Origin of the sequence: Pseudomonas sp. DTU_2021_1001937_2_SI_NGA_ILE_001 (assembly GCF_032463525.1) — a bacterium.
Lineage (GTDB): Bacteria > Pseudomonadota > Gammaproteobacteria > Pseudomonadales > Pseudomonadaceae > Aquipseudomonas.
On record NZ_CP135971.1, the window covers coordinates 457,506 to 514,132 of the forward strand.

Sequence of the window (56,627 nt, forward strand, 5' to 3'; positions counted from 1 at the left end):
CAGAGTGCATTGGAGAAGGTCAACCAGCAGGTCGGCGCGATCAACGACATGAACGCCCGCATCGCCAGCGCCGCCGTGCAGCAGAACGCCGTGGCCGATGAGGTGGCGAGGAACATCGGGCGTATCCACGAGCTGACCGTGCACACCGCCACCGGCTCTTCACAGGTGGCTTCGGCCAGCGGCGAACTGGCCCAACTGGCCAGCCGCCTGAGCGACAAGGTGGCGATGTTCAAGGTCAGTGCCTGACTCGGTGGGAGCGGCTTTAGCCGCGAAAGCGCCAGGAAATTCACGGCATCTGTTGTGAGCAGGCGGTTGCTTCGCGGCTGAAACCGCTCCTACCCGGTCTAACCGACCAGCGTTGGTGCTAAAGCCAATACAGCGCGGTCAAGCGCTCGTTGGCATTTGTTGGAGCGATCAGCATTGGCTTTAGCCGCAATACTGTTCGCTTAAACGGCATGTGGCTCGGTGGGAGCGGCTTTAGCCGCGAAAGCGCCAGGAAATTCACGGCATCTGTTGTGAGCAGGCGGTTGCTTCGCGGCTGAAACCGCTCCTACCCGGTCTAACTGACCAGTATTGGTGCCAAAGCCAATACAGCGCGGTCAAGCGCTCGTTGGCTTTTGTTAGAGCGAGCTTGCTCGCGAAGAGGCTGGCAAAGTCCATTCATCTGCCGTGAAATGGGATTGTGCCCCCAGGTATGGATTGGTCACACTGGCGTTCGTCCTTCCTGGCAGGTAACTGCGCATATGCCCCCCGAAAGCCTGCACTCCAACGCCACCCTGGTGCTCATCGACATGCAGCAGGGCATGAACGAGCCGCGCCTGGGCCGGCGCAACAACCCCGATGCCGAGCGACGCCTGTTGCAATTGCTGAGCGCCTGGCGCGCTTCGCAACGCCCCGTGGTGCATGTGCGGCACATCTCCCGTACGCCCGGCTCGGTGTTCTGGCCGGGCCAGCCGGGCTGCGAGTTCCAGCCGGCCTTTGCGCCACTGGAGCACGAGCATGTGGTCGAGAAGAACGTGCCGGATGCCTTCGCCGCCAGCGGCCTGGAGCGCTGGCTGCACGCCCGTGGCATCCGCCAGCTGGTGATCGGCGGGGTGATTACCAACAACTCGGTGGAAGCCACGGCGCGCGCCGCCGGCTGCCTGGGCTTTGACGTGCGGGTGGCCGCCGATGCCTGCTACACCTTCGACCAGACCGGCCTGGATGGTCGGCTGTGGAGGGCTGAGGATGTGCATGCGCTGTCGCTGAGCAACCTGGCGATGGATTACGCGCAGGTGTGCGACGTGGCGCAGTTGCTCCAGTCGATTTGAAATCCCTGCCGCACCCCGCTAGAGTCGCGCCCCGTTCCAGTCGCCGGTCGTGCGTGCGGAACGAACCTCATGTTCAGAAGGGGCGCCCGTTGAAGCAACCGACACTATCCCAACGCCTGGAGCGCGTGGCCGCCCACGTGCCTGCCGGTGCGCGCCTGGCCGACATCGGCTCGGACCATGCGCAACTGCCGGTGGCCCTGGTGGCGCGCGGGCAGGTGCTGGCGGCCATCGCTGGCGATGCCGCCGCCATGCCGTGCCAGGCCGCCCGCCAGTGTGTCGCGGAGCACGAGCTGCAGGCGCAGATAGAGGTACGCCTGGCCAATGGCCTGGCCGCCATCGCGCCTGAGGACGACATCACCGCCATCAGCCTGTGCGGCATGGGCGGCGAGACCATCCGCGACATCCTCGCCGCCGGCCGCCAGCGCCTGACTGGCCGCGAACGGCTGATCATGCAGCCCAACGGTGGCGAGCAGCCGCTGCGCCAGTGGCTGATGGACAACGGCTACCGCATCGTTGAAGAAGAAGTGCTGCGCGAGCACCGCTACGACTACGAGATCATCGTCGCCGAGGCCAGCGGCCCGGTCAGCTACAGCCCCCGCGAGCTGTACTTCGGCCCGCTGCAACTGCAGGCCCGGACCCCGGCGTTCATCACCAAGTGGCAGCGCGTGCTGCGCCAGCGCCAGCAGACCCTGCACAACTTCGCCCACGCCCGCCAGGCGGTGGCCGAGGCCAAGCGCGAGGAAATCAGCCGTGAGGCGCGTTGGATCAGTGAATTGCTGGCCTGACGCCCCGGCCGCTACAAGTACTCAGTGTGCCGTGCGATCAACAGTTGCCGGTCATGCGCGGCCATGAAGGGTGTCAGTAATTCGAACAGCCGCTCCCGCATGCTCGGGCTCAGCCCGCTTTCGTCATCGCCGAGCGCTTCGAGCATGGCCCTGAAGGTGTAGTCGATATTGACCTCGGGATCTTCGGCCAGGGTTCGCTGGCGCAGCGTTTCGACCGCCTGGCGCAATTCGGCGTGATGGGCGCAGGTGGGCTGCACGCCGAGGTTGCCGCACAGGTAGCCGAGGTAACCGCGTTCAGCTTGCAACAGTAGGGCAACGGCTTCGTAGAGTCCGGCTTTTTGTTGGGCGGTGAACCAGGCCCTGTTGCTGGATGCAGCGATGTGGAAGCTTTGCAGCGTCTGCAATAACTCGCGCAGCCCTATGCTGCGGAAATGAGCGTCTTCCAGCAAGGGCAGCCGGCACAGATCGATGTAAGACTCACTGCTGCCCCAGTAGCCGATGACCCTGGTCATTTTGCGCATCGCCGCCCAGGGCCGTAGCCAGTTGCGCCAGTATCCGGCGATCCGCTGCGCCTGCCAGCGGCCTACGGCGGGCAGTAGTTCGTTCACCAGCCATTGATAGCATTCTCGGCATGACCAGCCGCTACGGTCGGAGGGGCGATAACCGAGCTGGGGTGTTTCCCAGAGAATAGCGATTTGCCCCTCGTGACACAGTCCCGCTACCTGTGCGCCAAAAAATACGCCGTGGTCACGTGTAGGGCTGACTGGCATCAGGCAGTCAAAGGACCGGTGAAAGATATGCCAAAGTGTTTCACCGTTATCGATGTCATGGGCGTTGGCGAAATCCAGCACTTGTCGCCAGGTATCGAATCCGACCTTGCACAGCGCCACCCGCACGCCCAGCCATCTGACCAGCGGAAAGCCTTCGGCCTGCCACTGCCTGTCTACCTCGCGCAGGCTGTGCAGATAGGCCCGGGAGAACTCGTCGGCGGCACGGGCTACGGCCTGGGCACCTTCGGCGGGCATGAAGAATCGGCAGTTCTTCAGGTCGATGATGTGGTCGGCGCCCGGCAGGCTGGCCACGCCCTGGAAGAACGGCCGGGCCTGTGGCGACAGCGGTTCGCCGTCATTGCCCAGAAAGTGCTGCAGCAGCCAGCGGTGGTCGAGGCTGACCATCACCCCGGCGGTGTCGGGCATGCGCAGGGTCACCAGGGCCGAGCCGGGATAGTCCTGGGCCGTCGGCAACAGCCCGGAGATATCGATCCAGGGTTGGCGCAGGTGCCAGTGCCGGCCGTCGACGTAGCGGCGCGTCAGGGCTGCATCGTCCATTACCCCGCTGGCGAGGAACGCCTGGGCTGGGCCGGATACCGCTCGGCGAGGGTCGGCGTGGGCCTTGAGCAAGCGTTCATCGAGCGCGACTTTCTGCTGCCACTGGTTGCAATACAGCTCGATATCCACCCCGGAAAAGAACCGTGTCAGTACATCCGGTGCGTCCTTGAGGCGTTCGGTGAGGTGTTCGGCGGTCCACAGGTCCGCCTCGATGCCGCGGGCCGCCAGGGCTGCGCGGGCCTTGACCCAGGCCGTATCGAGGGCGCCGATACCCGACTGGGCGAGGATCAGGGTGAAGCGGCCGGCCACCTCCGCCCACTCGCCAGCGAGAAACCGCGTTACGGTCATGTTCAGGTCGCTGGGGCCGAAGCGGCCCCGGCACTTGCACTCGAACACCTGCAGACGCTCGGGTTGCCAGCGGTCGAAGGCGAACAGGTCGATACCCTGCTGTGACACCCGGCCCTTGTCGCCCAGGCGCTGGCAGCCCACCAGCGTGTGATCTTTCTGTAACAACCACCAGCACAACTGCTCGAAGGTGTCGCCGGCCATGCGCTCGAACTGCAAGGGGCGGAAACCGTTGGGTGGGGTGGCGTGCTGCGGGTCGACCCTGGCATGCGTGTGCAGGTGGTCGGGGTAATCCTGGGGATAGCCTGGCGCGTGGTGCATGGCGAGCGAGTCTTGAGCGGTCAACGCCCGAGGAAAACATGACCGGGCAGGCGGGAGCAAGTTGTCGCTTGCTGCCTGCGGGCGTCGCTGGCGTTTCTCGATGGGCTTCACGTACGGTTCAAGCTCAGCCGCTTGCAGCCGAAACAGTATGAATGGAAAAAATTACTGCCAGGGTCGGCAGTTCCTTGATCCCCTTCGGCTCTATTAAACGTCAACTTCATAGAACGTATGCCCGAGGTAGCTTTAACCACCTTTGAATGATTGAGCCTGCCATGATTAAGAACGCGTCTTTAAGTACCAAGTTATTGCTTATCCTGATTCTTCCCCTGCTGGGTTTTCTGGCTTTCGCAGGGATCTTCGTGGCGGACAAGCGCCAGACGCTGACGGAGATGAATCGCGCCGTCAACGCCACCAACGCAGCGCAGAAGTTGAGTGACGTGGTCACCACCATCCAGCGCGAACGCGGTGCCAGCGGCGTATTCCTGGGCAGTGGCGGCAAGACCATGCAGGACAAGCTGAAAAGCCTGCGCCAGGAAACGGACAAGGCGGTCAGCGCGATGCGTGCGCAATCCACCGAGGACCTGCCGTCACCGAACAGGATGCTGCAGGCCATGAATGACCTGACCGAACTGCGTCAGAAAGTGGACTCGCTGGCCATCAACAATACCGAGTCCGGCACTCGCTTCACCGACCTCATCAAGAACCTCATCGGCTTCTCCTACTCGCTGGAAACCAGCATCGAGGAGCCGAAGATCCTGCGCGCCTTGAGTTCGCTCAACCAGTTCGTCGACATGAAAGAGCGCGCGGGCCGCGAGCGCGTACTGCTGGGCCTGGCGTTCGCCCAGAACCGTTTCGATGCGCCGTTGCTGTCGCGTTTCAGCCGTAACATGGGCGAGTTCTCCGGCTACTTCGAAGCCTACCAGCGCTGGGCACCGGCGGAGTTCAAGACCAAGCTGGATGCGGTGCTGCAACAACCTGCCTCCTTGGAAGTGGCTCGCCTGCAGAAGCTCGGCTTCGATACACCGCTGGGCGAGCCGCTGAATATCAAGCCCGAAGACTGGTTCAATCTGGCAACCACGCGCATCGACATGATGGCCCAGGTCGAGGCCGAGCTGGGGCAGACCGTGATCGGTCTGGCCACCGTCGAGCGCGACCAGGCCCGAAACAGCCTCTACATGGCGGTCGCCACCGTGGTGCTGATATTGATTGCGGTGCTGTGGCTGGCCTCGGTGATCATTCGCAACATCAAGATTGCCGTGACCGACGTGAACCGCACGCTCATCTCGCTGGCCACCCGTGATCTGACCGCCAGAACCCAGTACACCGGCCAGGACGAGTTTGGCGAGATCTCGCGCAACCTCGACAACATGGTGCAGCAGATCAGTGAAGTGATCCGCGAGATCGAAAGTGCCACGGCACAGGTGGCCACGGCGGCCGAGCAGTCTTCTGCAGTGGCCTTGCAAACCAGCAACAACGTGGCGCAGCAGCGCCTGGGCACCGATCAGATGGTCACGGCCATCAGTGAAATGAGCGCCACGGTCAAGGACGTCGCGCGCAGCACCACCGACGCCGCCGAGATGTCGCAGCGCGTCAACGCCAGCACGGTGCAGGGCAAGACCGAAATCGAGAACACCATCAGCCTGATCCAGGGGCTGGAAGTGCAGGCGGAGCAGACAGCGCGGATCATCCATGAACTCAAGGGCGAAAGCGATTCGATCTCCTCGGTGCTGGATGTGATTCGCGGCGTGGCCGAGCAGACCAACCTGCTGGCGCTGAACGCCGCCATCGAAGCGGCGCGTGCGGGCGAACAAGGGCGCGGCTTTGCCGTGGTCGCCGATGAAGTGCGCAATCTGGCGAAGAAAACCCAGGATTCGACCGTCAGCATCCAGGCGATGATCGCCAACCTGCAGGCCGGCTCCGACCGTGCAGCCGTGTCGATGCAGGAGACCCTGGGCAAGGCCCAGGCCGGGGCGAGCAACGTGGTGCGCGCCGGCGAGCTGCTGGAAGAAATCGCCGAGGGCATCGCGACCATCAGCGACAGCAACATCCAGGTCGCTTCGGCCGCCGAACAGCAAAGCCAGGTGGCCGAAGAGATCCATCGCAACGTCAACGACATCAATGCCCTGGTCATTCAGGTCAGTGCCGGTGCCGAACAGACCTCCGTCACCAGCCGCGAACTGGCCCGTCTGGCCGAGCAGCAGCAGGGGCTCGTAGGGCGGTTCACGGTGAGGTGATCTCCGTTGGGTAGGGCTTCAGCCGTGAAGCGCTTCACGGCTGAAGTCGATTCCACCGACCCAAGTCGCCTTGGGTCCCAGGCTTGCCTGCGTTCCGCTCGGCAGGCTTCGTTTGCCGATTACTGAATCGGCACTTTGCGCACAGGGCGGACCGAGCGTGCATAGCTTTTGCCGCTCAGACTCTGTGTGCCATCAGCGAAGTTCAGGCAGAGCGCACTGCTGGTCGTGCGCTGCGAACTGGACCACGTCCACCCCCAAGGACGGTCGTCAAGGTTCAGCCAGGCCTCGTAAAGCTCGGCGGCAGCTGGCAGGTAAAAGTCCGTATGGCCGTCAGCTGCGTAAGCGGCTGCAGCCTGTGCCGCTGGGTGGGTGGGACCAGATTCGAGCAGCGCTTGCGTGTTGGCCAGCCCATCGATGAGGCTGGTGGCTGACGACTCATCGTCGTATGGACCCCATTCCAAGCTGTCGATATCGCTGTCGGCGATGATCAGGTGGTAGGCGGCATTGCCATTGCGGGCTGGGGCGATGCCAGCGTAGATGCCGCCTTGGCCTGGCCACACCTGGCCGATTGCTGGGGGAATGATCGAGTTGTTCATGTGGTTTCTCCAGTTTGGTTTTTCCTCTGGCCCTCGCATGAAGGCCAGCCAGTGAAGTGGTAATTCCGTTTCGAGAGAGCCTTCAACCAGCGGTCCATGCCGCTGGCTCCTCGTTGTTTGGCGGTATCACCGGTCGCGGGCCTTGGCCCCTCACAGCCAGTGTTGCGCTGCGACAGGTGAAAAATTAGCAAAAGCTAAATTATCAATCAATAGCTAATGCTAAATTTCATTGCGATTGCGGGAATGATCCGTATCTCGCAAATGATGAATGGGCGCTCGACGCAGCGCTGGCGTCCGGTCCTGAACCAGGGACTGGGTTGCGATTCAGAAACGTCGTGGGTGGGGGGAGAGTCGAGACGGGCTGTGCGACTGTCGTCTTTCGCAGCCGTGATGGGTGAGGGGAGTTCGGAGAGAGCAACGAGTCAAAGGGGTAGAGGCACTGGAACAACATCCTGACGTACTACAGCCCCGTGCGCAGGGGCCATCCTCGCAGGGTCTGCGAAAAGCTTTCAGAGTTGGTGCTTTACCGGAAGGCGTCTGTATCGTCCTAACCGCTTACAGCAAATGCCCGTTCCATACGTACAACACTTTTGCCTGGATATGCACTTCTTCCCGTCTGATCGTGCGGTCTTTATGCATGGCGTTATCCGAGATCATTTCGTAGTGGTCGGCATCAGCCACCTGCAGGCGTTTGACATAGAGCATGTCGTGCCAAGTAAGAAGATAAATCCCGTCGCCGATGAATTCCCGCACCGTCACGTCCACGATCAGCGGATCGCGATCACGGATGGTCGGCTCCATGGATTGTCCCCATCCCGTGAGCATTTTCAGGTGCCAGGGCTCTTCGAATCGCAGGCCCATATCTCTAAGATGGCGCAGGCTGACCTTCACATCCTGCAACATTTCAGGGTATTCGGCCGGAATTTGACCGCTACCCATTGCCGCACGCACATCGTAATGCGCAATCCTGATCTCGTCGCCGACCTGACCGGAGGTGATGGTCGAAGCCGCAGTGCCAATACTCGTCTCATCGGCGGCAGCCAGCAGGCGCGCCTTGGCATCGGCGGTCAGGTTCTTGCCGTGTTTCATCAACATCTGCCTGACTATTTCGGCAGCGGTCGAGCGGGTAACGACCCGCTGATCGATGTCGGATTCGCTGGCGGGCGATACCAGGGTCCCGGAAGGCAAGCCAATTTTTTCTTCCAGGGTGGCTGCGGCTTTCTCACCCATATTTCGATGCCCATTCAGAATCTGGGACAAATAGGACGCGTCCAGGCCGTGCTGCTTCGCGAAATCCTTCTGGGTGGCGCCGGCCATGATGGACCTCAACGCCTTGACTCTGATCATGTTTATATCCATCTGCCAATCATCGCTGCCACTTGGCAATCAGTAAATTACCCTTGGCTGATTTTTTTACAGATGAGCAACTGCTGTTTTCTGCACCAAGAGGCCTGCCGCCAACCAGCCTGCTGGTCCGCCCCTTTTACCACCGTCTCATACCGGCAACACCTACGTTGCCGCCCCGTGACACCCTCCCAAAGCACGCATGCCCGTTCGGCTGGTGCCTTGAACTGCCAGGCCATCGAGGCCTCGTACGGGCAGGCGCAGGCGGGTGTACGGCGCGTGCCGTGCCTCGCCGCATGGGCGAGAAAGGGGCAGGGCCTCGAGGGAGCAGAGATGAAGTACGCAAGCAAGCTGAAATGGGCACTCACCGCCGTTGCGTGTGGCGTGCTCAGCGCGCAGGCCGCGGAAACCAGGCGGGTGGATGTGCTGCTGGTCGGTGGCGGAATCATGAGTTCGACCCTGGCAGTGTGGCTCAACGAGCTGGAGCCGGGTTGGTCGATGGAGATGGTCGAGCGCCTGGACAAGGTCGCCGAGGAAAGCTCCAACGGCTGGAACAACGCCGGCACCGGCCATTCGGCACTGGCCGAGCTGAACTACACCCCGGAGAAGGACGGCCACATCGACATCACCAAGGCGGTGGAGATCAACGAGTCGTTCCAGATAACGCGCCAGTTCCTGGCCTGGCAGGTGCGCCAGGGCGTGCTGCAGAACCCGCCGTCGTTCATCAACAGCACGCCGCACATGAGCTTCGTCTGGGGCGATGACAACATCCGCTTTCTCAAGAAGCGCTACGAGGCCTTGCAGGCCAGCCCGCTGTTCCGCCCCATGCAGTACTCCGAGGACCCGGCGCAGATTCGCCAGTGGGTGCCGCTGATGATGCAAGGCCGCGACCCCAACCAGAAGCTGGCGGTGACCTGGACGCCCATCGGCACCGACGTGAACTTCGGCGAGATCACCCGCCAGTACGTTCGCTACCTGCAAAGCCGACCCAATTTCGACCTGCGCCTGTCCACCGAGGTGCAGGACATCACGCGCAACGACGACGGCTCCTGGCACGTTGAATACAAGAACCTCGATGACGGCAGCCGTGGCGTCACCGACGCGAAATTCCTGTTCATCGGCGCGGGCGGCGCGGCCTTGCCGCTGTTGCAGAAATCCGGCATCGAAGAGGCCAAGGCCTATGCCGGTTTCCCGGTGGGTGGCTCGTTCCTGGTGACCGACAACCCGGCCATCGCCAACCAGCACATGGCCAAGGCCTACGGCATCGCCGCCACCGGCGCGCCGCCGATGTCGGTACCGCACCTAGACACCCGGGTGCTGGACGGCAAGCGCATGATCCTCTTCGGGCCGTTCGCAACTTTTTCCACCAAGTTCCTCAAGGAGGGTTCGCTGCTCGACCTGTTCGGCAGCATGAGCGTGCACAACACCTGGCCGATGGTGCGTGTCGGTGTGCGCGAGTTCGACCTGGTGCAATACCTGATCGGCCAGGTGATGCAGTCCGATGACGACCGCTTCGCCGCCTTGCAGACCTACTTCCCCACTGCGAAGAAGGAAGACTGGCGACTCTGGCAGGCCGGCCAGCGCGTGCAGATCATCAAGCAGGACGAACAGCAGGGCGGGGTGCTCAAGCTCGGCACCGAAGTGGTGGTCTCCGGCGACCGCAGCATCGCCGGCCTGCTCGGCGCCTCACCGGGTGCCTCCACCGCGCCGCCGATCATGCTCGACCTGCTGGGCAAGGTGTTCAAGGAACGCCTTGCCACCCCGGCGTGGCAAGACAAGATCAGGCAGATCATCCCCTCGTATGGCACCCACCTGAACGACCACCCCGAGCAGGTGCAAAAGATGTGGGCCTACACCAACCAGATACTGCAACTGGCCCCGGCGCCGGCCATCGACAAGCGCCAGGACCCGAGCAACCCCGATGACATCGACCCGCTGGGGCAGGGGAATCAGGATGCGGATCCGGATCTTAGGCCTTGAGTGTGTGAACTGCCGTATAGATGAGAACGGCGAAATTTGAAGACTTAACGGTGCCGGAGCAGCGTGTCGAAGCGATTTGATTCCCTCCCGTGTTCACAGGGGAAGAATGCCGGATGAAAAGCGCCGCATGGTGCGTTGTGACGGTGATGGCCGCGATGTAGTTTTCGGGATGCACAGGTTTCCGCTGTCCTGATTCGATTCCTGTCTCCGGCACCGGTTAAAACTACCTGCAGAGCATCATGCGTGAGGCGAAGCGGCTACGGCTGATCACGCCCTGCAGCAACGTATTCGCTTGGCCGAGTAGTGCGCCAACCTGTGCCCGTCTCTTTTTGTGGAAAGAGATGGGCACTTCCACCACTGCTGCAGCCCTGATCGCACATGGCTTTGCGGCAATCCCCCTCGTGACAATCGGCGTGACAAACGCCGATGTCACCAGCAACAGCGCTGTAGATGATGGTGCCGCAGACCAGGGAATGGACTGCACCTCACTGACAGTCAGGCATGCCCCCGGTTATCGCATTGCTGCTTGCACATGGCTCAGGATCTTCAGGCGCTGGTCTCGTCAGCCAGTGCTGCCTCCACCCGCCCACCGGTAACGGTGTTCAGGAGGCCAGATCATAAGATGCCCTTGCTCCCGGTCGTAAGGAGCCGCCCGTCCCTCGAAGAGGACATTCCCCACAGGTCGCAGGGGCCTTGATCCCTGATAACACTCAACATTTTTGGCGGGATGACTTGGGGCGAGGCTCGGAGATCGGATGATGAGGTGACTGACATGGCATTGGTGGGTAGAAGCGATGGCCGTAATTTCGGCTACGGCAGGCAACTGAGCTATGCAGGGCCGGAGGCGCTGAAAGATATGTTCGGCGGCCGCTACTACGGCACGGTGAAGGCACGTTGTGATCGGTGGCAATCTAGTTTAAGTCAGGGGTAAGCATTTCCCCTGAGAGGCAAGAATTCCTGACTAAATCGCTTATTTTGTGCCTGTATTGATTTTCCGGCACAGCATGCAGTAATTTCCAATTCTGGTTAATAATGGCCCAAGGCCATCCTGGCGACGCTCCGTTCTAAGGGATCTAGTATGCACATTGTTCGGTTTTTCCCCATCGGCAACGCCGATACCTGTCTCATCGAGCTGGCCAATGGACGTCGAATTCTCTTCGACTTTGCTGACATGCATAAAGCTGATGATCCTGAGGACAAGCGTTGCGACTTAGAACAGGAGCTGCGGGACATCCTGGGTGACGAAAAGACGATTGATGTGGTCGCGTTCACCCACCTCGATAAAGACCATTGTAACCGCGCGAAAGAGATTTTCTGGCTGGATCATGCCGCCAAGTACCAAGGCGACGATCGCATCAAGATCAAAACTCTTTGGGTCCCAGCGCATGCCGTCCTGGAGGTGGGGGCTGAAGGGCAAGCTCGTACCCTTCGTTCTGAGGCGCGCCACCGATTCCTTCAGGGCGAAGGAGTACGGGTGTTCTCTCGTCCTTCGGAGTTGGATGATTTTCTCACCGAGCGGGACATCGACCCGGCCAAACGCCGCAACTTAATTAGCGATGCAGGCACAACTTGCCCAGAATTCAACCTTGCTCATGATGGTGTTGAATTCTTCGTCCATTCGCCGTTCGGTAAGCGCGAAGGTGACGGCGTAGTTCGCGTTCGCAACGCCGATGCGCTGTTTATGCAGGCTACGTTTGAGGTCGAAGGTCAGCAGACCAAGATGATCCTATCGGCAGATGTACCCCACGACGTCATCGACGACATTGTGTTTGTCACCCGATATCACGACCGTGAGCACCGCCTTGAGTGGGACATCAACAACATCCCGCACCACTGTAGTTATACGGCTCTGAGCGACGAAAAAGGCGAAGAGAAGACCGTCCCCTCTGAGTCGTCGAAATGGCTCTACGAAGAAGCCGGTCAACTGGGTGGGCTCTTGGTATCTACCAGTAAGGTTATCCCGACTGACGACCAAGATAAGCAGCCTCCGCATCGCCAGGCAGCCGCATATTACAAAGATGTAGCCAAAAAGCTGGGCGGTGAGTGGGTGGTCTCCATGGAGCATCCGACGAAGTCGAAGCCAGAACCGCTGGTCATTGAAATCAAGAGCACCGGCTACAAAGTCCGTAAGCAGACGCCGAAGGTGGTCATCACCACCCCCGCGCCACGCGCGGGAAATTGACCATGGGCCAGGAGTACGAAGCGCCGCGGTCCTCTCTGGCTCGCTCAGTAGTGCGGTACTTGAGTGAGTCGCCGAACTACCCGTATGCGACTCTGACGAAGGTGAGCCGTGACGGTACTCACGACATCCTCGACATTGAGCTTGAGATCGAGTTGGAGCAGCGGCGCCTGGTGCCGATTCGACCAAGGGAGCCAATCCAGCTTGTTTTCATGTCCAATGACGACTCTTGGCAGCCACGGGTGGTGTCGAGTCGTGAGGATTTTCCTGTAGGTATGGTTCACACCAACCTGGATCGTGATGTAAACGGTGGCCTGGGTCTGTGCATCTGGGAGGAGGGTTGGACCGACCTGGCGACCAATCTCACTGGCCAAGCCTTGATAGAAAGGATTCGATCCTGGTTCTCCTCGATGGCCGCCGGCACTGTTCACGATGACGATCAGTTCCTAGAGCCGCTGATTCATGCGGGTTCAAATACCCTGATCATTCCTTCAGGGGAGATACTCGGCCCGTGGTATATCCAGATTGCATTCAAGCACGAAGGCCGTACCACCATCGGAATGTCTAGGGAGAAACCCGAGAAAAATATAGAGGGCAACAATTTCGCGATCTATACACCGCAGCTTCCTGGACTGCTACACCGTGGGCTTGCCAGAACGCCTTATGATTTAGGGGCGTTACAGCGCCTCTGCCTGGACCTAGGGTTTGATCTGGTTCAAGACTTGGCTCAGTGGTTGATGGAGCCTGCTCAATTGAATGATGCAGATAGTCGGCAACCGATGTTGATCCTCACCGTTCCCAAGCGGCGGAGGGCCGATGGGCCAGACGAGCAGTCGGAGGTTTGGTGCTACACGCTCGGTGAAAACCTTGCCCAGCTAGGGGAGCGGCTGGATGTAACCATCACCGAACCGAAAACTGGGCTCACTACTTCCAAACTCTTCGGAAGTACTTCTAATGCAGATCTTTCCTCCATCTCCATGGATCCTTGGCGTGTCGTTCAGAGACTCGATCGTGTCAGCGCCCGCCACTTTGCCGGGACTGAACATAAGAGTGATATTCCGTTGCTGGCGATAGGTGCCGGCGCCATCGGCTCGAACGTGGCAATGATCGCAACCCGTTCGGGCATAGGGCCCTGGGTGCTGGTCGACGGAGACATTACGTTGCCGCATAACACGGTCCGTCAGGTGCAGAGAAATGCCTCGGTAGGCTTCCCGAAAGCGAGAGAATTGCAGATCGACCTTGAGCAAGTGCTAGAGGAGGGTGGGAATACAGCAATTCCCGTCAACGTTTTTACACCTGGAGAGCACGCGGACGCGCTCAATGCTGCGGTCCAAAACTCCCAGATTGCTGTGGATTTTAGCGCCTCACCTGCGGTGTTGGGCTGGTTATCGGACCAGCCCGTTAAACGTGGTGTCAGTGCGTTTTTCGGCCCTGATGGCTCTGATCTAGTGGTGCTTGCCGAGGATAATGGTCGAGATACCAAGCTCGATGAGCTTGAGGCTCAATACTTCTGGGCTGTGGCTACCGAAGCTCAGCTGTGTGGGCACCTGTCTGCTGCGCGACTGGACCGTATCCGCTATGCAAATGCCTGCCAAGACCTTTCGCGGCCTCTCCCACCATGGCAGCTTCAGACGCTTTGTGGTCTTGCTGCCGGGCAGTTGGCGCAACTCATTGAAAGCGAAGGTACAAGCTTCAAAGTCTGGAGACTCACTGCGGCAACAGGCGCTGTACAGGCATTGGCTTTGCCGGTGCAATCAGTCAGTCGGTTTGAAACTGGTCAAATGCGAGTGACGATTACAGCCGCAGCTGTTCGAACAATGCGTGAGCTGCGTCGCCAATCTGGAAGGAACGAGACAGGAGGAGTTCTGATCGGTACCTTCGACTTGGTGCGCAACGTGCTACACGTTGTTGCAGCACTTCCTGCTCCTCCAGATAGTAAGCAAGCACCAACCTATTTCATTCGAGGCATCAAAGATCTTAAGCCGCGTATCGAAGCGTTGGCTGACGGCTCTGCTGGACGTTTGCATTACATCGGTGAGTGGCATAGCCATCCCGGAGGCGTGGCGGCTCGACCTAGCGCTGACGATGAGAAGGTCTTTACCCACCTGGATACCCATTTGGGGCCGCTAGGGTCGCCATACGTGATGTTTATTTGTGGGGAGCGGGACAGTTGGCTTCGTGTGGGATGGAACGAGCGTGGCGTAGTGGAGGGAGTGGTGACATATGAGTGTGAGTGATGCCCTGCTGGTTTCTCAGGATGAAGGTACCGACAAGATCGCTCTAGCTCTGTCGGGCGGTGGCTCTCGAGCTATGGCATTCCATTTGGGCTGCCTCCGCGCATTGCATGACCTAGGCGTGCTTCAGCGGGTTTCTACCATCACCGCAGTTTCGGGTGGGAGCGTTCTGGCGGGCCTATATTGCAGTCACCCTGGAGACTTCGAGGCCTTTGAAGCAAGGGCACGTGAGATTCTTCGGGAAGGCTTCGCCAAACCTGCGCTCTGGAGGGCATTGAGTTCTGCTGATGGGATTAAAGCCGTAACTTATGCCAGTGCGCTGGTGGTCGAGCGAGCGGGGGCGTTTTTCTGGCGAATCGGCCAACGGTTACTCCGTAAGTGGAAGGCAGGGGAGCATTGGCCTAACTCAGCACCATTCCTGCGTAAGGCCAGTCGCACCACCATCATGCGAAATGTCTTCAGCAAGACGTTCAACGGCTGTCTGCTGAAAAATCTCCGAAAGGATCGACCACAGCTCATTGTCATAGCCTGTGAGCTGCGAGCAAAGGCAGCGTTCTACTACACCAAAGATCGCCTTCATTGCTGGCGGTATGGATCCGCTAGCTCTGAAGGGGTCGAGCTGGCTGATGCTGTCGTGGCCTCAGCAGCATACCCCGCATTTCTTCCTGCCCTCGACCAGCGTCTGCTTTTCAGTAAGGCATCGGAAGAGCAGGCGCATAGGATTACCCTCACTGACGGAGGCGTTTACGACAACCTGGGCTTGGCTCCGCTCTGGCCGGACCGAGACTTTTCGGAAAGTCTCCCGGTGCCACGCCATGATTGGATTATTGCCTGCCGAGCAGGTTATGGCCTCGAGGTCACTGAGCCTGCTTCGATGTGGGGCGCGCGCATGGGGGCATCGTTTGAGAGCGTGTTCGCAAGAGCCCAGAACCTAGCGATGAAACGCCTTTTTGACCTCAAAGACCTAGGCAAGCTCAAGGGCTTCATGTTGCCCTATCTCGGTCAGAAGGACAGTACCCTCAAATTTACTAACCTGGATATGGTTACCGCTGAGGCCACAGCGGGCTATGCGACCAATTTCAATGCAATGGACAAAGAGTGGATTGAGCGTCTAGTAAGGCGAGGAGAGCAGATTGTCCATGCGCAGTTTAAAGAGCATTGGCAGTCATACATGCCCCCTAAGCCAGTCAAGGCCAAGGTCTAATCTCTTAACGCAGTGGCGCGCGCAGGTAAATGACTGTGCGGTGGATATCTAAATAATTTAAGAAAAATGAAAGATATATCGACTGGGCGATTAGTGACTCGCGGAGAGCGAATTGTGCAGGCTCAGTTTGAGCAGCACTGGTCGTCGGTAGAGCAGGCACAGCCGCAACCTAACCAAGAAACTGATAGGCTCTAAACTCCGAGCTTGGCATTGCAGAGAAAGGAATACACTCGCTTATGTTCAAAAACAAATTTTTTGCTTCTGCTGCTCAGGAAGATGGCGAGCCGCGTCGTAAAGGGCGCGTTTACGCTGCCATAGAAATTCCTGAGCTAGATGAGGGTTTGCAGCCTTATGAGGCTGAACCAGTCTACCTTGAGTGTGTCGATACCTCCTGGTTAAATTCTTTTAAGGTGAGCGAGAATGGTCCGAGTTGGAGCAAGTTATTTCAGATGGCACCGCTATCAGTACTTGAGCTGACTAGCTATAAACTTCCTATATTTCCTGAGAGCTCTAAGCCCGGTGATATTGCGTGGTTCGAATTTGGGTACGAGCCCGCTTCTAGCTCGGAGAGCGATGCGCGGATTTACACCAATCTCCTTTCTGAAGGAACGACGGTCAAAATATCCTTCCATGAGGCTCGTCCGCTTGGTTGGGCAGAAAGGGGGGGAATAGGGGATGTCGCACAAGCGCTGGCTAAATATAACTCTTCTAGTAACTCTCAGTATTCTCTGGAAAAGCGTTTAGCGAGGGTGTCTACTGCTGGCGGAGTTGCGTTTTATGATGTTGGGCAGGGCGCGTGTCAGGCTGCCATTGATAATGATCTGCACATTCCTCAACTTTACGTAGATTTCGGAGGGGGGGTGCTCACGAATAAAAAGACATTCCCCGATGGTTTTGCTGGTTTCTGCTTCACCTGCGACCCCATGGTCATTCTGTCTCATTGGGATTGGGATCACTGGTCTTCAGCTCAAAGGTGGCCTGAGGCTCTAAATACGCCTTGGCTGACACCGCCAGTGCCCTTGAAGCCAATCCAGCTGGCATTCGCTGCTGAGTTGCATGAACGAGGTTCCTTGCACATTTGGGACGGTGCATGGCCTGGGACTATCACTGCTGGAGCGGTCACTATCGAGCGTTGCACTGGACGGACGGCTAACGATTCTGGGCTAGCAGTCACGCTGCGTCGGCGGCGTAGTAGCCCTAAGAACTGTCTCCTCCCTGGCGATGCCGATTACGCCTGTATTCCTTCTGTTGTGGCTGGGGAGTCGTTCAATGCTCTGTGCATGACTCACCATGGCGGCAGGCTACACTCCCCGACTTATCCAAAAGCAAAGCGCGGCGCTGCATCTGTACTTTCTGCGGGGCCCCGAAACTCCTATCGTCATCCGCTATTTGACACAGTCGTGGCTCACTTGGAACACGGGTGGAGCTTGCCAACAGGTACGGCTTTGTCAGGACAGCGCCCATGCCATGTATTAGTTCCGTGGGGGGGAAGGCCACACATATTACAAGGTGGCTGTCACGCTGGGAGGTGCGCCACCGCTGTTTCGGCCATTGCTCCGGCAAACGGAAAAATCACCAAATTCGCCCGCCGCAGTGAGAGCGCTATGTGAGCCGAGCAGCTAAGCCCAGCCTCACCTCAACGATTGCTTCTGGCCGTTTGCTGACCTACGTCGAGGGCACTTTTGAGTCGTTTTCTACTGTTCATCCCCTAGCAGTTGAACCGGGTGTGCCTAGCTCTCACTGTATCCAACGCAATTTTCGATTCGATTCCACTGAAAGCCATAACCAGCTGATTTTTTTATAGATACCTTTTGAGGTACGCCAAAAAATCCACCAAATTCCAGCCCCGCGAAAACCGGGGCCTCCCGGCCAACAACCGTCCGTCTGTCTCCGCCATCGAATATCACTTAGAGCCACTCACCAGTGACGATATCGACCTGACGAAACAGGAAAGTCAAAATCAGCCCCAGTCAAACCACCCACATGCTAACCAAAGCGTCGCCCGCTTCAACATTCACGGATTTTCGATCCGACACCCATTCATTGGTGCGGAGGCTACGGCCGACGGTGGTTTCACGCTCGCCTTTAGCGACCACCAGGACGACATGCGAACCGGGTAAGTGAAGGAACGGAGTCTCTCGATATGCTGTTCACTGACCAACTGCCTTCCAGGCATTTACCTTGGGGCAGGTCACCCAGGCATTTGACCTCGGCGACCACCTGCGGCGTGCCCGTTTCATCACAAGCGTACAGGTCGGCCTTGCTTCGTTCGCCAATGGATAGGTCGGTCCATATTTCCAGTTCAGGGGTGTTCCAGGCATACAGACTGAGTTCCGCCTGAATCCAGTGCTCTCGAAAATTGTTGAGCTGCAAGTCGCTTTCGCCGCACCCTGACCGGATACCGCAAACAATCCGAACAGCACTGCCAGCGCACCAGCCCCAAACTGACTTGCACCGCAGCCAGCCTAGACCGACCAAACAATCACCCACCCATCACGAAAACCCCTCATCGTCAGTCACCCGCTGCAGCAGTTCGGCAATCTGCTCGCGATGAACCTGTTGCCTGTGCTGAGCCTCTTGCAGCGCCTCGACGATGGAGCGGCTTTTCGCCAGGTCGATCAATTGCGAGTACGCGTCGATCTGGCGGTCTTCCAGTTCGATGTAGCGCTTCAGGTATTGGTGTGGGTCACGAGGGAAGGGGTACAGCGCCTGTTGGCCCGTTTCGATTGCCTCGACCCGGCGGGCGAAGACTTTGGCAATGTCGAAGCAGTCGGTCTTGATGCTGCGGCTGTGCAGCAACTGGTGGAGTTCGTCTGGCGGCGGGTTGCGCGAGAAGCGCCCGCGGCGCCTCCTGGCCAGGTGCACGAGGATGGCGGCCAGGATTTCGGCGTTTTCGATTTTTTCCTTGGCGATCTGCGTGATGATCCTTCTACGTTCCGGCTCTCGATCCATCGCGGCGTTGACGAGGTAGGCGGTCGCGGACGGCAGTTCGCCTTCCATCCCGCGAAACTGCTCCAGTAACAGCTCGAACAAGGTGATTCTGTCTTTTGCCTTTAAGGAAGTGGACACGATGGCTCCTGACAGTCGTCAAAGGGTGGGTCGATGAGAGAAGCGTCGAGCGACGTGTTCGGCCAAAGTGACAGGGGAGCGTCCAATGCATGGCGTTAAAAAGGCCCGCATTGCTGCGGGCAATGTCTTGCGCGTTTCAGTAGCGGGTCATGCTCGTCGAAGCTTGGGCTTCATCGCGCTGAATGCCTTGACCATCTGACGGGCCTTGAAGGCCGACCTCAGGCCATGGGCTTCGGCGCTGTAATGGTCGAACGACTCGCCAAAGCGCTGCATCAGCTGCGCGCCCAGCTCGATTTCGCGGGGTAGGGTCTGCATGTCGACGCTCCTCATCAAGGTTGTTCCGCGGCTTTGCCCTGGGCGAGGCCCGAGCCCATTTCCGCGCCGGTGATGGGCAGGCTGTCAGGGTCTGACTCGGTGCGCCGCTTCATGTTGGCCAGTGTGGTTTCCTCTTCGGCCGACAGCGTGACGCTCGCCAGGCCGTCGCCGCCATCCACGGCTGGCTGCGGATCCTCGACGTACTCGAACTCGTCGCCGTTCCATGGCCCACGCACGCTGGGTTCGCCCTGGGAGAGGTTGAAGTACTTGCGGGTGAACTGCGGGTCACCCGGCAACTTGCCTTGCGGGAAATTGGGCTGAATGGCATGCAGCGCTTTCTCGAAAGACAGCTGGTGGGCGATTTCCCGGGTCATGAGAAAGCCCAGGGCGTCCTTGATACCGGGGTCGTCGGTCACGTTCATCAGGCGTTCGTAGACGATCTTGGCCCGCGCTTCGGCGGCGATGTTGGACCGAAAATCCGCCGTCGGCTCGCCGATGGTGTCGACATAGGCGGCGGTCCAGGGCACGCCTGCCGAGTTCACCAGCGGCGCGCCTCCGCCATACAGCAGGCTGGTCACGTGCGAGTCATTGCCTGCGCCGGTGAGTGAACGATACAGCTCGCCTTCCTGCTCGACGCCTTCGGCCATGCGGCCTTTGGCGCCACGGTTGAGCATGACGATGATCGAGCCGATCACCTCCAAGTGGCTCAACTCTTCGGTGGCAATGTCCAGCAGCAAGTCCTTGCGCCCGGCATCTTCCTCGCTCAGGCCTTGGGTGAAATAGCGGGCGGCGGCGGCCAGTTCGCCCTGTGGGCCGCCGAATTGCTCCAGCAGCAGGTTGGCCAGGCCTGGGTTGGGGTTGGCCACGCGGACGGTGTATTGCAGACGCTTGTTATGGATAAACATGATCTACCTCTTCATCGTCTAGCTAAGAGTTCAAGTGTTATTTTTCCTGGCTCGCCAGGGTGGCGGCCTGGTTGCCGCCTTGCTCGGCGATTGCGGTCAACTTCTCGTCGGCGCCTTTTTCTTCGGCGAGGGTTTCCTTGAGCAGCTTGGTCGCGTCTTTCATACCCAACTGATTGGCCATGGCGATCAAGGTGCCGTAACTGGCGATTTCGTAGTGCTCGACCTTTTGCGCCGCGCCGATCAAGGCAGCGTCCAGTACTTCGCCTTTTTCGATCTCGTCGAGCAGTTCCTTGCTTTCCTCCACCAGGCCCTCCATGGCCGCACACTTCATGCGCTTGAGCTTCAGCCCGGCGTTCTCGACCAGTTGGTCGATGCGCTCGATCTGCCCTTGGGTTTCTTCCAGGTGCGCTTCGAACGCTTCCTTGAGCAGCGGGTTGGTGGCGGCGCGTGCCAGTCTTGGCAAGGCTTTGGTGATCTGCTTTTCCGCGCTGTAGACGTCTGAAAGCTCGTGAATGAACAGGTCGTCGACAGTAGTGCGTGCTGATTTGGCCATGCTGGATTCCTCGGTTCTGTGGCGAAGATTGGGTAGAGCGTGATACGCCCTACACAAAGGTTGAGCAGGTCGAGCGCTGCCGCGTTCGTTCTATTTGCGAGAATCTGCGATGAGCGGTCTCATGGCTCATGGCTATCTGAATAGGTAGGTGATAAGCGGGCAAGATCGGTGATCGTCGCTAAAAATCGGGTAAGCGGATGCCTTCAAGCGGTGCTTTGCGGCGACCGCGCCTTGGCAGTGGATGGTTTCTTTCAAGGGCGGTCGCAGTCGGGGATGGGGGCTTCTGTTACCGCAGGGGCGGTGGCAGGACCGCTCACGCTCTGCTTCTGGGCATGTCGAGATTCTCGTGGTACTCGATGCTGAACAGGATCACGTTGCCTCTGTCCTGGGGCTGCACCATGCCGATGGAACCTTCGAGATAGATGCCGTTATCCAGCAGGATTTCCAGGTAATTGCTGCCGTGTGGCACCTGAAAGTCGGATAGCAGGCTCAGCCTGGCGATCTGGGCGATCGCGCATTTGTCGATGCTGACCAGCGACCTGATCAGGGCGGTCTGGCTCCTGGGCTGACCGCTGTATTGGCAGCAAAACCTGATCGCAGCGGGGCCAGAAAGCGCTGTAAAAGACATAAAACACCTGTGCACGGGCGTGATGAATATATTCGTGAGGCTAGCAGTCGTTAGTTGATACATGGGGATTACAGATCAGCGGTCGTTACTTGAACGCTTTTGGTCGACAGCAAGAATGGCCATGATCTAAGTGGCTGTTTGATATGTATTGGCCATTTAATAAGGCGGCGTTATGCCGTTGGTCAGGCGACCCTGATTTATTTGAAGTAAGTACACGAGGGGTGTGTCACAGCTGAACACAGAATGTCCTGTGTGATCGTAACGAGGAATACATCATGGCTCGTAATCAAGATGATCGTGAAAATCAAGGTAATGCTGGAAACTTCGCCAACGACCGGGAAAAAGCCTCCGAGGCCGGCAAGAAAGGCGGGCAGAATTCTGGCGGCAACTTCGCCAATGATCCAGAGCGGGCGGCTGAAGCCGGGCGCAAAGGCGGGCAGAATTCGGGTGGAAACTTCGCCAACGATCCCGAGCGAGCAGCCGAGGCCGGCCGCAAGGGCGGGCAGAATTCCGGCGGAAATTTCGCCAATGACCGGGAAAAGGCTTCCGAAGCGGGACGCGTTGGCGGGCAGCATAGTCATGGCGGAGGTCGTGGCAGCGATGACAACTAACTTGCAGCTTCGCCGAAAGACTGTTGCCTGACCATCAGATGGGGGAGTGAGCAGTCCTCCCATCCCCTCGAATGAATTGGCATCAATATCAGATGCCGCAGGTGTCCGCTTTATATTCTCTTGGGTTACATCAGCAGGACTGGGATTGCCCATCTAAGGGCTTTTATTCATTGACACGGTTCGGCTGGGATGAAACTTGTAGGCGCCTATGAAGTGTCGCGTCTGTCGTTGTAGGAGGAATTCTGGCCGTGAAAAGTCAGCCCTGTGCGTATAGCTTTAATTACCGCGACTATGTTGTAGCCGTATGTTTGACTCAACATCCGCATGGTGTGTTGTGTGAAATGCTGGTAGCCCGATCAGGAGCGCCAAGCTCTACAGATTCCATTCATTCGAATGCGTTCTATCGGGATGCGCAGTCCGCGTGCAAGTGCGCGGCTGTCGAAGCATTCGGTTTGATTGATCGTATTCATCGTGCTGGCTGCAACATGGGTTTGCAGCCTTCGGTCCATAGGGCGCCAAGAGGGCGGCTCCTGGATTGATCTGATCAGCGGGACTGTGGCCTGATTGCAAGACGCCTCCCTTTTCCTTGAGGGAAATTTCCTAGAAAATCCCGGCCGCTTGCGCCTGCCCGATTCGCTCTCTAGGCTGCCTGCCGTCGCTGGAAACAGCGGCAGGGCTTGGCCGCCCAGCCAGAGAAAGGATGCAGTCGCTTGTCGTCGTGGACGGGGTCCGTTCGCGTGCGTGTTATGGCAACTGTACAAGGGACACCCTCGGGTGTGCCGGATGCCTTCTCTCCGGTCGGCCAACCCTTGTACCGTTGCCACCTTGTCCGCTTGGCCGCGGCATGGTTGGCAATTCCTGTAAAACGAGAAGGAAGTTGCCATGAAAAAGATCGTCCCCGACCCACCGGTCCCCGCCACTCAGCCCAGCCCCAATCCACCACCCCTCAATGTCGAAGAGCAGCTCAGCCAGGCCTGGGATCTGCTGCGTTGCGCCAGCGCCACGGCCTTCGAGTGCGGCGACGGCCTGCATGGTCAGCCTCGCGACCTGGCCATGGCCACCTCGCACCTGATCGGGCTGGCCCAGAGTGTGATCGGCCAGCTCATCGACCAATGGCCCGGCGCGCGTCTCTAGGCCCCCCGGCTGAATGACCGGGCAAGCCCGCAGGTCCGGGCTTGCTCGCGAGAAGCTGGCAAAGTCGCTGAATCGGCTGTGAAGTCGACGCCGCCTTCGCGAGCAAGCTCGCTCCCACGGTCTGACCAGTATTGGGCTTGCTCGCCCATCGACATCTACTCCCGGATCACGCCGTGCTACTGTCCCAGGCTTTCAATACCAGGCTCAGGGGCCGATATGTCCGAATTCAAACTGCACTGCTTCGCACTCTCCGGCAACGCCTACAAGGTCGCGCTGTTTCTGACCTTGGCTCAGAAGCCCTGGGAAGCGGTGTTCGTCGACTTTCTCAATGGCGAGACCAAAACCCAGGCCTGGCGCGACACGGTCAACGAGCAGGGCGAAGTACCGGTGCTGGAACACCGTGGCCAGCGCCTGAGCCAATCCGCGCTGATCCTCGATTACCTGGCCGAAGTCACCGGCCAGTTTGGCGCGCAAACGCCCGAGGAAAAACAGGAAATCTGGCGCTGGATGCTGTTCGACAACCACAAGTTCACCAGCTATTACGCCACCTTGCGCTTTCTGTACGGCATCCAGAAAAGCGGCGAGACCGACGTGACGCGCTTCTTGCGCGAGCGTGCGCGGGCGGCTTACCAGGTCGTCGATGCCCACCTGGCCAAGACGCCGTTCCTGGTCGGCGAGCGCCTGACCATCGCTGATCTGTCGCTGGCCGGCTATGTGTTCATGCCCGAAGACACCGGCCTGGACATGCACGACTTCCCGCATGTCCAGGCCTGGAAGGCGCGCATCCAGATCCTGCCGGGCTGGCAGCACCCCTATGACCTGATGCCGGGGCCGACCAGCCTCTGAGGCAACGCGGAGTCGATATCGGCGTCAAGCTTTTGGTGGGAGCTGCTTCACCCTACAACAGGTCGGCAAGTTCGGCGCATCGGCTGCGAGTGTGACTCAGCCTTCGCGGGCAAGCTCGCTCCCATCGCCTGATCTTTAAAGGTATTAAAGTCGCCAGCAGCCTGCGTAGTGCTCACATACACCGGCGGTCTGATCGAGTTGCGCCATTTTTTGCAGGTGCTCCAGCTGGATCTGCGCAAACGTCTGTTGCGCAACATACCCGTGATAGAACTCGGCATCCTTGAGGCGTTTTTCCCGACTTTTCAAGTTTCGGTCGTGGGTTTTTCCAGCCCAAACGCTCAATTGCTCTGTGCTGACGCTGCGTAGCAGAGTAAGGCTGTCCGCTTCAAAACGAGCGTCAACACGCTTTTCGATCTGACTGAGCGCTTCGGCGTAAGCTCTCAGGTTGGCTCGATATTTTTCCCAGTAACTGTCGGGTAATTCGAATCCCACTTCATGTTTGCGCTTGGCTATCTGTGTCTCAACAGGCTCCTGGTCCTGCACGGCGATAAACTTGACTCGGCTGAGCATCTTCAACCGGGGAGGAAAGCTGTCACGCATGATCTGCTCAATAAGTTCCGCTCGCTCTGCCGTATCGGGCAACGCCGTAGGCGGCTTTGGAAACAGCGGGTTCTTGCCCAGACACGCGTCAGGAGCCTCGTTGACCATGGGGTAGTGCTGACGCCGATATTCGCCACCGACTTTTTGCAGGCGCACAAATTGCGCAACGCATAGACCTGGCCTTTCTTTGAAGCTGAGCTCGTACTCTGAGCCAGGCTGGGGTGTCAGGTTGAACGCGACAGAGCACTGCGTAGCATTGTTTTGTGTATTGACTCGGAAATACACAGGCTTTCCGGGCTCCATGCGAAGCTCGTAATAACTTTTGGTCCCTGCGGGGGGTGGAACGATCATATCCACCCGTTTGCGTGTATCGGCCACAAACAGGTTATTGAGTAATCCGGTCGTCCAGCCTGCGCAATGGTCGCCGTCGAAAAGATCAAGTGTGGCGCTGGAGTTGCCCGATATGTAACGCAACTTGGCCGCCTCCGGATTCGTGCTCTCGGGATAGGTGCCGTTGATACTGCAACCATGGAGTGTGACGGCCAGGGGGGCGAGCGCCATCAGTCGAAAGAGAGCAGGCATAGTCTTCCTTGAGTTAGGTCTTCGCGGTGCTGAAAGGCTGTCAGTGCCGTGTCCGGAGTTCCGGCCTTCGGCAATGGCGCGGGGTGAGACCGACTTCAGCCGCGGCAGTTCACTTGCAGCTGAAGCCATTCCCGTGGTTACCGATTGCGCACAGGCCCCGTCATCCTAGTATTTTCCTCAGAAGTCATACGCCAGCTTGGTGTACCAGAAGCCGCCGTTGGGGCTGAACGGTGGGTTGCCGTAGATGCCCTGGCCGCCGTTGGAAGGGCTGGCGACCACGCCGTTGCGGTCGGGGTAGACGTTGAAGATGTTGGTGCCACCCACGCTGGCGGTGAGGTTGTCGGTGATCGAGTAGGCGATGTCCAGGTCGGTGATCCACTTGGCGTCGAAGCTGCGGTCGGCGCGGGCGTCGTCGGCCCAGGTCTCGACCTTGCCGTAGCGGGTGGTCTGCAGGTTGACCGCGAAGCGCTCGATGCGCCAGTTGGCGCCCAGGACCCATTTGGTCTTCGGCGAGGCGGCCACCAGGTTGCCCTCGGCGGCGTGGCCGATCACCTCGATGCCGGAGGCAGCGAGGTTGGCCGGGGTGCTGCGGCTGCCTTCGATGGTGGTCTTGTTCCAGTTGAACGCCGCGCTCCAGCGCACGTCGCCGAACGCGCCCAGCGGGGTGCTGTGGTCGAAGACCAGGTCGAGGCCACGGGTGCGGGTGTCGAAGGCGTTGGTGTAGTAGCTCACCCAGGAACCTTCGGCCACGCCCAGCGAGCGCAGAATGCCGTTCACCGCGCCGTTGCCGGTGTCATAGATGTTCTGCGACAGCAGGATGCGGTCGTCGATGTCCACCACGTAGGCGTCCAGGGTCACGCTGGTGCGCCGCGCCGGCTGCCAGGTCAGGCCCAACCCCAGGTTGCGGGTCTTTTCCGGGTCCAGGTCGCTGGCGCCGAAGGCCTTGGCCAGCGCGCTGCCGGGGGTGGCGGTATAGCGCAGCGCCGGCACCACCACGCCTTGGGCGTTGACCCCGGTGCGGTTGTCGGCCACCGAATAGCCCAGCTGGGTCAGCGACGGGGCGCGGAAACCGGTGCCCAGGGTGCCGCGCACGGCCAGGGTGTCGGTCAGCTCGTAGCGCGAGTTGAGCTTGAGCGCGAAGGTGTTCTTCTGGATGTCGTCGTAGTGCTCCACGCGCCCGGCCAGGCCGATGTACCAGCGCTCGGTGGGGTTGAGGGCAAAGTCCAGGTAGGCGGCGTAGTTGTTGCGCTCCAGGTCGGCTTCGTCTTCGGGGCGAATTACCAGCGCAGCCTGGGCGCCGCGGCTCGGCCCGCCGTTCAGGCCGCTGCGCACACTCAGGTCGTACAGCGGGTTGCGGCTGCCATCGGCGAGCAACTGCGGGTAGGTGTAGCTGCCCACACTGTAGGCGTCGGCCGAGCCGGCGAAGGTCTGGAAGCGTTCCCAGCGGTGCTCCAGGCCGGCGGACACCTGCACCGCGAAGGGCAGCAGCGGCAGGCTGTCGAAATGCCGGGTGACGTCGAGGTTGTTGACCCATTGGTCGAACTGCAGGGTCGCCAGGTCGCCGAACGAGGTGGGCGAGGCCGGCCCGTACGTGGGGTTGATGGTCAGGTCGCTGGAGTGGTGGTTGCGGTTGCGCCCGTAGGTGGTAGAGAGGTCCCAGTTCCACGCGCCGAGCTCGCCCTTGCCGCCGAGCAGCCACTGCCAGTCGGTGTCCTTGATGTTGTTCAGCGGGTCGTAGCCGTCCGGGTACCGCTCGGGAATCGAGGCGGTGCTGTAGGCCAGGCGCTTGTTGTTGTAGATGGTCGCGTCGCGTTCGCCATAGGTGGCGTAGGAATACACGCGGGTGCTGTCGGTGAGTGGCAGTTCGGCGTTGTAGCCAAGGTTGAAGGCTTCCAGGTCGGGGTCGCCGTTCTTCAGTGCGCGATGGTCCCAGCTGTCCTGGCGCGTGTCGCCGGGGGCATAGCCCCGGTAGTTGGCGTCGGCCTTGTCGTAGACGAATGCCTGGTTGCGCTTGCGCGCGTCCGCCGAGACATGCAGGAAACCGCCGTCGCCGAGCGACAGGCCTTTGTCGCCCGCAAACTTGATGTTCTCACCCTGGCCGTCGCCAAGGCGGCCGTAGCTGGTTTCCAGATGCCCGCCGCTGGCCGACGATTTGAGAATCACGTTGATCACTCCGGCCACGGCGTCGGAGCCGTACTGCGCTGCTGCGCTGTCCTTGAGCACCTCGATGCGCTCCACGGCGCTGATCGGGATCAGGTCCAGGTCCACCGCGTTGGCGCCACTGGTATCGATGTTGCCGCCGGCGGGCATGGCGCCGTTGTGGCGGCGCTTGCCGTTGACCAGCACCAGGGTATAGGCCGGCCCCAGGCCACGGTTGGTCAAGGGCCGGGTGGTGGACTGGAAGCCCGAAGTGTTGGCGCCGAAGTTGAACGATGGCAGCAGCTTGGAGATGGCCTCCGACAGCTCGGCGCGACCGGTCTTGAGCAGTTGTTCGCTGTTGATGATGTCGATGGGCGTCGGGCTGTCGGCCACGGTGCGCTGAGCGCCGCGAACGCCGGTGGAAATCACCGTCACGGTTTCCAGGCGGGTGTCATCCTGGGTGTCGGCCCAGGCGCCGGGGGCTAGCAGGCAGGCCAGGGTCAGGCCCGACAAGGTGCTGGTCTGGGGGATAGACAGGGCAGAGCGGTGCAGCTTGGTGGCGGTCAGGGTCATGGGTGGTTCCAGATCACGGCAGTGGCCAGGCCGCTTGCGGCGGGCTTGGCAGTTGGGCTCGAGCGTCGCTGCCGGTGGCAGGCAGGCGGCGCTTGTCGGTGGGTTCTGGAGCGAGGCGGGTGGTGGTGGGTCGCTCGGGTGACGCCGCTATCCGGGAGGCGGCCGGTCAAGCGAAGGTGAAGTCGAGGCTGATCTTATAGTTATGAAAAAGAGTGGGAAAATTCTTTTTTGGAATATTTTAATATTTAAATAACAAATCAAATCTATGTCTGATTATGTTATTTGGGTATTTATTGCTGGGCGTGCAGGTTTACCAGGCCGCTGTTTTCAGGCACTGGCAATCTGAACAATAGCGGCGCTGTAGCGTCTCAGTGGACAGGTCGTTCCAGCTTCCAGCCAGGTCATGCATGAAATTTCTCTCCCGCCTGTTTTCCCGCAAGAAATCTCCAGCTCCGTTGCCGGCGGCCACGGATTTGGCCAATGACGCTTCCCAGGATGCCGAAACGCTGCAACAGGCAGTGCGTCAGGCCGGTCATGAGCGTATGGATCGCCACTGGCGTTCGGTGGGGCAACTGGAAAGCGATGTGCTGACCTACCTGATCAGCCCCGGGCTCAGTGGTAGCGCGCAGTGGCCGAGTACCCGCCAAGCGTATCGGGTGGTGCGCCGGGGCGAATCGCTGCTGCTGGCCACCGATGGTCTCTCTGATCCGTTCGACGGTGTGGAAGGCATGGGCAACGGCTTCGAAATGGAACTGTTCCTGGAGACGTCGGACCTGCCCGAGACGATGCGCGGCGAAGCCGGGCAGGTGGATGCCCTGAAGGGCAGTTGGGCCTTCGAGCTGCTCGAACACGTGGCCAGTACCGTGGCGGATGCTGGCGGTATTACCCATCAGCTGGAGCAGTACGGCGTGCTGTCGCTGGAGCTGCCGGGGGTCAGCCAGTCGCGCAGCATCGCCGCGCAGGTACCGGCGCGTTTCGTCAGCGCTGACGACTGCATTGGTGTATTGCTGGGTGGTCCGGGGCCGGATTTCCCGACCCGGCTGGAGGATATGCCGCTGTCGCCGGTGACATTGGTGCCGGTGGTGTTGATCACCGCCGCCGAGCTGGACTACGTGCGAGCCGGCGGCGGCGCAGCACGCGCCCAACTGGTGGCGCGCCTGGCGGGGGCGGGCGTGCTGGGCACCAGCTCGCTGCAGCGCGACAGCGTGGTCTGAGCGCTGCGCCAGGCCTGTGTCGATCGACGAATATGTTTCAATTTGATGCGAAGCGAGCTGTGCCGAAGGCCAACGCAGCCCGCGCATTTCGTGCCTCGCAGCGAAGCGACGGCTCTGGCGCGGGCACAAAGCGAGTGTCGTGAACTGCACAAACAGTTATGCAAGTAAAAATCATTATCATTAGCGACATTGATTGGTGATAGATTCCTGCCCCTCCGAACGCTGCGCCCGGCCTCCCGGCGATAGGGCTTCTGACCCGACCCCGCCTAGGCCGCAGTCCTTCATGCTCTTGCAGGAATCTTTCCGATGTCTCGTCTTGTCTTTCCCGCCCTGGCGGGTGTCATCGCCCTGAGTGCGCCCGCCTGGGTCATTGCTGCGTCCCAAGGCTCTGCGGGGGCCTTGACCCTCGACACCCTCAACATCAATGCCGAACAGGCCGGCCTGGACGCGGCAACCACCGAAGGCACCCATTCCTACACCACCGGTTCGATGAGCACCGCCACCAAGCTGCCCTTGTCGATTCGCGAGACACCCCAGTCGGTCAGCGTCATCACCCGGCAACGCATCGAAGACCAGGGCATGAATGACCTCAATGACCTGGTCAAGTACGCGCCGGGCATCACCCTGCGCAAGTATGGTTCCGACCGGCTGGAGTATCTGTCGCGGGGCTTCAAGATCGACAACCTGATGTACGACGGTCTACCGACCACTGTGGGCGGTTTTACCCAGGACACCATTTCTGCGGCCGACCTGGCGATGTACGACCGTATCGAGGTGGTACGCGGCGCCACGGGCCTGATGACCGGTGCTGGCAGCCCGGCGGCGACCCTCAATCTGGTCCGCAAGCGGCCCACCGCCACCCCGCAGGTCAGTGTCACCGCCAGCGCCGGTAGCTGGGACCGCTACCGCCTGGAAGTGGACGCCGCCAACAAGCTCAACGACGCCGGCACCCTGCGTGGCCGCGTGGTCACCGCCTACGAAACCAAGAACAGTTTCCAGGACGTGCGCGAAAACGAGCGCCAGCTGTTCTACGGGGTGATCGAGGCCGATCTGTCCGAGGCCACCACCTGGACGCTGGGCGCGTCCAAGCAGCGTGACGACAACACCTCCGACTGGGGCAGCCTGCCCAGCGGGCCGAACGGCGAAGACCTGCACCTGTCGCGCTCGACCTTCCTGAGCAACGACTGGTCGTACTGGGACAAGGACAACTACACGCTGTTCTCCGACATCACCCATCGTTTCGACAACGGCTGGACCGCCAAGCTGGCGGGGCAGAAGATCTGGGCCGAGGCCGATACCTTCTCCAGCTACCTGGGCTACAACGGTCCGACCCTGGAGCAATACTCCGGCCAGTACTTCAACACCGATGACCAGACCAACCTGGATGCGTCGCTGTCCGGGCCGTTCCAGCTGCTCGGGCGTGAACACGAGCTGGTGTTCGGCGCCAGCCGCCGTGAAGAGAAATTCGACCAGGCTGGTGGCTGGTGGGGGCAGGGCACGCCGATCGACCCCTACAACTTCGATCACCACATCGCCAAGCCGTCGTCCGGCAACCGCAACCCTTACGCCGGGCGCAACACCAGTATCGAGAAGAGTGTCTACGCTGCGGCGCGGCTCAACCCCATCGACCCGCTGCACGTGATTCTGGGCAGCCGCCTGAGCTGGTACGACTATGAGAACCGCGTTAGCGGCGATACCTACAAGGTCACCCAGGAAGTCACGCCCTACGCCGGGGTGATCTACGACCTGAACGACACCTACTCGGTGTACGCCAGCTACACGCAGATCTTCAAACCGCAGAGCGAGCAGAATGCCAGCGGCTCGGTGCTCGACCCGATGACCGGGGAGAGCTACGAGGTGGGGATCAAGGGCGAATACTTCGACGGCGGCCTGAACGCGTCCCTTGCAGTATTCGACATGACGCAGGAAAACCGCGCCTACGCCCTGACCAACCAGCCGGCCACCTGCCTGTCGCAGAACCGCACCTGCTACGAGGCCGCCGGTGAAGTGCGCAGCCGTGGCATCGATGCCGAGCTGAGCGGCGCACTGACCCCCGACTGGCAATTCAGCGCCTCCTACACCTACGTGCTCAGCCAGTACGTCAAGGACGCCAACCTGCGCAACGAGGGCCGCCTGTTCGCGCCCAACCAGCCCAAGCACCTGTTCAAGGCCGCCACCAGCTACCACCTGGGCGGCAGCCTGGAGAAATGGCGCGTGGGTGCCGATGTGTTCGCACAAAGCGAAACCTTCAACCGCGTGGGCAGCGGCTACGCCACCCAGGATGCCTACGCCGTGGTCGGCCTGATGGCCGGCTACCGCTTCGACGAACACTGGGATGCGCGGGTCAACCTCAACAACCTGTTCGACGAGAAGTACTGGCAGGGCATTCCAACGGGTTCGGGCAGTGGCGTGTACGGCGACCCGCGCAACCTGATGGTCTCGCTGAAGTGGACGCTGTGACGAGGGCCCGGTTTCGGTCGGTGTGCCTGTCTCTGATGCGTGGGCACTTGGTGGGACCGGCTTCAGCCGGGATGATTTCGCGGCTGAAAGCCGTTGCTGCAAACCGAAACCGGCTTTAGCCGACATGAAGCCGCTCTGATTTGAAAGGGCTTTGCCTTTTTCACATCTCCCGCACCTCGCGCAGGCACTGGCGCAGCAGTTCCGAGCTGTCGCCCTGGCGGTAGCTGATGACGATGGGCGAGGTGGCGTGGCTGTCGAGCAGTTCGGTGTAGCCGATGTCGTCGCGGTGCAGGCGCTGCACCGAAGCGGGCACCAGGGTGATGCCGATGCCGGCGGCGACCAGGCCGATGGCGGTCTGCAGTTCGTTGGCCATCTGCGCCACATGGATGCTCAGGCCCTGGCGGCTGAACAGCCCCAGCACATGATCGGCGTAGCTGGGGCGCGGGTTGCCGGGGTACAGCACGAAGGGCTCTTGGGCCAGTCGTTGCAGGCTCGCCGGGCCGGCCAGCAGCGGGTGGCCGGCAGGCAGGGCGGCCACCAGCGGGTCTTCGCGCAGCACCTCCTGGGTGATGGCCGGGTCATCGAACAGCATGCGCCCGAAGCCGATGTCGATACGCCCGCTCTTCAATGCTTCCACCTGTTGCAGGGTAATCAGCTCCGACAGCCCCAGCTCCACGTCACCGAAGCCTCGCAGGCGGCGGATCAGCTCCGGCAGCTGGCCATACAGGGTCGACGGCGCGAAGCCGATGCCCAGCCAGCGCTTGCTGCCGTTGGCAACCCGGCGGGTATCGTCACTGATACGCTTGAGCTGCTCCAGCAGTTGCGAGGAGTGTTCATAGAAGAAACGCCCGGCCTCGGTGAGGCGCAGCGGGCGGGCGCGCTCCAGCAGCTCTACCCCAAGTTCATCCTCCAGTTGCTGGATCTGCCGGCTCAGCGGCGGCTGGGCGATGTTCAGCTGTTCGGCAGCGCGGGTGAAGTTGAGGGTTTGCGCGACGACCCGGAAATAACGCAAATGTCGCAGTTCCACGATACCTCCTGGGTATGGAGCGAGACTTAATCAATATTGGACCGGCCGGGCGTGCAGGGTCAATCTTGCTGCACGCCCAACCCACAGCCGGATAGCTTCATGAGCGCACCCATAACAATACAAAGCTTCGAGACGCTGATCGTCGACCTGCCGACCATCCGCCCGCACAAGCTGGCCATGCACACCATGCACGGGCAGACCCTGGTGATCCTGCGCATCCGCTGCAGCGATGGCATCGTCGGTATCGGCGAGGCCACCACCATCGGCGGCCTGGCCTACGCCGGGGAGAGCCCGGAAAGCATCAAGATCAATATCGACACCTGGTTCGCGCCCTTGCTGATCGGCCAGGACGCCACCAACCTGAATGCCGCGATGCAGCGCGTCGACCGTGGCATCCGTGGCAACACCTTTGCCCGCAGTGGGGTGGAAACCGCCTTGCTCGATGCCCAGGGCAAGCGCCTGGGCCTGCCAGTGGCCGAAGTGCTCGGCGGCCGTGTGCGTGATGGTGTGGAAGTGGCCTGGACCCTGGCCAGCGGCGACACCGGTCGTGATATCGACGAAGCCGAACAGATGCTCGACCGCCGTCGTCATCGCCACTTCAAGCTGAAGATCGGCGCGGGTGACGTGGCCCGCGACATCGCCCACGTGGCGGCGATCAAGAAGGCCCTGGGCGAGCGTGCCAGCGTGCGCGTGGACATCAACCAGGCCTGGAGCGAGGCCGTGGCCATCAGCGCCAGCCGACGCCTGGCCGAGGCCGGTGTCGAGCTGATCGAACAGCCGCTGTCGCGCTTCGACCGCGCTGGCATGGCACGCCTCAATGCGCACAGCCCGATCCCGCTGATGGCTGACGAAGCCATCGAGTCGGTGCCCGACAGCTTTGCCCTGGCCCAGCTGGGCGTGGCACCGATCTTCGCCCTGAAGATCGCCAAGACCGGCGGCCCGCGTGCGGTACTGCGCACCGCAGCGATTGCCGAGGCGGCCGGTATCGGCCTGTACGGCGGCACCATGCTCGAAGGCAGTGTCGGCACGCTGGCCTCGGCGCATGCCTTCGCCACCCTCGACAAGCTGGAATGGCATACCGAGCTGTTCGGGCCGCTGCTGCTGACCGAGGACATCCTCGTCGAAGCGCCACTGTACCGCGACTTCCAGCTGATGATCCCGACCACGCCAGGCCTGGGCCTGGAGCTGGACGAACAACGCCTGGCGCGCTTCGCCCGCCGCTGAACCTGACCGATAAGGAGCCTCACCATGCTTTTTCACGTGCGCATGACCGTCAAGCTACCGGTCGACATGCCCGCCGAGCAGGCGGCCAAGCTCAAGGCCGATGAAAAGGAGCTGGCCCAGCGCCTGCAGCGCGAAGGCACCTGGCGTCATCTGTGGCGCATTGCGGGCCTGTATGCCAACTTCAGCATTTTCGACGTGCCGGACAACCAGGCCCTGCACGATACCCTGATGCAACTGCCGCTTTACCCGTACATGGATATCGAAGTCACGCCGCTGTGCCGCCATCCGTCGTCGGTGCATGCCGACGACCGCTGAGCCGCCTGGCTCGAAAACACGACCTACGTCTGACAAGAACAATGATGAGGACCCACCACCATGACCGTACGTATCTCCCACACCGCTGAAGTGCAGAAGTTCTTCGAGAACGCTTCGGGCTTCGACCAGGATGCCGGCAACCCGCGCATGAAGACCGTGGTGCACCGTATTCTCACCGACTCGATCAAGATCATCGAAGACCTGCAGATCACCCCGGAAGAGTTCTGGAAAGCGGTGAACTACTTCAACGAGCTGGGCGCCCGCCAGGAAGCCGGCCTGCTGGTGGCCGGCTTGGGTCTGGAGCACTACCTGGACCTGCTGCTGGACGCCGAAGACGAGCAGAATGGTCACGTGGGCGGTACCCCGCGCACCATCGAAGGCCCGCTGTACGTGGCCGGTGCACCGCTGAGCCAGTACGAAGCGCGCCTGGATGACGGCACCGATGCCGGCACGCCGCTGTTCATGCAGGGCCAGGTGCGTGACACCGACGGCCAGCCACTGGCCAACGCCATCGTCGATGTGTGGCATGCCAACACCGCAGGCACCTATTCGTACTTCGACCCGAGCCAGTCGGAATTCAACCTGCGCCGCCGCATCCAGACCGACGCCCAGGGTCGTTACCGTTTTCGCAGCATCGTACCGTCCGGCTACGGCTGCCCGCCGGACGGTCCGACTCAGGGCCTGCTCGATCAGCTGGGTCGCCATGGCCAGCGTCCGGCGCACGTGCATTTCTTCATTTCCGCACCGGGCCATCGGCACCTGACCACGCAGATCAACCTGGAAGGCGACCCCTACCTGCATGACGATTTCGCCTACGCCACCCGTGACGAGCTGATCGCGCAGATCCATTTCAGCGAAGACGCAGCACGTGCGGCGCAGCATGGCGTCAGCGGGCGCTTTGCCGAGATCGAGTTCGACTTCGTGTTGCAGCCAACCGAGCAGCCTGACGAAGAAACACGCCGTGAGCGGGTGAGGGCGCTGGAAGCCTGATTCAGGCCCTTTATCGAGCGCAGCAAAAACGGCACGGCCTCCAGACGGAGGCCGTGCCGTTTTATTTGTGCCGGTGCTTGGCCTGGCCAGCCCACCTCTGCGTGGCTGAAGCCAATACTGGCCAGTTAGACCGTTGGAGCGAGCTTGCTCGCGATCAAGTCGTCAGGTGCCCCGGTGAGGGGGCAGGCTTTGCCTGCTTTTCGCGAGCAAGCTCCAACAGAACGGGATGCGCTTGACCGACAGTATGACGCCTCAATCGATCCCACCCTCACAGTGCCGCATGCTTCAGGCCGACGGCTTGCGGCACGCCGCAAACATGTCCAGCGACTTCTGGTACTCGCTGGTCTTCACGTCCAGCAGGCCCAGCATCGAATGGAACAGGTTGTCCTGGCTCAGCGGCAGGTTGCGGTTGTTCTGCAGGCAGTCGGTGTCGACACCGAACGACTGCCGGTAGCTGGGTGAGAACCACGCCACCATGGGGATATGCCGTTGTTGCTCGGGGGCGACCATGTACGGCGTGCCGTGCAGGAACAGGTTGTACTCGCCCAGCGACTCGCCATGGTCGGACAGGTACAGCATGGCGGTGTCGACCTTGTCCTGGTTGCGGCGCAGGGTATCGATCAGTGTGGCCAGCACGTGGTCGGTGTAGAGCAGCGTGTTGTCATAGCCGTTGATGATGTTTTCCCGCGAGCAGTTGTTCAGCGCATTGCTCTGGCACACCGGGGTGAATTTCTCGAATTCGGCCGGGTAGCGCTTGTAGTACTCGGGACCGTGGCTGCCCATCTGGTGCAGGACCAGCACGGTGTCGTGCTGCAGGTTGTCCAGGCGACTCTGCAGGTCGCGCAGCAGAATCATGTCGCGGCATTCGTGGTTGGCGCACAGCGCCGGGTCCTTGTCGTTGCTCAGGTCCTGGAAGGTCACCCGATCGCAGGTGCCTTTGCAGCCGGCCTGGTTGTCCAGCCACACCACGTCGTAGCCGGCGCGCTTGAGTACGTCGAGCAAGCCTTCCTGGGTGCGGGCGGTGGCGGCGTCGTAACGCTTGCGGCCCAGGTTGGAAAACATGCACGGCACCGACACGGCAGTTTCCGTACCGCACGACCACACGTCACCGAAAGCGATCACATCACCTTCGGCGCGCAACTTGGGCGTGGTGTCGCGGGCGTAACCGAGCAGGCCGAAGTTTTCGGCGCGGGCACTTTCACCCACTACCAGCACGGTCAACGACTTGTGCGGGCGCTGCAGGCTGGCCGGGTCACGCTGCGCATCAGTGGCAGTCGGGCGCAGCGTGGTGCCGGCGGTGGCGACTTGCTCACGCAGGTAACCGTAGGCCGCACCCACCAGGTTGCTGGGCACCACCATCAGGCGCAGTTCGTGGTGGTTGCGAAACAGCGAAGCCAGGCCCTGATAGTTGATCATCGCCATGGCGCCCAGCAGGGCGGCGCAGCCGACGCTCACCAGCGCCTTGCTGAGCAGTTCCGCCGGCCAGCGGCGATAACGGATGGGGGTCTTGTACAGCAGCCAGGAGGGCAATACGCCCAGCAAGACGATGTAGAGGAACAACTTGCCCGACAGCAGGGCCAGGGCTTCGGTCGGATTGGTCTCGGCGACATTGCGGAACATGGCGGCGTCGAAGATCACGCCATATTCATTCATGAAGTAGGCGATGCCCGAACTGAGCATGAACAAGGTGATCAGCACCGGCTTCAACACACCGCGAAAGGCCACCAGGGTCAGCAGAATGTTGAACAGAATCCAGATCAATGCGGCAAACACGATGCCCAGTACAAACCCTGTATGGTCGGGTGCGGTGACCTGGAATACATGCGCCCAGAGTTTCGAGTTGAAACCCAGCAGCAAGTAGAGGCTGGCAAGAACGGTCACGACTTCAGGACGTACGGCCTTGATCTTCAGCATGTCGATTTACTTTCATGAAAGTTGAAATAAGGTGCCCGAGTTGCTGCAGGCGCCCGATATTGCATTACCGCCAGAGCGACGGAAGTATCGAGACTTGTCTGTCGCTCCGGCTACCGAAACATGGCGCCCGACGCGGTTTAATGCGGCGCTGAAAGCATTGGTTCAGGATGTAGAAAGCTTTGGTTCAGCTTGCCGCCGCCTGCGCGGTACAGATCTTGTAACCAAGGCCATGCACGGTGTGCAGCAGTTCGGTATCGAAGGCGCCGTCCAGGGTGCGGCGCAGAATATGGATGTTGCTGCGCAGGCTGCCGCCCTTGGGCATGTCGCTGCCCCACAGCGCCTGCTCCAGCTCCTTGCGCTGCACCAGGTGCGGGCTGCGGCGCATCAGCAGTTCCAGCAGCTTGAGGTGCGTGGGGTTGAGCTTGAGGGGTATGCCACCCCTGGAGACCTCCAGGGTGTCGAGGTCGAAACGTAGGTCGGCCACGCTCAGCACCCGGTTGCCCTGGCCCAGGCGGCGGGTGACGATGGCCTCCAGGCGCGCCAGCACTTCGGTCATGGCAAAGGGTTTGGTCACGTAGTCGTCGGCCCCGGCAGAAAAGCCCACCAGGCGGTCTTCCAGGGTGTCGCGGGCGCTGAGCATCAGAATGGTGACGTCCGAGCGCGAGTGCTGGCGCAGGCTGTGGCAGATACGGTTGCCGTCGATGCCCGGCAGCATGATGTCGAGGATGATCGCGTCGAAAGGCTTTGTGGCAGCCAGGTGCAGGCCACTCAGGCCGTCCAGCGCGCCTTCGACCTGATGCCCCTTGAGCTGCAGGAACTCCACCAGGTTGTCATGGATATCGCGGTTGTCTTCGATGACTAGAATATTCATTGTTGCTCGTTCTATGCACAGGTCGCCGTTATTGCAACAGCGGTCGTTCTTGAGTTGGCAACAGTGACTCTAGACCACCAACGGTTCGATGAGCGTCAACGGTTTGTGGAAAAAATGTCAACGCCGCTCACGCCGACTGTCGAGAAGCTGAACGAACACTTTTCTCACGACCTATTCACATACAGCGGACCGCAGTAATCGTACACTCCGATTCTTTCCTACCCGGTAATCCAGCGGAGCATCCTGCATGGCCGAAACATCCACGGTCCCGGTTTCACGCCCCTTCAACTTTCGGCTGGCCGCCGGTATTCCCATCGGCATCATGGTGTTGTTGCTGATTTTCGATCCCACCGCCGTGGACTACTTCCTGGCCAACCTGTTCTATGTACCGGGGCAGGGCTTCATCGGCGCCCACAGTTACTGGCTGGAAACCGTATTGCATGACCGCGCCAAGCAGGTGGTCATCATCCTGGCGGTGCTGTTCGCCGTCGGCTTCGCGGCGAGCTGGGTGGTGGCCAGCCTGCGGCCCTGGCGCCGTACCCTGGGTTACATCGTGTTGGCCATGGGGCTGTCGACCGGCATCATCACGCCGCTGAAGAACCTTACCCAGGTGCAGTGCCCCTGGAGCCTGAGCGATTTCGGGGGTGTCGAGACCCACACGCCGCTGCTCAGCCACCGTGCACCCAGCCTCAAGCCGGGGCTGTGCTGGCCGGGCGGGCATGCGGCGACCGGCTTTTCGCTGCTGGCGCTGTTCTTCGCCCTACGTGACCGCAAGCCGCGTGCCGCGCGCGTGGCCTTGGCCGTGGCCCTCGGCCTGGGCGTGCTGTTTTCCTTGGGGCGGATGATGCAGGGCGCGCATTTTCTCTCCCATAACGTCTGGACCCTGCTGATCGACTGGCTGATCTGCCTGGCCTGCTACCGCTGGCTGCTGTACCGCCCGCAACCTGCAGCAGTGCCTGCCGGCGCCGCCGTCAATACCTGAAGTCCTGGCCCAGTTCCTGGCGCATCCATTCCAGGAAGCGCCTGACCCTGGGGAACGCGGCGTGTGCCTTGGGGAATACCAGATGGTGCGCGCTCACCGGCACGCTGAGCCGTTGCGGCTCGATGACCACCAGTTCGCCCCTGGCCAGCAACTCTTTCGCCAGCAGGGTGCTCTCCAGGGCGAAGCCCAAACCCAGGCGCGCCGCCTCCATGGCCATGTACGAACGGTCGAAGCTCAGCGGGTAGGGGCTGTCGGGCCGTGACAGGCCATGCTGGGCGAACCACTGCGGCCAGTTGACCAGCGTGGCCTCCGACAGCACCAGCGGGCTGTGCAGCAGGTCTTCGGGGCCCTGTACCGGATGTTTCGCCAGCAACGTGGGCGAAGCCATCACCGACAGATGTTCATCGGGCACGCTGCGCACTTCCAGGGTCGGCCAGTTGGGCTGGCCGTGGCGGATGTCCACGTCGATCTTGTCGCGGCTGAAATGCAGCGATTCGTAGGAACACGACAGGTTGATCTGGATGTCCGGGTGGCTCTGGCGGAACTGTTCGATACGCGGCATCAGCCACAGGAAGCCGAAGCTGGGCGAGGCGTGCAAGCGCAGGCAATCCAGGCTGCGGTCGCTGGCGGCGCGCTCGGTGGCCACTGCCAGACTGTGCAGCACACCGGATACCTCGGCCAGGTACTGCTCGCCCACCGGGGTCAGGGTCACCCCGCGGGCGTTACGCAGAAACAACTGACGGCCGATCATCGATTCCAGCTTGGCCAATTGATGGCTGACCGCCGACGGCGTGAGGTTCAGCTGTTCGGCCGCGCGGGCCACGTTGCCGTAACGCGCGGTCTGCTCGAAGGCCTGGATAGCCTTGAGCGCAGGCAGGTTGGGCGAGGTGTCGGTGGGGTTGGGCATGGTTTTTCCTGAGCAGGGAGCCTGCGGACGTGAGCGAACAGTAAAGGTGTCGAGCGGATCGAGTGCTGAATTTTTTTCAGTGCTTGCTGAATTTCACGTTATTGCTCAGCTGGGGGGCGGGGCACAAGCTGTTGCCACGATTTGCTGCAAATCGGCTCGATAAAAACAATAGGGAGAACGCCCCATGCTCTTGAAAGACAAGGTTGCAATCATCACTGGCGCGGCCTCGGCACGCGGTATCGGCCGGGCCACTGCTGAAATTTTTGCCCGTCAGGGTGCTCGCGTGGTGATCCTCGACCTCGACGAATCCGCGGCCCGCGATGCCGCCGCTGCCCTCGGCGAGGACCATCTGGGCCTGGCTGCCAACGTTGCCGACCAGGGCCAGGTCCAGCGTGCCGTGGCCGCTGTGCTGGAGCATTACGGGCACATCGACGTGCTGATCAACAACGCCGGCATCACCCAACCCCTGAAGATCCTCGACATCGGTCACAGCGACTACGACAAGGTGCTGGACGTCAGCCTGCGCGGCACGCTGCTGATGTCGCAGGCGGTGATCCCGAGCATGCGCGCCCGCCAGTCCGGCAGCATCGTGTGCATGTCGTCGGTCTCTGCCCAGCGCGGCGGGGGCATCTTCGGCGGCCCGCACTACAGCGCTGCCAAGGCCGGCGTGCTGGGCCTGGCGCGGGCCATGGCCCGGGAACTGGGGCCAGACAGCGTACGGGTCAACTCCATCGCTCCAGGTCTGATCCAGACCGACATCACCGGCGGCCTGATGCAGGACGAGCGTCGCCACGCGATCATCGACGGCATTCCGCTGGGCCGCCTGGGCCAGGCGCAGGATGTCGGCAATGCCGCGCTGTTCCTGGCCAGTGACCTGTCCAGCTACCTCACCGGCATCACCCTGGATGTCAACGGCGGCATGCTGATCCACTGATACGCTCTTGCTGTTCGCTGCTGCCCCGCAGCCTGGCCACGCCACAAGCACATGACCGCCACTGCGTCGCAGCCCACCGGGCAGGGCGTGGTGGCGGCTGCGGCCAGACGCTGCGGGGCGGTCCATAACAATAAAAGAGAAGACCATCATGACTACCCTGTCACTCGAAGCGGCCACCTCCGTGCGCTCCAACGCCTACCGCAAGACCGCATGGCGGCTGATGCCGTTCCTGATGCTCTGCTACCTGTGCGCCTACCTGGACCGGGTCAACGTCGGGTTCGCCAAGCTGCAGATGATGAACGACCTGTCGCTCAGCGAAGCGGTGTATGGCCTGGGCGCCGGCATGTTCTTCATCGGCTATTTCCTGTTCGAAGTACCCAGCAACATCATCCTGCACAAGGTCGGCGCCCGGCGCTGGATCGCCCGCATCATGATCACCTGGGGCATCATCTCGGGGATGTTCGCCTTCGTAGAAACCGCCTGGCAGTTCTACGCGCTGCGCTTTCTGCTGGGTATCGCCGAAGCCGGCCTGGCGCCGGGGCTGCTGCTGTACCTCACCTATTGGTTCCCGTCGTATCGGCGCGCCAAGATGACCGTCCTGTGGTTCGTGGCCATTCCGCTGTCGGGGATGATCGGCGGCCCGCTGTCGGGCTGGATCATGAACGCGTTCGCCGGCGTGCATGGCTGGGCCGGCTGGCAATGGATGTTCGTCATCGAGGCGATTCCTACCGTGGTGGTCGGCCTCATGGTGCTCGGCTACCTGAAGGACGGCGTGCACCAGGCCACCTGGCTGAGCGCCGAGGAAAAGCAGCTGGTGCAGAAAGAGCTGGAAGAAGACAACCGGCAGAAGGTTACCCACGGTTCGGTCGGCGAGTTCATCCGCGACCGCCGCCTGTGGCTGCTGGCTGGCATCTACTTCTGCGTGGTCATGGGCCAGTACGCCATCACCTTCTGGCTGCCGACCCTGATCCGCAATGCCGGCCTGTCCGACCCCTTGCACATCGGCATGATGACCAGCCTGCCGTACCTGTGCGCCATCGTTGCCATGCTGCTGGCCGGGCGCAGTGGCGACAAGCACCAGGAGCGGCGCTGGCATCTGGTGATCCCGATGGTCCTCGGCGCGGCCGGCCTGAGCCTGGCGGCTGTGCTGGGCGGCAACCTGTTGCTGTCGGTGGCCAGCCTGTGCCTGGCGGCGGCGGGCATTCTCTCGGCTTCCTCGTTGTTCTGGATGCTGCCCACCACCTTGCTTGGCGGTGTCTCGGCTGCCGCTGGCATCGCCGCAGTGAACAGCTTCGCCAACCTGGCCGGTTTCTGTTCCCCCTACCTGATCGGCTGGATCACCACCAACACCGGCTCCAGTGCCATCGGCATGTACCTGATCACTGGCGTGCTGCTGTTCGGCGCCACTCTGGTGCTGCGTGTGCCGGCCGCGCTGGTCAATCGTTGATTCAAGGAGTTACGCAATGAGCGCTAACCAATCACCCGCAACTACCGTGAGTCTGGGCGAACGTGCCCATAACATCCGCCGCCATGCCCTGCGCATGGGCCAGGTGCAGGGCCAGGGTTATGTGGGCCAGGCCCTGGGCGCGGCTGACCTGCTGGCCGTGTCCTACTTCCACGCCATGAAGCTGCGCCCCGAAGACCCCGAGTGGGAAGGGCGGGACCGTTTCTACCTGTCCATCGGTCACTACGCCATCGCCCTGTATGCCGCGCTCATCGAGGCTCAGGTCATTCCCCTGGATGAGCTGGAAACCTACGGCACCGACGACAGCCGCCTGCCGATGTCGGGCATGGCGGCCTACACACCGGGCATGGAGATCACCGGTGGTTCGCTCGGCCATGGCCTGGGTATCGCGGTGGGCGCCTGCCTGGGCCTCAAGCGCAAGCAGAGTGAGTCGTTCGTCTACAACCTGCTGTCCGACGGCGAGCTGAACGAGGGCTCGACCTGGGAGGCGGTGATGTCCGCCTCGCACTGGAAGCTCGACAACCTGATCGCCATCGTCGACGTCAACAACCAGCAGGCCGACGGTCACTCCAGCGAAGTGCTGGCCTTCGAACCTATCGTCGACCGCTGGCAGGCGTTCGGCTGGTTCACCCAGCGCGTTGACGGCAACGACATCGAGGCCCTGGTGCGGGCCTTCGATGCTGCACGCCAGCACCCCGACGCGCAGCCGCGGGTGATCATCTGCGACACGCGCATGGGCAAGGGCGTGCCCTTTCTGGAAAGCCGTGAGAAGACCCACTTCATCCGGGTCGACGAACACGAGTGGGACATCGCTTTGGACAATCTTGAGGCTGGGAGAACCGCATGAGTACCGTCAAATCCAACGGCGCCGAGACTGGCAAGAAACGCTTGACCACCTCGGCGATGATCGCCTCGATCGCCGCCGAAGGGCAGCCGACCCGGCCCGCACCCTTTGGTCATGCCCTGGCGGCCCTGGCCGAGCAGCGTCCGGAGATTGTCGGCCTGAGCGCCGACCTGTCGAAGTACACCGACCTGCACATCTTCGCCAAGGCGCACCCGCAGCGCTTCTACCAGATGGGCATGGCCGAGCAGTTGCTGATGAGCGCCGCCGCCGGCATGGCCCGCGAAGGCTGCGTGCCGTTCGCCACCACCTATGCGGTGTTCGCTTCGCGGCGCGCCTATGACTTCATCTGCATGGCCATTGCCGAGGAGAACCTCAACGTCAAGATCGTCTGCGGCCTGCCGGGCCTGACCACCGGCTACGGCCCCAGCCACCAGGCCACCGATGACCTGGCGATTTTCCGCGCCATGCCCAACCTGACCATCGTCGACCCTTGCGATGCGCTGGAGATCGAGCAGGCCACGGTGGCCATCGCCGAGCACCAGGGCCCGGTGTACATGCGCCTGCTGCGCGGCAACGTACCGCTGGTGCTGGACCGCTACGACTACAAGTTCCAGCTCGGCAAGGCCCAGGTGATCCGCCCCGGCAACGAGGTGCTGGTCATCGCTACCGGGTTGATGACCATGCGTGCCCTGGAGGCCGCAGAGAAGCTGCAGGCCGACGACGTGGATGTGGCGGTGCTGCACGTGCCGACCATCAAGCCGCTGGACGAGCAGACAATCCTGGCCGAGGCGCGCAAGCCGGGGCGGCTGGTGGTCACGGCCGAGAACCATTCGATCATTGGCGGCCTGGGCGAAGCGGTGGCCAGCGTGTTGCTGCGCAATGGCGTGACCCCGACCTTCCGGCAGATCGCCTTGCCCGACGCCTTCCTCGACGCCGGCGCGCTGCCGACCCTGCATGATCGCTATGGCATATCCACCGAGGAAGTGGCGCGGCAGATCAAGGGCTGGTTGTAGGACAGTGGCGATACCCACCGGTCTGTACCGATAAATTAGACCGGGTAGGAGCGGCTTCAGCCGCGAAGGGACCGCCTGTTCACAGCCGATGCAGTGAAATTCCTGGCGCTTTCGCGGCTAAAGCCGCTCCCACCGGAACTGTATTGGCCTTAGCCGCGATCAGACCCGCCGCCGACGCCTTATCCTTCATGGGCACCTGAAGAAAATGCAGTACCTGCGGGTTGGTAATTCATTACCATGCCCGCCCAACGATCTTCAGGAGCCCGTATGTCCAACCCCAGCTTTCGCCAAGCCACGCCCGTCGACGCCTTACGGTGCTTCCAGATCGAAACCAGCGCCTATGAAGGCGATGAGGCCGCCACTCTGGAAAAGATCGCCACGCGTATCGCCCAGTACCCGGAAGGCTTTCTGATCCTGGAGGCCGAAGGGCAGGTCATCGGTTTCATCAACGGCGGTTGTGCCCATGAGGTGCAGATGGCCGATGAAGCCTTCAAGGAACTCATCGGCCATGACCCGGCGGCGCCCAACGTGGTGATCATGTCGGTGGTCGTCGACCCGGCCTGGCAAGGTCAGGGTCATGCTTCACGGCTGATGGACGAATACGTGCGGCGCATGCGTGGCCTGGACAAGCGCAGCATCCACCTGATGTGCAAGGAGCGCCACGTTGCACTGTACCAGCGCCTTGGCTACCGCTACGTACGGCCCTCGGCCTCGGATCATGGCGGGATGGCCTGGCATGAGATGCTCATGACCCTGTAATCAGGTTGAACGGCTCGTGCTGCCGGCTGCCCAAGCAGTGAACACTGGAGGGCATCATCATGAGTAACGACAAGCAGCAACGTCCCGAACCACCCAGGCAGGAGGACGTTCCGGCGCATTCCACGGCCAAGGAACGCGAGCGCCTGAAGGATTTCAACAAGGACGGCATTCCGCCCGGCAGTTGCTGAGCGCAAATGGATTGCCTGCCCGGATCGGGCAGGTGGTCAATGATGGATATGGCAGGGCGGGGTGGAGAGCAGACGACCGCTCAGCCGAGCGAATAGGCGCAGCGATTCGATCAGTTCCGGGTCGTTGAGGATGGCCGCCGAATGCGGGGCCGTCGCGCACAGCGAGCCGAACAGTTCACCGTTGGTCAGGTACACCGGGAACGAGATGTAGCAGTCCAGACCAAACTTGACGATGTTCGGGTGATGCTTGTAGTACGGGTCTTGGCTGGCGTGCGGAATAACAAGTTCAGCCTGGTCCCGTAACACCTGAGTGCAAAGCGCAACTTCCTGGGGAATCGCATGTCCGGGTTTGATACCCAGGTGCATTTCATCATTGATGATATAAGCGATCCAATGCTCGTCGGAAAACTTGCCGATGGCAGCAAACTTCAAGCCGGTACGCATCAACACCAGTCGAAGAATTTCCGACAGGCCTTCGATCTCGTTGATGATTTGCAGTTCTGCAAAGTCGAGGTGGCAGGCGGTGGTCGAGAGAGGCTGGCTGGTTGGCATGGGACTACCTCATCACAGCCGTTTTCAGGAAAGGTTCAGCTTGGAATCTATCCGCGGTATCGGCTTTCTGCAAACGATATTTTCAATTCACCGTTTAATTATCTGTCGATTAAGTCGGGTTGGATCCAATGTTGAAAAATGGCGGTTTTTCAATAAGCTGGCGTCAAACTCTTGCTGTATATACACGTATGATTATAAGTATTTCTCTCATTTACGCCGGCGTCGTTAACACACCGCTTTGTAATAGTTGCCTAACTAATTAATTGCCTGATCAGGCCGTTCCACTATGCCCTGTCAAACCCGATGCATTTGCCTCACGGAAAACTTTCGGGGTCGGGAACCTGTGCCTCCAGGCGTGGCGCCGCCCAGTCGATGAAGGTACGCACCCGGGCCGGCAGGGTGCGGGCGTGGGGGTAGACCAGCTGGATGGGCAGGTCCTGAGGTTCGAACTCGCGCAGGACACGCTGCAGCCGGCCATCGGCAAGGGCCGTGCAAGCCTGGTAATGCAGCAGGCGGGTGACACCCAGGCCGTCGATCGCGGCCTGGCGCGCGGCACGTACCTGGTTGGTGGTCAGGCGCGGCTGGATCTCCTGACCGTGCTCGCCATGCGCCTCCTGGAAATACCAGTGCCGGCCCTGGCCGGTGTAGACGATGCAGTCGTGAGCTTCGAGGTCTTGCGGGTGCAGCAACGCCGGGGCTTGCTGCAGGTAGTGCGGGCTGGCGCAGGTGACCAGGCGGGTACGCCCGATGGCCCGCGCCACCAGCGAGGAGTCCGGCAGGCGGCCGATGCGCACCGCTAGGTCGAGGCCCTGGTCGAGCAGGTCGACGATCAGGTCGCTGAAGGTCAGTTCCACACGCATCTGCGGGTGTGCCTTGAGAAACTCGCTGACCAAGGGCGCCAGATGCTGCTGGCCGAACTCCACCGGTGCGGTCAGGCGCAGCAGGCCACCCGGGGTCTGGCGCCGGGCGTCCAGGCGCTGCTGCATGGCATCGAAGTCGGCGAGCATGCGGCGGCTCCACGCCAGGTATTCACTGCCTTCGTCGGTCAGTGCCATGCGTCGGGTGGTGCGGTTGAGCAGGCGCACGCCCAGGTGCTTCTCCAGGGCCGCCAGCGAGCGCACCACGGAGGCCACTGACTGGCCGCTGGCGTCCGCCGCCGAGCTGAGGCTGCCGCTGTCGACGATGCGTACGAAATTGGCCATGGCCTTGAGCCTGTCCATCGGTCCTCGCTATCTGTGCAATGAATGAATAAGTCTTGTCAGGCCCAGGCCATAGGTCCGCGCCGGGCGGTGGGGGACACTGTGTCCATCAACCGCCAAGGAGCCCACCTCATGTTTCCGAACCCCCACCGCGTCAACCCGGCGCGCATCCAGGCCTACGATCATATCGGCATACGGGTCAGCAACAGAACCCGCGCGCTGGCCTTCTACCAGGCCCTGGGTTTCGTCGAAAGCGCGAGCTTTCCCGAGCATGAAGCCAACGAGATGCTCAGCGCCGATGGTGTACGCATCAATCTGATCTTCAACGGCGCACGCCTGCCCGATGCGCACAACGTACTGCTCGATGCGGCCGTGAAGCTGCCGGGCATCACCCACCCGGCGTTCATCGTCGACGACCTGCAGCGCCTGCAGGACTGGCTGGGCGAGCAGGGGATTCGCGTCACTCAGGGCCCACACCGTATCGGGCCACGGCGTATCGCGCTGTTCATCCGCGACCCGGACGGCAACGTCCTGGAGTTCAACCAACTGATTCCCGAAGGAGCCGCTGCATGAAACTCTACGACCTGACCGCCTCAGGCAACTGCTACAAGGTCCGCCTGTTCGCCGCCCTGGCGCACATCGATCTGGAACTGGTCGGCGTGGATCTGGCCGCCGGTGAACATCGCCAGGCGCCATTCCTGGCGCTCAACCCCCTGGGCCAGGTGCCGGTGCTGGTGGATGGTTCGCGGGTACTGCGTGATGCCCAGGCCATTCTGGTGTACCTGGCCGGTGCCTATGGCGGCTTGGCCTGGTGGCCGAGCGAGCCGGCCGCGCAGGCGGAAGTGGTGCAGTGGCTGTCCACCGCCGCCAACGAGGTTCAGCACGGTTTGTGCGCCGCGCGCCTGGTGGACCGCTTTGGCTATGCGCTTGACAAGCAAGTGGCACTGGACAAGGCGCATGCCCTGCTGGCGGTGCTGGACGGACACCTGGCGCAACATGACTGGCTGGCCATCGGCCGGCCGACCATTGCCGATTGCGCGGTGTATCCCTATGTGCTGCTGGCCCCCGAGGGCGGTGTCGACCTCGGCGCCTATCCCCATGTGCAGCGCTGGATGTCGCGCATCCAGGCGCTGCCGGGTTACCTGCCGGCCGAATGAAGCGACCGGCTTAACACACGGCGATGTGCGAGTCGGCACGCGGTTCGGTGCCGCCGCACAGCACCCCGCTGACCGGGTCGCGGACGATGATCTGACCGCGACCGTAGTCCACCGAATCGCAGGCCACTTCGACCTGGTGCCCCATGCCCTGCAGGGCGGCGGCCAGGTCGCGGGAAGCGGCCTGTTCGATGCCCACCTTCATGCCGCCCAGCCACTGCCAGCGCGGCGCGTCCAGCGCGGCCTGCGGGTTGAGGCCGAAGTCCACCAGGTTCATCACCATCTGCACGTGGCCTTGCGGCTGCATGTAGCCCCCCATCACGCCGAACGGCCCGACCGGCTGGCCGTTGTGGCTGATGAAGCCGGGGATGATGGTATGGAAAGTCTTCTTGCCAGGTTGCAGGGTATTGGCGTGGCCAGGGTCCAGGCTGAACTCCTGGCCACGGTTCTGCAGGGCGATGCCGCAGCCGGGCACCACCACCCCAGAGCCGAAGCCGTGGTAGTTGCTCTGGATGAACGACACCATGTTGCCTTCGGCGTCGGCGGTGGCCAGGTACACCGTGCCGCTGGCATGCGGGTCACCGGCTTTGGGCTCCAGCGCGGTATCGCCGATCAGCGCCCGGCGCCGTTGCGTGTAGGCTTCGCCGAGCAGGTCGGCCACTGCCACGCGCATGTGCTCCGGGTCGGTGATGTGATGCAGGCCGTCGCTGTAGGCCAGCTTCAAGGCTTCGATCTGGCGGTGCCAGGTACTCAGGCTGTCGCGATGGTCGAAGTCGAAGCCCTTGAGGATTTGCAGGGTCATCAGCGCCACCAGTCCTTGACCACTGGGCGGGATTTCCCAGACATCGTAGCCACGGTAGTTGACGCTGATCGGCTCGACCCAGCGCGGTTTGTAGCTTTGCAGGTCGCTCTGGCGCAGGTAGCCGCCGCCCTGGCGCGATGCTTCGTCGATGCGTGCGGCCAGGGCCCCACGGTAGAAGCTTTCACAGCCGGTTTCGGCCAGTTCCTTCAGGGTGCGGGCCTGGTCCGGGTTGCGGAACAGCTCGCCGGCCTTGGGCACCTTGCCGTCGATGAGGAAGATGTCGAACCAGGCCTGCATGGCCGGTTCGCGCTTGGCGGAAAAGTCGTTATAGGCGGTCTGCCATTGGCGGGCAACCACCGGCGACAGCGGGAAGCCTTCTTCGGCCAGCGAGATGGCTGGTTGCAGCAGTTCGGCGAACGGCAGGCGCCCGAAGCGCCTGGACAGCTCGGCCCAGGCGGCGGGGCAGCCGGGCACGGTAACCGGGGTCCAGCCATACAGCGGCATGGCCTCGGCACCGCTGGCCCTGACAGCCTCGATGTTCAGTGCCGCCGGGGCGTGCCCGCTGGCGTCCAGGCCGTGCAGCTGGCCCTTGACCCAGACCAGGGCGAAGGCGTCGCCGCCGATGCCGCAGCCGGTGGGCTCGACCACCGTCAGTGCCGCCGCCGTGGCGATGGCGGCATCGATGGCGTTGCCGCCGCGGCGCATGATGTCGATGCCGGCTTCGGCGGCCAGTGGCTGGGAGGCTGCCACCATGCCACGCCTGGCGAAGACGCTCTGGCGTTGCGAGGCATAGGGGTAGCGCTGGGCAGAAAACGTCAGCATGGTGCGTGCTCCGACAGGACGCGGCTGAGAAAGGCGCGCGTGCGTGGATGGCTGGGATTGTTGAAGATCTGTTCGGGGGGGCCTTGTTCGATCAGTTCGCCCTTGTCGAGGACCACCACCCGGTCGGCCACTTCCCGGGCAAAGCCCATTTCGTGGGTCACCACCACCATGGTCATGCCGTCTTCGGCGAGCTGTTTCATCACTTGCAGCACCTCGCCGACGGTTTCCGGGTCGAGGGCGCTGGTCGGTTCGTCGAACAGCATGGCCTGGGGCTTCATGGCCAGGGCGCGGGCGATGGCCACGCGCTGTTGCTGGCCGCCGGAAAGCATCGAAGGGTAATGGTCGGCCTTGTCGGCCAGGCCCACCTGCCTGAGCAGTTCGCGGGCATGCTCGATGGCCGTGCCCTTGCTGACGCCGAGCACCTGGGTCGGCGCCTCGATGATGTTCTCCAGCGCGGTCATGTGCGGGAACAGGTTGAAGCGCTGGAAGACCATGCCGATGTCGCGGCGCTGGCGGGCGATGTTGCGCTCGCTGTCGCGCACGAGGCTGCCGTCGGGGCGTTCGCGGTAGCCCATGGGCTGGCCGTTGACGCGAATACGACCGCTCTGGATGTCTTCGAGCAGGTTGATGCAGCGGATGAAGGTGGTCTTGCCCGAGCCGGAAGCACCGATCAGCACCACCACCTCGCCACGTTGCACTTGCAGGGTCACCCCCTTGAGGATGTCCAGTTCGCCGAAGGCCTTGTGCAGCTCCAGGGCTTCGATGACGTAATCCGTGTTCGTGTCTTGCATCTCAGCGACCTCTCGAAAAGCGTGCAGCGAAACCGCCGAACATGCGCCGCGACGCGCTTTCCTGGCGCCGCTCCGACTGTCCGAAGCGATGCTCCAGCCAGCGCTGGAAGAAGCCCCAGAGGGTGGTCAGCAGCAGGAAGTAGATGGCAACCACCAGGTACAGCTCGAACACCCGGAACGTCGCCGAGGTGATCATCTGCGTGCTCAGCAGCAGCTCCTGCACGCCGATGACGCTGACCAGCGTGGTGTTCTTGAGCATCACGTTGAATTCGTTGCCGATCGGCGGAACGATGATGCGGAAGGCCTGGGGCAGGACGATGCGCTGCATCAGCTTGCCGAAGGTCATGCCCAGCGAGCGACCGGCTTCGTACTGCCCCTTGTCCACCGCGCCGATACCGGCGCGGATGATTTCCGCCATGTAGGCGCCTTCGTTAAGGCCTAGCGCGATGATCGCGGCCTGGATGTTGCCGGGCAGGATGAACAGCCCCAGGTCGATGTCCTGGAAACGGAAAATGCCCCCGGCAGCCAGTGCGGTGTAGAGAAACACGATCTGTACCAGCAATGGCGTGCCGCGCATCAGCCACACGTAGAACCGCACCGGGTACTGCAGCATCGGATTGCTCGACAGGCGCATCAGCGCGGCGATCAGCCCCAGCACCACGCCCAGCGACATCGCCAGCACCGCGATGGCGCAAGTCAGCCACAGCGCGTTGAGGTAGATCCCGCTGGGTTGCAGCAGGTACTGCCAGAAGATTTCCCAATTGAAGTTCATCACCCGTCTCCGTCAGTCGAGCTTGTCGCTAGCAACGTTCCACTTCGCCAGCAGCGCGGTGTAGCTGCCGTCGCTGCGCATGTCGTCGAGGATCTGCTGCACGGCGGCGGACAGTTGCGGATCGGTCTTGCGTACGCCGATGCCGGTGAGGATCTTGCTGAACGCCGGTACGCCTTCCTGGAACAGGTCTGGCGCCATGGCGGCGTAGTAGCCGGCGGTTTCCACCGTGGTGCCGTAGGCATCCACCTGGCTGATGCGCAGGGCCTGGAAGGCGTCGGTATCGGAGTTATAGACCGACAGTTTCATCGGCTCCTTGCCGGCCTTGGTCAGCTGCTCGTTGTGCGCATCGAGCAGGGTCTTGATGGTCGAGCCATTGAGCACGGCGATCTTCTTGCCCGACAGGTCGTCAAGGCTGTTGATGCCCTTGGGGTTGCCCTTGGGGACCACCACCGACTGGCTGGAGTACATGTAGTTGACGATGTCGATCACCTGGCGCCGCTCGGGCTTGTCGAACAGCTGGTCGACGATCAGGTCGCACTGGCTGGCCAGCAGGGCCGGTACCAGGCCGGAGAAGGGAATCACCCGCCAGTCGACTTTCTTGTCGCCCAGGCGCTTGGCGATCTCCGTGCCCAGGTCGATGGCCAGGCCGACCGGTTTCTGCTGGGCATCGAAGGACACCAGCGGCGGCGAGTCCATGCCCGAGCAGTAGGTCAGTTTGTCGGCGGACTTCAGGCGGTCAGGGATGACCGGTGCGGCCGAGGCAGCAGCGCAGGCCAGGGACAGGGATACAGCAGCTGCAAGCGAATACGAAAGGCGCATGATGAAACTCCGTTTTGCTGTGTGTAGGGGTGGGGCAGCATTCAGGGAGACGACTTCGTGGCGGCCCGTGGACCGGGCCTGCCGGGTTATTGTTCGTTCTGCAGGAACTCGGTCAGTGAGGGCAGGGTGCCCTCGATGTGTTCGTGTATCACCCGCTCGGCCAGCGCCGGGTCGCCGCTGCGCAGCGCATCGATGATCTGCTGGTGTTCTTCGCGGCCGCTGAGCGGCTTTTCGCCATGCTCCAGCCACAGGCGCATGGGCGCCTCGATCAGCGAGTACAGCGCGACGATCTGCTTGAGCAGGCGCGGGCGCTCGCTGAGGCTGCACAGGTATTCGTGGAAGATCCGGTGGCGCATGACCCATTGCGCGGCGTCATCGCCGCAGTTGTCCATGTCGTCGAGCAAGCGTTCGAGCAGGGTCAGGTGGCGTTCGGTGAGCTTGGGCGTGGCCACGCGGATGGCCAGGCCCTCCAGGGCGCTGCGCATCTCGAAGACTTCGGACATCTGTTCGATGTCCAGGCCGCTGACCACCGCACCGCGATTGGGGCGCAGGGTCACCAGGCCTTGGGCATCCAGGCGCCGGAACGCCTCGCGTACCGGCATGCGGCTGGTGCCGATCTCGCTGGCGATCTCTTCGGCGACCAGGCGGTCGCCCTTGCGATAACGCCCGGAGCAGATGGCGCCGAGCAGAAAGTTGTAGGCCTCTTCTTCAGCAGTGACCGGGGGCCGTTCGGTGTACGAGAGCGCTGGGTGCATGACGAGACCTGTATAAATGTATCCAATTATCCACGGATTCACTTAAGCAGATTGCGGGCCAGTTTCTGCCCCTGCGCTATTTATGGAGCCAATTCAAGGGGTTGAACGAGAAAGTCGAAATGCCCTGGGTATAGCGGTCGCAACAAAGTGTTACGTGATGAGGCACTGCGCCGGAAAATGCACGGTTTTAAAGCGCGCGAGTGGGTTTAGAAGGAGGGGGGCGTTACGCAGAGTAGCGTTTTGATAGCTGGCATGAAGGGCCAGCCGCTTTAGTCGCTATTAGGCCGGGTAGGAGCGGCTTCAGCCGCGAAACGACCGCCTGTTCACAACAGATGCAGTGAATTTCCTGGCGCTTTCGCGGCTAAAGCTGCTCCTACCGGGCCATATGGAGCCTGAGCGAACCGTTCAACGCTCGATCTGGCGGTTCCAGCGGGCGTTCCATTCCGGGCGTTTCTGGTTGACCTGGTCCCAGTCGATGGTCACCGCGGTCTTCAGGTACTCCTGCATGGCTTCGACCTGGCCACGGGTCTTGTCGGTGGTCGGTGTGGTGGGGTTGGACGGAATCTGGTCGCCCAGTTCCAGCGCCGGGGCCTGGGCCTCGGGGCTGATCAGGAACTGCGCGAGCTTCTGCGCCAGCTCGGGCTGGTCGTTGTTGGCGGTCACGCATTCGGCCTGGTTGAGCACCACGGCGCCTTCCTTGGGCGGTGCGTATTCCACCGGAATGCCCTTGAGCTTCAGCGCGGTCACCTGGGTGGGGGTGAGCGGGAACAGCGCGGCTTCGTCGGTCTGCACCATTTCCGAGAGCTTGGCCGAGTTGGGAATGTACTCCAGCACATTGGGGCCAACACTCTTCGGCCAGGCGCTGAAGCCCGGCTCGACGTTCGCATCGGTGCCACCCTTGAGGCGGTTGAACATCAGGAAACCGTGCAGGCCGAAGGTCGAGGAGACCATCGACTGGAACACCACCTTGCCCTTGAAGCGCGGGTCGCTCAGGTCGTTCCACGAGGTGGGCGCGGCCCAGCCCTTTTCCTTGAACAGCCGGCTGTTGTAGGCCAGGCCGGTGACCCCCAGGCTCACGGCAGCGGCCTTGTCCTTGATCAGTGCCTTCTCCGGCAACTGCGCCAGGGTCGGGTTGGGCGTCAGGGTGCTGCACAGGCCCATGCCAATGGCGCGGTACATGATGCCGTCGTCCAGCACCATGACGTGGATGGGCGGCTTGTTCGGCGTGGCCTGGACCTTGGCGAGGATGTCGGCCGAGGTGCCGGGCACGATGACCACCTTCACACCATTGGCCTTTTCGAAGGCCGGCAGGATGTTGTCAGTGAACAGCTTTTCCATGGTGCCGCCGTTCATGCCCAGGTACAGGGTGGGTTCGGCCATGGCCACGGCCGGCAGGCAGCAGAAAAGAGCGAGCAGACGTTGCTTGTGCGTCATGACAGGTTTTCCTTCTGGTGTGGGGGTTGCTGAAAACGACTGATGCAAAAGGCCGCGAGGCTGTGTGCCGGCGTGCCGTGGAGGATGCATTGCGCCAGGGCTTCGCCCGCAGCCGGGCCGATCTGGAAACCGGCGCCGGCGAAACCGAAGCCATGCAAAAGGCCAGGTTGGGTAAGGCTGGGGCCGATCACCGGCTCGTCATCGGGCAGGTAGCCCTCGGTGCCGCTCCAGGTGCGGATGGCCTGGGCGCCGGTGAGGGCCGGGTAGAGTTCGGTGGCGTTGCGCAGGATTTCCAGCACGGCGGCCTGGCCGGGGCGGGCGGTGGTCGCGCTCAGGGCGAAGCCGCGACCGCCGCCCAGGATGCAGTTGCCACGCGCCACCTGGCGGGCGTAGATGCCGCCGCCTTCGACACCGGTGCTGGCGGTCATGAACAGCGGCAGCGGTTCGGTGACCAGCATGGCCGGGTGCGCCGCGCTCAACGGCACCGCTTCGCCGAAGCGTTCGGCCAGGCGTGCCGACCAGGCCCCTGCACAATTGAGCAGCCAGGGCGCGCGGTACAGCTGGCCGTTGCTGGTGTGTACGGTGAAGCGCTGGCCGTCATGGTCGACCGCTTGCACTGCGCATTGCTCGACGACCTCGGCACCCTGGCGACGTGCGGCCTGGGCGAAGGCCGGCGATACCAGGCGGGGGTTGGCGTGGCCGTCTTCGGGGCAGTACGAAGCGCCGACGGCGATGTCGCCGACCCAGGGAAAGCGTTCGCGCAGGGCGGCGTGGTCAAGCAACTGCAACTGCAGGTCGAAGTCGGCGGTGCGCTTTGCATAGTCTTGCAATGAGGCGAAGTCCGCTTCGCTGCGGGCCAGCTTCAGATGACCGGAGCGGGTGTACTCGCCATCGGTGCCGATCCACTCGCGCAGCTGGCCCCAGATGGCATGGGCGCGCATCGACAGCGGCAATTGCGACAGTGGCCGACCCTGGCGACGCACGCCGCCGTAGTTCACCCCACTGGAATGCGAGCCGCAGAAGTCGCGTTCCAGCAAGGCCACGCGCTGACCCCCACGGGCCAGGCACAGCGCGGCGCTGCTGCCGACGATGCCGCCGCCGACCACTATGACGTCGAAATCGCGGGGCTTCATGGGCTGACCTCCAGGCCGAACGGCAGGGGTTTGACCGGCGCCTGGCCACGCAGCCGGCCGATCTGCTCGATGGGTCGACCGCTTTCACAGGCGATCAGTTCGGCAGCCGCCGCGCCACACACCCGGCCCTGGCAGCGGCCCATGCCGACCCGGCACATGGCCTTGACCCGGTTGATCTCCCAGTGCCCTTCGCGCACGGCGTTACGCACCTCGCCCGCGGTGACCTGCTCGCAGCGGCACACCACCAGCTCGTCCGCTGCTTCAGCGGCCCAGTATTCGGGGAACGGAAAGGCTTGCTCCAGGCCCAGGCGGAAACGTTGCAGGTTGGCCAGACGCTTGAGCAACCGGTCGCGCCGGGCGCCATCCACGGGCTTGCCCAGGTCGTGCAGCAGTGCCAGGGCCGCCAGTTCACCGGTCATTTCCGCCCCATCGGCACCGAGAATCCCGGCCCCGTCACCGGCCAGGTATACCCCCGGCACACTGCTGCGCCCCAACGGGTCGCGCACCGGCAGCCAGGCGCGGTTGAGCGGGTTCCAGGCGAACTGGCAGCCGAGCAGGTCGGCCAGTTGGGTTTCGCTACGCAAGGCATGCGCCAGGGCCACGGCATCGCAGGGCAACTGCTGCTCACGCCCGGCCTTTGACCAGCGGATGCCGCTGGCGCGCTGTTGCCCTTGTATTTCCAGCAGCTTCACACCCTGGTGCACGGGTATGCCTTTGCAGGCCAGCCAGGCGCGGTAGTACAGACCCTTGGCGAAGGTCGCCGGCTGACGTAGCAGGCCAGGCAGGGCGCGCACCTGGGCACTGAACGGCGAGGTGTCGAGCACCGCGCTGACCCGCGCGCCGGCCTTGGCGTATTGGTAGGCGACCAGGTACAGCAAGGGGCCGCTGCCGGCCAGCACGACCCTTTCACCAATCGCACAGCCTTGGAATTTCAGGGCGATCTGCGCGGCGCCGAGGGTGTAGACACCGGGCAGGGTCCAGCCGGGCACCGGCAATACGCGGTCGGTCGCACCGCTGGCGACGATCACCTTCGAGTACTTCACGCGTCCGGCGCGCTGGCCCTGGTGCAGGGTGTCGAGCACGTGTTGCTCGGCGTTCCACACCAGGGTGTCGGGGCGGTAGTCGATCTGCCCCTGCAGGGTATTCAGGGTGGTGTGCAGGTTTTGCGCCTTGCTGGCTTCGAAGCCGTAGAGGGTCTTGGCGCTGCGGGTGAAGTTGGCCGGCTGCTGACGGTAGATCTGCCCGCCGCCACGGGTTGCTTCGTCGAGCAGCAGCGCTTTCACGCCGTGTGCGGCGAGGGTCTGGGCGGCGCGGATACCAGCGGGGCCGGCACCGATGATGACGATCTCGTTCATGGCTGGCGCCCCGGGTCGCGGGTCACGCTGGCACCGGCTTCGAGAAAGGTCGAGCAAGCGCGCACTCGGCGTCCGTCTGCCAGGCGCACCCAGCAGTCCTGGCAGGCGCCCATCAGG

General features: G+C 61.9%; 51 protein-coding genes and 1 pseudogene (2 of these 52 cut by a window edge). 27 read left to right on the plus strand and 25 right to left on the minus strand.

Annotated features, from left to right (window positions below):
- From RRX38_RS24935 to RRX38_RS01950, 3 genes are all read left to right on the plus strand, one after another.
- Positions 1-246 carry the final stretch of a methyl-accepting chemotaxis protein gene (locus tag RRX38_RS24935; RefSeq protein ID WP_410524889.1) on the plus strand. The gene continues 465 nt to the left of window position 1, outside the view, so only the last 246 of its 711 coding nucleotides appear in the window; the start codon falls outside the window, past its left edge; its stop codon occupies positions 244-246.
- A 497-nt stretch (positions 247-743) separates the two neighbouring features.
- Positions 744-1,310, plus strand: a complete 567-nt coding sequence (locus tag RRX38_RS01945) for a cysteine hydrolase family protein (RefSeq protein WP_315961270.1) — start codon at positions 744-746, stop codon at positions 1,308-1,310.
- An 89-nt stretch (positions 1,311-1,399) separates the two neighbouring features.
- Positions 1,400-2,095 (plus strand): class I SAM-dependent methyltransferase, encoded by a 696-nt coding sequence (locus RRX38_RS01950; RefSeq protein ID WP_315961271.1) that lies wholly within the window; start codon positions 1,400-1,402, stop codon positions 2,093-2,095.
- An 11-nt stretch (positions 2,096-2,106) separates the two neighbouring features.
- Here RRX38_RS01950 and RRX38_RS01955 read toward each other — a convergent pair whose 3' ends face one another.
- On the minus strand, positions 2,107-4,089 hold the full coding sequence (locus RRX38_RS01955; RefSeq protein ID WP_315961272.1) for a hypothetical protein: 1,983 nt from the start codon (positions 4,087-4,089) through the stop codon (positions 2,107-2,109).
- Positions 4,090-4,361: 272 nt separating this feature from the next.
- Here RRX38_RS01955 and RRX38_RS01960 point away from each other — a divergent pair, with 272 nt between their 5' ends.
- Positions 4,362-6,323 (plus strand): methyl-accepting chemotaxis protein, encoded by a 1,962-nt coding sequence (locus tag RRX38_RS01960; RefSeq protein ID WP_315961273.1) that lies wholly within the window; start codon positions 4,362-4,364, stop codon positions 6,321-6,323.
- Between the two features lie 119 nt (positions 6,324-6,442).
- Here RRX38_RS01960 and RRX38_RS01965 read toward each other — a convergent pair whose 3' ends face one another.
- Together RRX38_RS01965 and RRX38_RS01970 are read right to left on the minus strand one after the other, a co-directional pair.
- Positions 6,443-6,919: a DUF1566 domain-containing protein gene (locus RRX38_RS01965; protein WP_315961274.1), complete on the minus strand. Its 477-nt coding sequence runs from the start codon at positions 6,917-6,919 to the stop codon at positions 6,443-6,445.
- Positions 6,920-7,474: 555 nt separating this feature from the next.
- A complete protein-coding gene (locus RRX38_RS01970) occupies positions 7,475-8,278 on the minus strand; it encodes an XRE family transcriptional regulator (RefSeq protein WP_410524860.1) in 804 nt (267 codons plus the stop codon).
- Between the two features lie 318 nt (positions 8,279-8,596).
- On the opposite strand from RRX38_RS01970, the gene mqo reads away from it, so the two are divergent.
- The 6 genes and pseudogenes from mqo to RRX38_RS02000 all read left to right on the plus strand — a co-directional run bounded on the left by mqo (position 8,597) and on the right by RRX38_RS02000 (position 17,470).
- Positions 8,597-10,243 (plus strand): malate dehydrogenase (quinone), encoded by a 1,647-nt coding sequence (gene mqo / locus RRX38_RS01975; RefSeq protein WP_315961276.1) that lies wholly within the window; start codon positions 8,597-8,599, stop codon positions 10,241-10,243.
- A gap of 772 nt (positions 10,244-11,015) precedes the next feature.
- Positions 11,016-11,156 (plus strand): annotated as a pseudogene (locus tag RRX38_RS01980) (integrase); the annotation flags it as partial.
- Positions 11,157-11,321: 165 nt separating this feature from the next.
- Positions 11,322-12,425, plus strand: coding sequence for a hypothetical protein (locus RRX38_RS01985; protein WP_315961277.1), 1,104 nt, complete (start codon positions 11,322-11,324; stop codon positions 12,423-12,425).
- 2 nt (positions 12,426-12,427) lie between these two features.
- On the plus strand, positions 12,428-14,659 hold the full coding sequence (locus tag RRX38_RS01990; RefSeq protein WP_315961278.1) for a Mov34/MPN/PAD-1 family protein: 2,232 nt from the start codon (positions 12,428-12,430) through the stop codon (positions 14,657-14,659).
- The gene (locus tag RRX38_RS01995; RefSeq protein ID WP_315961279.1) at positions 14,646-15,860 is read left to right on the plus strand and encodes a patatin-like phospholipase family protein; all 1,215 of its coding nucleotides are present in this window, start codon (positions 14,646-14,648) and stop codon (positions 15,858-15,860) included. The genes RRX38_RS01990 and RRX38_RS01995 overlap by 14 nt, the downstream gene beginning before the upstream one ends.
- Positions 15,861-16,096: 236 nt before the next feature.
- Positions 16,097-17,470, plus strand: a complete 1,374-nt coding sequence (locus tag RRX38_RS02000; RefSeq protein ID WP_315961280.1) for a hypothetical protein — start codon at positions 16,097-16,099, stop codon at positions 17,468-17,470.
- Between the two features lie 883 nt (positions 17,471-18,353).
- On the opposite strand, the gene RRX38_RS02005 is transcribed toward RRX38_RS02000, so the two are convergent.
- From RRX38_RS02005 to RRX38_RS02025, 5 genes are all read right to left on the minus strand, one after another.
- Entirely contained in the window at positions 18,354-18,929 is a 576-nt protein-coding gene (locus tag RRX38_RS02005; RefSeq protein WP_315961281.1) for a hypothetical protein, read from the minus strand.
- Between the two features lie 147 nt (positions 18,930-19,076).
- On the minus strand, positions 19,077-19,244 hold the full coding sequence (locus tag RRX38_RS02010; protein ID WP_315961282.1) for a hypothetical protein: 168 nt from the start codon (positions 19,242-19,244) through the stop codon (positions 19,077-19,079).
- A gap of 14 nt (positions 19,245-19,258) precedes the next feature.
- Entirely contained in the window at positions 19,259-20,149 is an 891-nt protein-coding gene (locus tag RRX38_RS02015; protein ID WP_315961283.1) for a manganese catalase family protein, read from the minus strand.
- Between the two features lie 37 nt (positions 20,150-20,186).
- Positions 20,187-20,702: a ferritin-like domain-containing protein gene (locus tag RRX38_RS02020; RefSeq protein ID WP_315961284.1), complete on the minus strand. Its 516-nt coding sequence runs from the start codon at positions 20,700-20,702 to the stop codon at positions 20,187-20,189.
- Positions 20,703-21,015: 313 nt separating this feature from the next.
- Positions 21,016-21,393: a hypothetical protein gene (locus tag RRX38_RS02025; RefSeq protein WP_315961285.1), complete on the minus strand. Its 378-nt coding sequence runs from the start codon at positions 21,391-21,393 to the stop codon at positions 21,016-21,018.
- Between the two features lie 212 nt (positions 21,394-21,605).
- Between RRX38_RS02025 and RRX38_RS02030 the strand changes: the two genes are divergently transcribed.
- From RRX38_RS02030 to RRX38_RS02040, 3 genes are all read left to right on the plus strand, one after another.
- Complete coding sequence (locus RRX38_RS02030; RefSeq protein WP_315961286.1) at positions 21,606-21,941, plus strand: general stress protein; 336 nt, start codon at positions 21,606-21,608, stop codon at positions 21,939-21,941.
- Positions 21,942-22,823: 882 nt separating this feature from the next.
- Complete coding sequence (locus tag RRX38_RS02035; RefSeq protein WP_315961287.1) at positions 22,824-23,075, plus strand: DUF6124 family protein; 252 nt, start codon at positions 22,824-22,826, stop codon at positions 23,073-23,075.
- 216 nt (positions 23,076-23,291) lie between these two features.
- Positions 23,292-23,921 carry a glutathione S-transferase gene (locus RRX38_RS02040; protein ID WP_315961288.1) on the plus strand — a complete coding sequence of 210 codons (630 nt, stop codon included), beginning with the start codon at positions 23,292-23,294 and terminating at the stop codon, positions 23,919-23,921.
- Between the two features lie 144 nt (positions 23,922-24,065).
- Here RRX38_RS02040 and RRX38_RS02045 read toward each other — a convergent pair whose 3' ends face one another.
- Together RRX38_RS02045 and RRX38_RS02050 are read right to left on the minus strand one after the other, a co-directional pair.
- Positions 24,066-25,103, minus strand: a complete 1,038-nt coding sequence (locus tag RRX38_RS02045; protein WP_315961289.1) for a hypothetical protein — start codon at positions 25,101-25,103, stop codon at positions 24,066-24,068.
- Between the two features lie 177 nt (positions 25,104-25,280).
- Positions 25,281-27,815, minus strand: coding sequence for a TonB-dependent receptor (locus RRX38_RS02050; RefSeq protein WP_315961290.1), 2,535 nt, complete (start codon positions 27,813-27,815; stop codon positions 25,281-25,283).
- A gap of 407 nt (positions 27,816-28,222) precedes the next feature.
- Between RRX38_RS02050 and RRX38_RS02055 the strand changes: the two genes are divergently transcribed.
- Together RRX38_RS02055 and RRX38_RS02060 are read left to right on the plus strand one after the other, a co-directional pair.
- Complete coding sequence (locus tag RRX38_RS02055) at positions 28,223-29,029, plus strand: Suppressor of fused protein (SUFU) (RefSeq protein ID WP_315961291.1); 807 nt, start codon at positions 28,223-28,225, stop codon at positions 29,027-29,029.
- Between the two features lie 306 nt (positions 29,030-29,335).
- Complete coding sequence (locus RRX38_RS02060; RefSeq protein WP_315961292.1) at positions 29,336-31,489, plus strand: TonB-dependent siderophore receptor; 2,154 nt, start codon at positions 29,336-29,338, stop codon at positions 31,487-31,489.
- 160 nt (positions 31,490-31,649) lie between these two features.
- On the opposite strand, the gene RRX38_RS02065 is transcribed toward RRX38_RS02060, so the two are convergent.
- The gene (locus RRX38_RS02065; RefSeq protein WP_315961293.1) at positions 31,650-32,516 is read right to left on the minus strand and encodes a LysR family transcriptional regulator; all 867 of its coding nucleotides are present in this window, start codon (positions 32,514-32,516) and stop codon (positions 31,650-31,652) included.
- A 99-nt stretch (positions 32,517-32,615) separates the two neighbouring features.
- On the opposite strand from RRX38_RS02065, the gene RRX38_RS02070 reads away from it, so the two are divergent.
- From RRX38_RS02070 to catA, 3 genes are read left to right on the plus strand one after another with little or no spacing between them, the layout of a single operon-like run.
- Complete coding sequence (locus RRX38_RS02070) at positions 32,616-33,740, plus strand: muconate cycloisomerase family protein (protein ID WP_315961294.1); 1,125 nt, start codon at positions 32,616-32,618, stop codon at positions 33,738-33,740.
- Between the two features lie 24 nt (positions 33,741-33,764).
- On the plus strand, positions 33,765-34,055 hold the full coding sequence (catC, locus tag RRX38_RS02075) for a muconolactone Delta-isomerase (RefSeq protein ID WP_295477892.1): 291 nt from the start codon (positions 33,765-33,767) through the stop codon (positions 34,053-34,055).
- Between the two features lie 60 nt (positions 34,056-34,115).
- Positions 34,116-35,045 carry a catechol 1,2-dioxygenase gene (catA, locus tag RRX38_RS02080; RefSeq protein ID WP_295477895.1) on the plus strand — a complete coding sequence of 310 codons (930 nt, stop codon included), beginning with the start codon at positions 34,116-34,118 and terminating at the stop codon, positions 35,043-35,045.
- Positions 35,046-35,330: 285 nt separating this feature from the next.
- On the opposite strand, the gene RRX38_RS02085 is transcribed toward catA, so the two are convergent.
- Both RRX38_RS02085 and RRX38_RS02090 read right to left on the minus strand, forming a co-directional pair.
- On the minus strand, positions 35,331-36,959 hold the full coding sequence (locus tag RRX38_RS02085) for a phosphoethanolamine--lipid A transferase (protein ID WP_315961295.1): 1,629 nt from the start codon (positions 36,957-36,959) through the stop codon (positions 35,331-35,333).
- Between the two features lie 184 nt (positions 36,960-37,143).
- On the minus strand, positions 37,144-37,830 hold the full coding sequence (locus RRX38_RS02090; protein WP_295477900.1) for a response regulator transcription factor: 687 nt from the start codon (positions 37,828-37,830) through the stop codon (positions 37,144-37,146).
- A 247-nt stretch (positions 37,831-38,077) separates the two neighbouring features.
- Between RRX38_RS02090 and RRX38_RS02095 the strand changes: the two genes are divergently transcribed.
- Complete coding sequence (locus RRX38_RS02095) at positions 38,078-38,812, plus strand: phosphatase PAP2 family protein (RefSeq protein WP_315961296.1); 735 nt, start codon at positions 38,078-38,080, stop codon at positions 38,810-38,812.
- On the opposite strand, the gene RRX38_RS02100 is transcribed toward RRX38_RS02095, so the two are convergent.
- A complete protein-coding gene (locus RRX38_RS02100) occupies positions 38,802-39,719 on the minus strand; it encodes a LysR substrate-binding domain-containing protein (protein WP_315961297.1) in 918 nt (305 codons plus the stop codon). The two genes, RRX38_RS02095 and RRX38_RS02100, sit on opposite strands and share 11 nt — an antisense overlap.
- A 184-nt stretch (positions 39,720-39,903) precedes the next feature.
- Here RRX38_RS02100 and RRX38_RS02105 point away from each other — a divergent pair, with 184 nt between their 5' ends.
- The 6 genes from RRX38_RS02105 to RRX38_RS02130 all read left to right on the plus strand — a co-directional run bounded on the left by RRX38_RS02105 (position 39,904) and on the right by RRX38_RS02130 (position 44,922).
- On the plus strand, positions 39,904-40,653 hold the full coding sequence (locus tag RRX38_RS02105) for an SDR family NAD(P)-dependent oxidoreductase (protein WP_315961298.1): 750 nt from the start codon (positions 39,904-39,906) through the stop codon (positions 40,651-40,653).
- Positions 40,654-40,801: 148 nt separating this feature from the next.
- On the plus strand, positions 40,802-42,100 hold the full coding sequence (locus RRX38_RS02110) for an MFS transporter (protein ID WP_295477912.1): 1,299 nt from the start codon (positions 40,802-40,804) through the stop codon (positions 42,098-42,100).
- A 16-nt stretch (positions 42,101-42,116) separates the two neighbouring features.
- Positions 42,117-42,965 carry a transketolase gene (locus RRX38_RS02115; RefSeq protein ID WP_315961299.1) on the plus strand — a complete coding sequence of 283 codons (849 nt, stop codon included), beginning with the start codon at positions 42,117-42,119 and terminating at the stop codon, positions 42,963-42,965.
- On the plus strand, positions 42,962-43,975 hold the full coding sequence (locus tag RRX38_RS02120; protein WP_315961300.1) for a transketolase family protein: 1,014 nt from the start codon (positions 42,962-42,964) through the stop codon (positions 43,973-43,975). Before RRX38_RS02115 ends, RRX38_RS02120 begins: the two co-directional genes overlap by 4 nt.
- Positions 43,976-44,242: 267 nt before the next feature.
- On the plus strand, positions 44,243-44,734 hold the full coding sequence (locus tag RRX38_RS02125; protein WP_315961301.1) for a GNAT family N-acetyltransferase: 492 nt from the start codon (positions 44,243-44,245) through the stop codon (positions 44,732-44,734).
- A gap of 59 nt (positions 44,735-44,793) precedes the next feature.
- A complete protein-coding gene (locus RRX38_RS02130) occupies positions 44,794-44,922 on the plus strand; it encodes a hypothetical protein (RefSeq protein WP_315961302.1) in 129 nt (42 codons plus the stop codon).
- Positions 44,923-44,958: 36 nt separating this feature from the next.
- Here the strand turns inward: RRX38_RS02130 and RRX38_RS02135 are convergent, their stop codons facing one another.
- Complete coding sequence (locus tag RRX38_RS02135) at positions 44,959-45,474, minus strand: GAF domain-containing protein (RefSeq protein ID WP_315961303.1); 516 nt, start codon at positions 45,472-45,474, stop codon at positions 44,959-44,961.
- 314 nt (positions 45,475-45,788) lie between these two features.
- Complete coding sequence (locus RRX38_RS02140; protein ID WP_315961304.1) at positions 45,789-46,694, minus strand: LysR family transcriptional regulator; 906 nt, start codon at positions 46,692-46,694, stop codon at positions 45,789-45,791.
- A gap of 111 nt (positions 46,695-46,805) precedes the next feature.
- On the opposite strand from RRX38_RS02140, the gene RRX38_RS02145 reads away from it, so the two are divergent.
- A complete protein-coding gene (locus RRX38_RS02145; protein WP_295477932.1) occupies positions 46,806-47,246 on the plus strand; it encodes a VOC family protein in 441 nt (146 codons plus the stop codon).
- Complete coding sequence (locus RRX38_RS02150) at positions 47,243-47,830, plus strand: glutathione S-transferase family protein (RefSeq protein ID WP_295477935.1); 588 nt, start codon at positions 47,243-47,245, stop codon at positions 47,828-47,830. Before RRX38_RS02145 ends, RRX38_RS02150 begins: the two co-directional genes overlap by 4 nt.
- A 10-nt stretch (positions 47,831-47,840) precedes the next feature.
- Here the strand turns inward: RRX38_RS02150 and RRX38_RS02155 are convergent, their stop codons facing one another.
- The 9 genes from RRX38_RS02155 to RRX38_RS02195 form a co-directional block, all read right to left on the minus strand.
- Positions 47,841-49,451, minus strand: coding sequence for a gamma-glutamyltransferase family protein (locus tag RRX38_RS02155; RefSeq protein ID WP_315961305.1), 1,611 nt, complete (start codon positions 49,449-49,451; stop codon positions 47,841-47,843).
- Positions 49,445-50,242 carry an amino acid ABC transporter ATP-binding protein gene (locus tag RRX38_RS02160; RefSeq protein ID WP_315961306.1) on the minus strand — a complete coding sequence of 266 codons (798 nt, stop codon included), beginning with the start codon at positions 50,240-50,242 and terminating at the stop codon, positions 49,445-49,447. Before RRX38_RS02160 ends, RRX38_RS02155 begins: the two co-directional genes overlap by 7 nt.
- Position 50,243: 1 nt before the next feature.
- Positions 50,244-51,014, minus strand: coding sequence for an amino acid ABC transporter permease (locus tag RRX38_RS02165; RefSeq protein WP_315961307.1), 771 nt, complete (start codon positions 51,012-51,014; stop codon positions 50,244-50,246).
- Between the two features lie 12 nt (positions 51,015-51,026).
- On the minus strand, positions 51,027-51,833 hold the full coding sequence (locus RRX38_RS02170; RefSeq protein WP_295477947.1) for an ABC transporter substrate-binding protein: 807 nt from the start codon (positions 51,831-51,833) through the stop codon (positions 51,027-51,029).
- Between the two features lie 86 nt (positions 51,834-51,919).
- Positions 51,920-52,588 (minus strand): GntR family transcriptional regulator, encoded by a 669-nt coding sequence (locus tag RRX38_RS02175; RefSeq protein ID WP_315961308.1) that lies wholly within the window; start codon positions 52,586-52,588, stop codon positions 51,920-51,922.
- 405 nt (positions 52,589-52,993) lie between these two features.
- Positions 52,994-54,022 carry an ABC transporter substrate-binding protein gene (locus tag RRX38_RS02180; RefSeq protein ID WP_315961309.1) on the minus strand — a complete coding sequence of 343 codons (1,029 nt, stop codon included), beginning with the start codon at positions 54,020-54,022 and terminating at the stop codon, positions 52,994-52,996.
- The gene (locus tag RRX38_RS02185; protein ID WP_315961310.1) at positions 54,019-55,155 is read right to left on the minus strand and encodes an FAD-dependent oxidoreductase; all 1,137 of its coding nucleotides are present in this window, start codon (positions 55,153-55,155) and stop codon (positions 54,019-54,021) included. The genes RRX38_RS02180 and RRX38_RS02185 overlap by 4 nt, the downstream gene beginning before the upstream one ends.
- A complete protein-coding gene (locus RRX38_RS02190) occupies positions 55,152-56,510 on the minus strand; it encodes an FAD/NAD(P)-binding oxidoreductase (protein WP_315961311.1) in 1,359 nt (452 codons plus the stop codon). The genes RRX38_RS02185 and RRX38_RS02190 overlap by 4 nt, the downstream gene beginning before the upstream one ends.
- A protein-coding gene (locus RRX38_RS02195) for a (2Fe-2S)-binding protein (RefSeq protein ID WP_315961312.1) crosses the window boundary here: on the minus strand, positions 56,507-56,627 show its 3' portion. It continues 170 nt past the right edge of the window; only the last 121 of its 291 coding nucleotides appear in the window; its start codon lies off the right edge, out of view; it ends in the stop codon at positions 56,507-56,509. Before RRX38_RS02195 ends, RRX38_RS02190 begins: the two co-directional genes overlap by 4 nt.

Excerpts from the sequence above, each read along its gene's own strand:
- RRX38_RS02050 (WP_315961290.1), bottom strand. The coding sequence starts at position 27,815 with ATGACCCTGACCGCCACCAAGCTGCACCGCTCTGCCCTGTCTATCCCC.
- RRX38_RS02190 (WP_315961311.1), bottom strand. The coding sequence starts at position 56,510 with ATGAACGAGATCGTCATCATCGGTGCCGGCCCCGCTGGTATCCGCGCC.
- RRX38_RS02135 (WP_315961303.1), bottom strand. The coding sequence starts at position 45,474 with ATGCCAACCAGCCAGCCTCTCTCGACCACCGCCTGCCACCTCGACTTT.
- RRX38_RS02145 (WP_295477932.1), top strand. The coding sequence starts at position 46,806 with ATGTTTCCGAACCCCCACCGCGTCAACCCGGCGCGCATCCAGGCCTAC.
- RRX38_RS02125 (WP_315961301.1), top strand. The coding sequence starts at position 44,243 with ATGTCCAACCCCAGCTTTCGCCAAGCCACGCCCGTCGACGCCTTACGG.
- RRX38_RS02055 (WP_315961291.1), top strand. The coding sequence starts at position 28,223 with ATGAAATTTCTCTCCCGCCTGTTTTCCCGCAAGAAATCTCCAGCTCCG.
- RRX38_RS02020 (WP_315961284.1), bottom strand. The coding sequence starts at position 20,702 with ATGGCCAAATCAGCACGCACTACTGTCGACGACCTGTTCATTCACGAG.
- RRX38_RS02130 (WP_315961302.1), top strand. The coding sequence starts at position 44,794 with ATGAGTAACGACAAGCAGCAACGTCCCGAACCACCCAGGCAGGAGGAC.
- RRX38_RS02155 (WP_315961305.1), bottom strand. The coding sequence starts at position 49,451 with ATGCTGACGTTTTCTGCCCAGCGCTACCCCTATGCCTCGCAACGCCAG.
- RRX38_RS01955 (WP_315961272.1), bottom strand. The coding sequence starts at position 4,089 with ATGCACCACGCGCCAGGCTATCCCCAGGATTACCCCGACCACCTGCAC.
- RRX38_RS01995 (WP_315961279.1), top strand. The coding sequence starts at position 14,646 with ATGAGTGTGAGTGATGCCCTGCTGGTTTCTCAGGATGAAGGTACCGAC.
- RRX38_RS02140 (WP_315961304.1), bottom strand. The coding sequence starts at position 46,694 with ATGGACAGGCTCAAGGCCATGGCCAATTTCGTACGCATCGTCGACAGC.
- RRX38_RS02035 (WP_315961287.1), top strand. The coding sequence starts at position 22,824 with ATGAAAAAGATCGTCCCCGACCCACCGGTCCCCGCCACTCAGCCCAGC.
- RRX38_RS02105 (WP_315961298.1), top strand. The coding sequence starts at position 39,904 with ATGCTCTTGAAAGACAAGGTTGCAATCATCACTGGCGCGGCCTCGGCA.
- RRX38_RS01945 (WP_315961270.1), top strand. The coding sequence starts at position 744 with ATGCCCCCCGAAAGCCTGCACTCCAACGCCACCCTGGTGCTCATCGAC.
- RRX38_RS02150 (WP_295477935.1), top strand. The coding sequence starts at position 47,243 with ATGAAACTCTACGACCTGACCGCCTCAGGCAACTGCTACAAGGTCCGC.
- catC (WP_295477892.1), top strand. The coding sequence starts at position 33,765 with ATGCTTTTTCACGTGCGCATGACCGTCAAGCTACCGGTCGACATGCCC.
- RRX38_RS02030 (WP_315961286.1), top strand. The coding sequence starts at position 21,606 with ATGGCTCGTAATCAAGATGATCGTGAAAATCAAGGTAATGCTGGAAAC.
- RRX38_RS01990 (WP_315961278.1), top strand. The coding sequence starts at position 12,428 with ATGGGCCAGGAGTACGAAGCGCCGCGGTCCTCTCTGGCTCGCTCAGTA.
- RRX38_RS01985 (WP_315961277.1), top strand. The coding sequence starts at position 11,322 with ATGCACATTGTTCGGTTTTTCCCCATCGGCAACGCCGATACCTGTCTC.
- RRX38_RS02085 (WP_315961295.1), bottom strand. The coding sequence starts at position 36,959 with ATGCTGAAGATCAAGGCCGTACGTCCTGAAGTCGTGACCGTTCTTGCC.
- RRX38_RS02160 (WP_315961306.1), bottom strand. The coding sequence starts at position 50,242 with ATGCAAGACACGAACACGGATTACGTCATCGAAGCCCTGGAGCTGCAC.
- RRX38_RS02185 (WP_315961310.1), bottom strand. The coding sequence starts at position 55,155 with ATGAAGCCCCGCGATTTCGACGTCATAGTGGTCGGCGGCGGCATCGTC.
- RRX38_RS01965 (WP_315961274.1), bottom strand. The coding sequence starts at position 6,919 with ATGAACAACTCGATCATTCCCCCAGCAATCGGCCAGGTGTGGCCAGGC.
- RRX38_RS02170 (WP_295477947.1), bottom strand. The coding sequence starts at position 51,833 with ATGCGCCTTTCGTATTCGCTTGCAGCTGCTGTATCCCTGTCCCTGGCC.
- RRX38_RS01970 (WP_410524860.1), bottom strand. The coding sequence starts at position 8,278 with ATGGATATAAACATGATCAGAGTCAAGGCGTTGAGGTCCATCATGGCC.
- RRX38_RS02110 (WP_295477912.1), top strand. The coding sequence starts at position 40,802 with ATGACTACCCTGTCACTCGAAGCGGCCACCTCCGTGCGCTCCAACGCC.
- RRX38_RS02115 (WP_315961299.1), top strand. The coding sequence starts at position 42,117 with ATGAGCGCTAACCAATCACCCGCAACTACCGTGAGTCTGGGCGAACGT.
- RRX38_RS02180 (WP_315961309.1), bottom strand. The coding sequence starts at position 54,022 with ATGACGCACAAGCAACGTCTGCTCGCTCTTTTCTGCTGCCTGCCGGCC.
- RRX38_RS02040 (WP_315961288.1), top strand. The coding sequence starts at position 23,292 with ATGTCCGAATTCAAACTGCACTGCTTCGCACTCTCCGGCAACGCCTAC.
- catA (WP_295477895.1), top strand. The coding sequence starts at position 34,116 with ATGACCGTACGTATCTCCCACACCGCTGAAGTGCAGAAGTTCTTCGAG.
- RRX38_RS02045 (WP_315961289.1), bottom strand. The coding sequence starts at position 25,103 with ATGCCTGCTCTCTTTCGACTGATGGCGCTCGCCCCCCTGGCCGTCACA.
- RRX38_RS02010 (WP_315961282.1), bottom strand. The coding sequence starts at position 19,244 with ATGCAGACCCTACCCCGCGAAATCGAGCTGGGCGCGCAGCTGATGCAG.
- RRX38_RS02060 (WP_315961292.1), top strand. The coding sequence starts at position 29,336 with ATGTCTCGTCTTGTCTTTCCCGCCCTGGCGGGTGTCATCGCCCTGAGT.
- RRX38_RS02100 (WP_315961297.1), bottom strand. The coding sequence starts at position 39,719 with ATGCCCAACCCCACCGACACCTCGCCCAACCTGCCTGCGCTCAAGGCT.
- RRX38_RS02070 (WP_315961294.1), top strand. The coding sequence starts at position 32,616 with ATGAGCGCACCCATAACAATACAAAGCTTCGAGACGCTGATCGTCGAC.
- RRX38_RS02095 (WP_315961296.1), top strand. The coding sequence starts at position 38,078 with ATGGCCGAAACATCCACGGTCCCGGTTTCACGCCCCTTCAACTTTCGG.
- RRX38_RS02015 (WP_315961283.1), bottom strand. The coding sequence starts at position 20,149 with ATGTTTATCCATAACAAGCGTCTGCAATACACCGTCCGCGTGGCCAAC.
- RRX38_RS01960 (WP_315961273.1), top strand. The coding sequence starts at position 4,362 with ATGATTAAGAACGCGTCTTTAAGTACCAAGTTATTGCTTATCCTGATT.
- RRX38_RS02120 (WP_315961300.1), top strand. The coding sequence starts at position 42,962 with ATGAGTACCGTCAAATCCAACGGCGCCGAGACTGGCAAGAAACGCTTG.
- RRX38_RS02000 (WP_315961280.1), top strand. The coding sequence starts at position 16,097 with ATGTTCAAAAACAAATTTTTTGCTTCTGCTGCTCAGGAAGATGGCGAG.
- mqo (WP_315961276.1), top strand. The coding sequence starts at position 8,597 with ATGAAGTACGCAAGCAAGCTGAAATGGGCACTCACCGCCGTTGCGTGT.
- RRX38_RS02090 (WP_295477900.1), bottom strand. The coding sequence starts at position 37,830 with ATGAATATTCTAGTCATCGAAGACAACCGCGATATCCATGACAACCTG.
- RRX38_RS02165 (WP_315961307.1), bottom strand. The coding sequence starts at position 51,014 with ATGAACTTCAATTGGGAAATCTTCTGGCAGTACCTGCTGCAACCCAGC.
- RRX38_RS02175 (WP_315961308.1), bottom strand. The coding sequence starts at position 52,588 with ATGCACCCAGCGCTCTCGTACACCGAACGGCCCCCGGTCACTGCTGAA.
- RRX38_RS02025 (WP_315961285.1), bottom strand. The coding sequence starts at position 21,393 with ATGTATCAACTAACGACTGCTAGCCTCACGAATATATTCATCACGCCC.